This window comes from Craurococcus roseus (assembly GCF_039523795.1).
In the GTDB taxonomy this organism is placed as follows: Bacteria; Pseudomonadota; Alphaproteobacteria; order Acetobacterales; family Acetobacteraceae; genus Craurococcus; species Craurococcus roseus.
Map to the genome: position 1 here is coordinate 88,871 of NZ_BAAAFZ010000008.1, position 54,350 is coordinate 143,220.

A 54,350-nucleotide genomic window follows, 5' to 3' on the forward strand; every position below is an offset into this window, starting at 1 on the left:
CGGCCGCCGCGGCGCTGGCGTTGCTGCTCGCCGCCTGTGCCGCCCGCCCCACACCGCCCGCGATCGGCGCCGCCGAGGTCGAGGCGGCCCGCCGCGGCATCGCCGCCGCCCCGCCGCCCGCCGCCCAGCCCCGCACCGCGGAGGAAGGCACGGCCATGCTCGCCTCCGCCGCTGCCCGCGTTTCCGCCGCGGCCGAGCCCGTCTGCGCCGCCTACCTGAACCGCCCCTGCGGCTTCACCGTGCGCTTCGACCCGTCGTCGGGCGCCGCCCGCGCCTTCGCCCACGGGCAAGGCCAAGTCACCCTCACCGCCGGCATGGTCCGCTTGGTGGAAACGGAAGACGAACTGGCCGCCGTGGTCGCGCACGAGTTCGGCCACCACCTCGCCGGCCACCTCAACCGCCAGCGCACGCGCGGCACGGTCGCCGGCACGGTGGCCAGCACCGTGATCGGCGCGGTGGTGCCCTTCGGCGGCCTGGCCGGCCTGGTGATCGGCCAAGGCGCCGCGCAACTCGGCGCCGGCGCCGCCCGCCTCGCCTACTCGAAGGGGGAGGAGCGCGAAGCCGACTACCTCGGCGCTTACCTCGTCGCCCGCGCCGGCTACGACCTGGAGCGGGCCGGCAACCTTTGGGCGCGGATCGCCCGCCCCGAGGCGGCGCGGAGCGGCAGCGGCGTGGCCGGCCTGCTCGCCACCCACCCGGCCGAAGCCGAACGTCTCGCCGCGTGGCGCCGCACCACGGAGGAGATCCGCGCTTCCCCCGACCTCATACCACGGCGGGGCGGCTAGCCCACGCGCTCCATCTGGTCGAGCGTCACCTCGCCCGCTTGGCTGCTGAAGGCGAGCGGCCAGCCGCCGCCGCCGCCCTCCTGCGACACGCCGCCGATGCGGTGCTCGCCCGTGTCGTAGAGCGAGACCTCCCCGCCGCGCTGGATGGCGAGGCGCCGGTGGTCGGGGAAAAAGGCGTAGCGCGTCTCGTTCTGGGCGCCGCTCGACGCCGGTTGCCCCAACTCCTCCGGCCACCAAGCCGCGCCGGCCTCCATCGGCTCCATCGGCTCCATCGGCCGCATGGGCTTCATCCGCTTCACCGTCCGCTCCTCCGGCTCCGTCGGTCCCGGCCAACGCCCGAAGCGGGGCCGGGTTGACCGGTGCGTGCCCCGCCTCTTCGCCGCGCGCCTAGGAAAGATGTCTTGCAATCCCTGGTAGAATCGTGCCATGATGTCGGAAGGTCCGCCGGAGCCGCCCAGGATGCACCCGCCGCGTTCCGCGCCACGCCGCCGCTCCGCGCTGCACGGCGTGCATCCGTCCGGAAGCGCCGGCAACCTGTGCCACGCACGCACGTCGCCCCGCGCCGTCCCGACCGACCCGGCCCCGGTTGCCGGAGCGGGCGACCTTCGCCGCCGCGCCTCCGCCCCGGCCCTTCCATCGTGTCCGGACGCCGTGCGGGGCCGTCCGCGCAAATTGACCGAAAGCAGCGCAACGGCCAACCGGCCCATGGCCGCCGCCCGCAAGCGACCGTCATCCCGGCCTTGGCGCCCCGCCCCCGCGGACCGGCGCCCGGCGGCAGCGGCTGCCGCCACCCGCCCGGACGGCGCACGCCGGCCCGCGCCCCGGCCCGTTTGTCCGCAATCGGCACGGAGGCGCGACGCCCGAAGGATTTGTCCGAAAGCAGCAAAAAGGCGCCCCGCCCCGGCGCGCACCGCGAGCGGGGGCGCCCTCGCCCGAGGGGCGGCCCGCCATCGCGCCAGCCGCCGCTCGCCGCCGCGCCCCGATCACATGTCCCGCCCGGCACCCGGCGGGCGCTACCGCCACCGCCGCACCGACCCAACATGGATGGCGGAACCGAAGCGCTGGCGGATGGCTGCGAACACGGACACGGCCGGGACAAGTGGGGCGAGGGCGCTGTTCCCGCGCAGCACGGCCCGCGTGCGGCCCGGCGGCGCCGCCCGGTGAACCACGCCGCTCGCCCGTCGGCGGCGCTCGCCGAAGCGCCGAAAACCGTCCCCGAAGGCGCACCCGCGCCCTTCCTCGCCCTGGCGCGCGACACGGCCCGGCCGCGCCCGCCGTTGCGCGCCCGCGTGGACGACGCCCACAGGCGCCCGGAACCGGACTGCCTCCCGCCCCTCTTGGAGGCGGCCGCCCTGCCGGCCCCCGCGGCTCGCGCCGCGCGCGACGCCCTGGCCCGCCGCCTGGTCGAGTCGCTCCGCGCCAAGGCCGCCCGGCGCGGCGGCGTGGAAGCGCTGGTGCAGGAGTTCTCGCTCTCCTCGGAGGAGGGCGTGGCCCTGATGTGCCTCGCCGAAGCCCTGCTCCGCATCCCGGACAGCGCCACCCGCGACGCCCTGATCCGCGACAAGGTGTCCGCCCGCGACTGGCGCTCGCATGTCGGCCACAGCCCGTCGCTGTTCGTGAACGCCGCCGCCTGGGGCCTCGTCGTCACCGGCAAGCTGGTTTCCACCAACAGCGAAGCCGGTCTGGCCGCCGCCCTCACCCGCCTGATCGGCCGCGGCGGCGAGCCGGTGATCCGCCGCGGCGTGGACCTCGCCATGCGGATGCTCGGCGAGCAATTCGTCTGCGGCCAAACCATCGAGGAGGCGCTGGCCAACGCCCGCCGCATGGAGGCCAAGGGCTTCCGCCACTCCTTCGACATGCTGGGCGAGGCCGCCGCCACCGCCGCCGACGCCGAGCGCTACCTGCGCGATTACGAGGGCGCCATCCACGCCATCGGCCGCGCCGCCGAGGGCCGCGGCGTGGTGGACGGCCCCGGCATCTCCGTGAAGCTCTCCGCCCTGCACCCGCGCTACTCCCGCGCCCAGCGCGAGCGCGTGATGGGCGAACTGCTGCCGCGGGTCCTGTCCCTCGCCGTTCTCGCCCGCCGCTACGACATCGGCTTGAACATCGACGCCGAGGAAGCCGACCGGCTCGACCTCTCGCTCGACATCCTGGAGTCCCTCTGCTTCGCGCCGGAACTGGCCGGCTGGGACGGCATCGGCTTCGTGGCGCAAGCCTACGGCAAGCGCGCCTTCTTCGTGGTCGACTGGCTGGTTGACCTCGCCCGTCGCAGCGGCCACCGCCTGATGGTCCGTCTGGTGAAGGGCGCCTACTGGGACAGCGAGATCAAGCGCGCCCAGGCGGACGGCCTGGAGGACTTCCCGGTCTTCACCCGCAAGCTCCACACCGACGTCTCCTACCTCGCCTGCGCCCGCAAGCTGCTGGACGCGCCCGACGCGGTGTTCCCGCAATTCGCCACCCACAACGCCCAGACGCTGGCGACCATCCACACGATGGCCGGCCCCGAGTTCCGCCCCGGCCGCTACGAATTCCAATGCCTGCACGGCATGGGCGAACCGCTCTACGAGGAGGTGGTCGGCCCGGCGAAGCTCGACCGCCCCTGCCGCATCTACGCCCCCGTCGGCACGCACGAGACCCTGCTCGCTTACCTCGTGCGGCGCCTTTTGGAGAACGGCGCCAACTCCTCCTTCGTCAACCGCATCGGCGACCCCTCGGTCCCGGTCGAGGCGCTGACCGCCGACCCGGTCGAAGCCGCGCGCGCGGTCGAACCGGCGCCGGGTGCCCCCCACCCCCGCATCGCCCTGCCGCGCGACCTGTTCCGGCCGGAACGGCCGAACTCCGCCGGGCTGGATTTGTCCGATGAGCGCAAACTCGCCGCGCTCTCCGCCGCCCTGCTCGCCGGCGCCGGAGCGCCGCTCCGCGCCGCCCCGCTGCTCGGCGACGGCGAAGCCCCGGGCGAAGCGCGTGAGATCCGCAACCCCGCCGACCGCCGCGACCTCGTCGGCCACGTGGTCGAGGCGGCGCCGGAAACGGTGGACGCCGCCCTCGCGCAAGCCGAAGCCTTCGCGCCCCGCTGGGCCTCCACCCCGCCCGCCGACCGCGCCGCGCTGCTGGAGCGCGCGGCCGACCTCATGGAAGGCCGGATGCCGGCGCTCCTCGGGCCCATCGTGCGCGAAGCGGGCAAGTCGCTCGCCAACGCCGTGTCCGAGGTGCGCGAGGCCGTGGATTTCCTACGCTACTACGCCGCGCAGGTCCGCCGGGGCTTCAACAACGCCACCCATCGGCCGCTCGGCCCAGTGGTGTGCATCAGCCCCTGGAACTTCCCGCTAGCCATCTTCACCGGCCAGGTCGCCGCCGCCCTCGCCGCCGGCAACCCGGCCATCGCCAAGCCGGCGGAGGAAACGCCCCTCATCGCCGCCCTCGCCGTGCACCTGCTGCGCGAAGCCGGCGTGCCGCCCGCCGCGGTGCAGCTCCTGCCCGGCGGGGGCGAGGTCGGCGCCCGCTTGGTGGCCGACCCGCGCGCCTGCGGCGTCATGTTCACCGGCTCCACCGACGTCGCGCGCCTGATCGCGCGCGAGCTCGCGGAGCGCCTCGGCCCGGACAACCGCCCCGTGCCGCTGATCGCCGAAACCGGCGGCCAGAACGCCCTGGTCGTGGACAGCTCCGCCCTCGCCGAGCAGGTGGTCGCCGACGCCCTCGCCTCCGCCTTCGACAGCGCCGGCCAGCGCTGCTCCGCCCTCCGTGTCCTCTGCGTGCAGGAGGACGTTGCCGACCGGACGCTCGCCATGCTCAAAGGCGCGATGGCGGAGCTGTCAGTCGGCAACCCCGACCGCCTTTCCACCGACGTCGGCCCGGTCATCACCGAGGAAGCGCGGCGCGACATCCTCGGCCACGTCGAAGCCATGCGCCGCAAAGGCCGCCCGGTCCACGCCGCCCATTTGTCCGAAAGCTGCCGCCACGGCACCTTCGTCGCGCCCACCTTGATCGAGATCGAAAGCATCGCCGAGCTGGAGCGCGAAGTCTTCGGCCCGGTGCTGCACGTGCTGCGCTTCCGCCGCGACCGGCTGGACGCGCTCTTGGACGAGGTCAACGCCACCGGCTACGCCCTGACCTTCGGCGTCCACTCGCGCATAGACGAGACCATCGCGCGGGCGACCGAGCGCTCCGCGGCCGGCAACGCCTACGTCAACCGCAACACGATCGGCGCCGTGGTCGGTTCCCAGCCCTTCGGCGGGCGCGGCCTGTCCGGCACCGGCCCGAAGGCCGGCGGGCCGCTGTACCTGCGCCGGTTGCTCTCATCCCGCCCGCCGGAGCCGGACCTGCCGCGGGCGCCCGCGCCGCCGCCGGCCGCCGCGGTCGCGTGGCGCGACTGGCTGAAGGCGCGCGGCCACACGGAGGCCGCCGGACGCTGCGCCCGCTACGCCGAACGCTCCCGCCTGGGGCTGCGCCTCGACCTGCCCGGCCCGGTGGGCGAGGCGAACGCCTACTACTTGCGGCCGAAAGGCACCCTGCTCTGCGCGCCCGCCACCGAGTCCGGCCTGTTCGCGCAGATCGGCGCCGCGCTCGCCACCGGCAACACCGCGCGGGTCCTCGCCCCGCCCGCCCTCCTGGCCGCCATCGCGGACCTGCCGGCCGATCTGACCGGCCGAGTGACGACGGCCACGAGCCTTCAAGGCACCGCCGAGTGCGCCGCCGTGCTGTTCGAGGGGGGCCGCGACGCGCTCCGAAGCCTGGCCGAGCAAATCGCGGCCATGCCCGGGCCGATCCGGCCTATTTTCGCGGCCAGGCCCGAAAGCCTGCGAACCGGCGAGGAAGAACAATCGTTGGAGTTCCTCCTGGACGAACGCTCCGTCAGCACCAATACCGCTGCGGCCGGTGGGAACGCGAGCCTGCTGGCCATCGGTTGAGACGGGGGGCACGAACGGGTGGATCGTTCCATTTCCAATAGCCTGCGCGCCTCTCGGTTGTGTTATGATAGGGGTAACCACCACGTATGGGCACCATGATCAGGATCATAAGCTGGAACCTCCTCCGCTTGGTCGGTGCCTCCCTGCACGACGTCGCCCGGTTGATCGAGAAGCAGCACCCCGACCTCCTGCTCATGCAGGAAGCCACGGAGGTTATGGACGGCCTGCCCTCGCTCCTCGGCGGCCACTACCACCGCGCCGTGCTGCCCGGCCGCGTCCACGGCTTGGCGGCCTGGAGTCCGGCGCGCCTGCCCGCCGGCACGCCCTCCGTGCTGCGCCTGCCCTCCGGCGCCATCGTGCAGCGCGTCTGCCAGATCCTGGAGTTCGAACAGTTCACGGTGGCCAACGTCCACCTGTCGCACGGCCAGGTGCTGAATCGCCGCCAGCTCCGGCGCATCGCCGGCGTCCTGCCCGCCCGCGCCGCCATCCTCGGCGACTTCAACCTGGTCGGCCCGACCTTCCTGCCCGGCTTCCGTGACGTCGGCCCGCGCGAGCCGACCCACATCGCCGGTGACATGATGCCGTTGCGGATCGACCGCTGCGTCGTCCGCGGCCTCGTCTGCCACGCCGCCAGCGCCCTGGACCGCGGCGCCTCGGACCACCGGCCGATCAGCGTCGAGCTGCGCGCGGCGACGGCCGGCGTCCCGCTGCACCCCGCCGCCGCGGTGGAGGTGCCGGCCGTGGCGGCCTGACACGGTTACAAGTAGGGCTCGATCGGCAGCCACCCCAGCACGCGCGCCAGGACGCGGCGGGTCAAGGTGGTCCCCGGTTCGCCGTGGACCGGCCCGCCCGCCGACCCGTCCTCCCAGACCAGCAGCCCGGCATCGTCCAGCCGCACCACCCAACTCCGCGCCGGGTCGGAAAGCCGCTCGATCTCCCCCCGCAACCGCTCCGCCACCGCCGGGTGCCGCACGAAGGTCCCCATCTCCGTGTTGAGATGGGCCGAGCGCGGATCGAAGTTGAACGACCCAACGAAGGCCAGCTCGCCGTCCACGCAGAAAGCCTTGGTGTGCAGGCTGGCGTTGCCGCCGGACCCGAGCAGGCTCGCCCCCTCTTGCCCCCCGCGCTTCAGCTCCCGCAGCTCCACGCCCGCCCGCAGCAGGCGCCGCCGCCGCCGCGCGTAGCCGCCATGGACCGCCAGCACGTCCGTCGCCGCCAGCGAGTTCGTCACCACCACCACTCGCACCCCGCGGCGGACCAGCCCGGCCAGCAGCTTCGCCCCGCGCCGGCCGGGCACGAAGTACGGCGAGACGATGAGCGCCTCGCGCCGCGCCGCGCCGATGGCGGCCCGGACCTCGGCCAGCATCCCCGGCGCGCGGCGCCGCCCGAGGCCCTTGCGCGGCGGGTCGGCGGCGATGCGGACCCGGTCCACGGGGACCAGCACGCGCCCGTCCGCCAGCAGCGCGGCCAAATCCGGGCCGGCGGCGGATTGCGCGAGGTACTCCGCCCCCTCCTGGCCCACGGCCGAGGCTTCGAGCCGCCGGCGCAGCCCGGGGAGCCCGCCCGGCTTGTCCGCGCGCTTCCGCACGGCCGCCGCCGCGGCCAGCGCTTCGAGCGCGCGGGCGCGGACGCTGTGCCAGTAGCGGTCGAACTGCGCGACCGCCTCAGCCGCCGAAACGCCCTCCACCACGAGGTCGAGGTCGCGGAAGTTGAACTGCTTGGCGGCGTCGAAGTATTCGTCGCCGATGTTGCGGCCGCCGCCCACGAACAGCCGGCCGTCGGCGATCCAGGCCTTGTTGTGCATCCGGTGGTTCAGGCGGTAGCTCGCCAGCAGGAAGTCCACCGCCGCGCCCAGGGTGCCCCAGGTGCGGACGCGGAAGGGGTTGTAGAGCCGGATCTCCACCGAAGGGTGCTCGGCGAGGGCCATCAGCGCGCGTTCGTTGCCGCGCACGTAGAGGTCGTCCAGCAGCACCCGGACGCGCACGCCGCGGTCCGCCGCGCCGAGCACCTCGCGGGCGAGCAGCGCGCCGGTCACGTCCTCGTTCCAGGTGTAGTATTGCAGGTCCAGCGTTTCGGCGGCGGCACGCGCGCTCCGGGCGCGCAGCGCGAAGGCGGCGCGGTTGTCGGGCACGAGCGACACGCCGGCGGCGCCCGGCGCGTCCAGCACCGGGATGGATTCGGGCGCGCCGGCCGGCGCCATGCCGTGCCGCGCCGCCACTCCGGGGTCGTCCATCGCCGCTCCAACAAGCGCCAAACCGTCCTGCTCCCTTCCGACCCGCGGCCCCCGCGCGGGGACGCCGCGGGGACCGGACCCTATATGGCGCACCGCCCGGCGCCCGCCGACACCGGAACGCAAACCGGGAGGGCGCCGTTCGCGGGGGCGCCGGAACCGAAGGGCTTGCCGCATCTTCGTGGGATAGCGCGCCCGCGACGCGGCGACTCCCGACCGGAACCGCACGGGGCTGCGGGTGTGCCGGCGGCGACCGCGCGGCTGCCGTCGTCTAGAAAGGTGCGCGTGGGGTGGCGCGGCGGCAGTGGAGGAGCGGCAGCGATGATCCGGACATCCCGCGGTGCGGCCGGCGCCCTCGCCTTGGTCCTAGCGGCGCCCGGCGCCGCTCCCGGCCCGGCGGCGGCGGCGGCGCAGCAGCAGCAGCAGCAGCAGCAGCAACAGGACAGTGCCGGCGTCGCTTGGCCGAGCCGGCCCATCCGCATGGTGGTGCCCTTCCCGCCCGGCGGCGGCACCGACACGCTGGCGAGGATCGTGGCGCAGCGCGGGCTGCCGATGGACCTTTCCCCCGCCGAGACGGCGGCCTTCGTGCAGCGCGAGATCGAGGGTTGGGGCCGGGTCATCCGCGCCGGCGGCATCCGGCTGGACTGACGGCGCGGGCCGCACCTCCTTGCTCCGCCTCCTCACCTACAACGTCCGCAGTTGCCGCGGCACCGACGGGCGGCTCTCGCCCGAACGGATCGCGGAGGTGATCGCCGGCGCGCGGCCCGACGTGGTGGCGCTCCAGGAACTCGACATGGGCCGGGCCCGGACCAACGGGTTGGACCAGGCGCACGCCGTGGCGCAGGAACTCGGGATGCGCTTCCACTTCCACCCCGCCCTCCACGTGGAAGAGGAGCGCTACGGCGACGCCTTGCTGAGCGCCCTGCCGATGCGGCTGGTGAAGGCGGGGCCGCTGCCGGGCCTGTCGCGCCTCCCGTTGCTGGAGCCGCGCGGTGCGCTCTGGGTCGCGGTGGACCTCGGCGGGGGGGTCGAGTTGCAGGTGGTCAACACGCATCTCGGCCTGGTGGCGCGCGAACGGCTCGCGCAGGCCGCGGCGCTGCTCGGGGCGGGGTGGCTCGGGCACCCGGATTGCCGGGGAAAGCCGGCGGTGCTGCTCGGCGACTTCAACGCGGTGTCGCGGTCGCCCGCCTACAGGCTCCTGGCGGGGCGGCTGCGCGACGCGCAGCGCGCGGTGCCGGGGCACCGGCCGCGCCCGACTTTCCCCGCGCGCTGGCCGGTGATCCGCATAGACCACGTCTTCCTGGGCGAAGGCGTGGAGGCGCTGCGGGCGGAGGCGCGCCGGGGCGTGGTGGAGCGCGTGGCGTCCGACCACCTGCCGCTGGTCGTGGACGTGGAGGTCGCGGGGGCGCCGCCGGCCCGGTAGCGCCTGGAGCGCGTTTCGGCTGACCGCTCCCTGGTCGGCGCGCTCTGGCTTGTTGCCTCGGCGAGCGTCCTCACGCGCCCGACCGGAGATGGTCGGGCGCGATCTGCTCTACGCGCGGCGGCGCCAGGGGCGCCAAGCGTCGCCGGTGCCGTGCGGGTCGAAGAGGTGCCAGCGGGCGACGAGCGCGCGGAGCGGGTCGAGCTTGCCGTCGGGCGCGAGCGGGACCAGCCGCCGGTTCCGGGCCCCTGCCTCCAGCGCCTCGATGCCGCGCGCCAGCCCGCCCGCCGCGACCGCCGCCTCGGCGAAGCGGTCGCCGTCCACGCCGAGGTAGTGGCCGATCAGCCGCTCGCGGAACCGGCGGATCGCTTCCCGCGCCCGCGCCGCTTCCGGCCCGTCGCCGGGCGGCGCTTCCAGCGCGAGGCAGCATTCGGTGTCGTAGCCGGCGGAGCGGTTGTTGAGGTTGGCGGAGCCCACGCGCAGCAGCGCGTCGTCGATCACCGCCACCTTGGAATGCACGATGACCGTCCGCCCGCCCGGCGTGCGCGGCGCGTAGGCGGCGAAGCGGCCGTGCCGGTCGGCGGCGCGGAGGCGGGCGAGCAGCGCGGCGCGCGGCGAGTCCATCGCCAGGCGCTCGACCGCGGCCGGGCTCCGCTCCGGCAGCACCAGCACGACCTCGGGACCGTCCGGTTCCGCCAAGCGCCAGGCGAGCGCGGACGCGATGCGCTCCGAGGCGAAGTACTGGTTTTCCAGGTAGATGAAGCGGCGCGCGGCGGCGATGGCGGCGAGGTGCAACGCCTCGCCCTCCCGCGCCGGCAGGCCGCGCTCCCATTCCGGCTTCGTGCGCGCGATGCCGACACGCGGCGCTTCGGCGAGGTCGGCACGGACGCCGGCGGGCCAAGGAGCGGCGCCCGTGCGCGGCCGCGGCGGCGCGTCCTCCGCGTCCGGCCCGGGACGCCCGCGCTCCGCGCCGCGCCAGCGCTCGCGCGCCAGGGCGTCGAGGGCGGCCGCGGGCGGGCCCTCCACCAGCACCATCACCTCGTGCCGCGGCTCGTGTTCCTCGCCGGACGGCTCGCGGCGGCGCGGGTCGTGGTCCGGGTGGCGCGGCGTGTCCCAGCGGTTGGTGGCGAAGTCGCCGCCGCCGCAGAAGGCGACGGCGCCATCCACAACCAGCAGCTTCTGGTGGTGGCACGCGCCGGCGGGCGCGCGGGCGAGGCGGAAGCGCACCGCGCTGTCGCGGAACCATTCGGGCTCTTTCCTCGGCGACAGGTCGCGGCCGCCCTCGATGAGCATCGGCATGTCCCAGACCAGCACCCGCACTTCGAGGTCCGGCCGGCGCTCGATCAGCGCCTTCAGGAAGGGGCCGATCTCGTCGGGGAGGTCGGGCGCCGGCCCACTCCCCTCGGCGCCGGGGCGGAGCCGGGTCCGCGGATCGAAGTCCCAGCCGAGCAAAAGGATCGAACGGCGCGCCTGGAGCATGGCCTCGCGCGCGGCTGCGAAGTAGGCGGCGCTGTCGAGCAGGAACGCGGCCCTGCCGCCCCGCTCCACGCGCCAGCAGGTCTCGCCCGGGCGCAGCAGCGGTCCGTCCCCGCCGCGGACACCGGGCGGCGGGGCGAGTAGGGCGGCGTCCTGGAAGTCGTTCGGCGGCGTCATGGTCCCTTGGAGGCGGGCTGCGTCGTGCAAAGGAAATCGCCGTAGCCGTTCCGGTTTCACAGGTCGAATTCACGCGTTGCTGCGGCGGCGGCGGAACCACATCGCCGCCAGCGACAGCGCGGCGAGGCCGAGCAAAGGGAGGAGCACCGGCGGCGCCAGCAGGGCCGACGCGTCCGGCGTCCCGCCCCGGTCGAATACCTCGCCGAGCCCGGCGCCGAGGCCGGCGAAGACGACGGTGCCGGGCAGGATGCCGAGCGCGGTGGCGCCGGCGAAGGCCGCGAAGGGCATCCCGACCAGGGCCGGCGCGATACTGCCGACCGGGTAGGGCACCACCGGCAGCAGGCGCAGGGACAGCAGGTACCAGAAGCCGTCGCGCTCCAGCCCTGGCCGCAGCTTCTCCGTGAACGGCCCGGCCCGCCGCGCCACCGCCGGCGCGAAGGCCGAGCGGACGGCCAGGAACAGGACGCAGGCGCCCGCCGTCGCCGCCGGCACCGCCAGCGCGGTGCCGAGCCAGCGCCCGAACAGGAAGCCGCCGGCCATGGTCAGCACCGGGCCCGCCGGGATGGAGAGCGACACGGCGCCCACGTAAGCCGCGGCGTAGGCCAACGCCGTCAAGAAGGGCCGCTCCGCCACCAGCCCGGCGAGCGTGTCGCGGTGCCCCGCCAAGGAGTCGATGGACACCACATCGAACAGCCCGGAGACCCAGGCCAAGCCGAACGCCGCGGCCAGCGCCGCCACCGGCCATAGCTTGGGCCAAACCGGGCCGGCTTGCCCTGCTCCGGACGGGGTGGGGGACGGGTCGTTCAACTGGCGGTGCTCCGGCCATGCCACGGACGGACGGACGGGTGCCGCGGCCGCCGCCATCCGGGCGACGAACGCTCCGGCGCGGGCCGGGATGCGCGCCTTCGGTACGCTGGCGGGGCCGATCCATCCTGGGTACATGGCGGCCGGTTTGCGCCACCGAGGATCAGGTTTGACTCCCGAGGATCTCGCAGCGAAGCACCCGCGCCTCTACCACGTCGCCGACCCCGGCGCCTTGCCGGGCATCCTGCGGCACGGCCTGCTCCCGACCAGCGCCTTGCTGTCGCTGTTCGAGGTGCCGGCGGCGGACCGGGAGGCGATCGAACGCCGGCGGCGACCGGCGAGCGTGCGGCTGCGCCATCCGGTGCACGGAACGGCGGTGATCACCGACAACCTGCCCCTCAGCGAAGCGGCGCTGGAAGCGTGCCTCGACGACGGGCTCGCGCCGGCCGATTGGCTCGCCCTCCTGAACGGCCGGGTGTTCTTCTGGCCCGACGAGGAGGGCCTCGGCCGGCTGCTCGGCGCGCGGCTCAACCGGGGGCGGCAGCGCTTGGTGCTGGTGCTCGACACCCTGGGGCTCGCGCGGCGCCACCAGCGGCGGGTCGAACTCGCCGCCATCAACACCGGCTCGACGATCCGGCGCCCGGCGCGGCGGGGCTTGTCCACCTTCACCCCGTTGCTCCTCCACGATCACGAGGTGTGGCGGAGGCTGCGCGGGGGGCTGGACCGGATACGCGAGGTGACGGTGGTGGGCGGCGTCGCCGACGTGGCGGAGCACTTGGTCGAGCACCGCGTCGTTGGGGGTGGCGGCGTGGCGGATGGGGTGGGATTCGAACCCACGGTGGGCGTGAACCCACGCCGGTTTTCAAGACCGGTGCCTTAAACCGCTCGGCCACCCATCCCGGTCCGGGCGGCTGAGATGCGGCGGGCGGGGCGCCGCGTCAACGCGCGGGCGCGCCCGCCGCCACGGCGGCGGGCGCGGCGGGGGCGGTCGCCTTGAGCGGGGCTTCGATCTCGCACACCAGGCCGCCGGGCTTGAACTCCAGCGACACCAGCCCGCCGATCTCCGGCGCCAGGCCGGTTTCGAGCAGCTTGAGGCCGAAGCCGCGGCGGCGCGGCGGCCCGTCGAGCTGCGGCCCGCCGCGCTCTTCCCAGCGGAGGCGGAGCATGGGGGCGTGGCCGGGGCCGACTTCCTCCAGGCGCCACATCACCGCGACGCTGCCCTTGGGCTGGCTGAGCGCGCCGTGGCGGGCGGCGTTGGTCGCCAGCTCGTGCAGCGCCACGGAGAGCGGCACGGCCATGGCGGCCGGCACCCACAGCGCGGGGCCGCTGGCCGTGTGGCGGGCGCCGGACGGGCCGGTGGCGTGGGGGGCGAGGACGAGATTGACCAGTTCGGACAAATCGGCCTTGGCGCCGTCCTCGCGCATCAGGACCTCGTGCGAGCGGCCGAGGGCGGCCAGGCGCGTCTCGAAAGCGGCCTTGGCGGCGGCGGGGATCAGGCCGCCGGTGCCTGGCGGGGCGCGGAGCGTCTCGGTGGCGATGCCCTGGACCGTGGCGAACAGGCCGCGGACGCGGTGGTCCAGCTCGGCCGGGGACAGGCGGAGCTGGCCCTCGCCGCCGGGCTGGTGCGGAGCGGGCGGCGCGGCCGCGGGCGCGGCGGCGGGCATGGCGTAGGGGTCCGCGGCGGCGGCCGCCAAGGCGTCCGTGGCGTCGGCCAGCACGCCGAAGATGCGGGGTTTGCCGTCGGGGCCGGGTTGGTGGACGGCGCGCAGGTGGAGGGTGCGGAGGGAGCCGTCGCCCTCGCGGTAGATGCGGGCCTCGTGCGCGACCGAGCCGGGCGCGGCGCGGAGGCGGCGGAAGGCGTCCTTGGCGGCGGCGCGGTCTTCCGGCAGGACGAAGCGCAGGAAGGAGCGCCAGGTCCACCGCTCGACAGGCCGGCCGTAGCCGAAGATGGCGTCGAAGCTTTCCGAGTGGTTGAGGTTGCCGGTGGCCGGGTCGAGTTCCCAAGCGCCGAGGTTGCCGGCTTCCAGCGCCAGGGCGAGCAACGCCTCGCTGTCGCGCCCCGAGGCGGAGGGCGGCGGCGCGGAGAAGGACCGCCCGGCGTCGGCCGGGCCGGAGGACGCGGCGGCGGAGGCCAGCGCCGTCGCCAGGGGCCGCGCCAGCATGATGCGCGCGCCGGCGAAGGCCATCAGGACAGCCAGCGCCAGGCCGCCGAAGCCGAGCGCCGCGCCCGTCGGGAGCGGGCCGACGGTGGCGGCCGACGCGCCGCCGCCCGCGCCGGGCAGGGCGGACGGCTTGTAGGAGACGGCCAGCCGGAGCGCCCCCTCGGTGCCGGGCACGTAGGGGGCCAGCGCCACCAGCCGCGGCGCGCCGCCGGCGTCGGTGGCGGACACGAGGCGGCCGGCCTCGGCATCGGCGTCCACGCCGGTCGCCGGGAGGGCGGGCAGCAGGTTCATCAGGGCGGGCGGCACCGCGTCGCCGGGCTTGAGGTCGCTGCCTTTGTCGTCCGCCACGCGGAGAACGACGCGGTCGTTGCGGTCCACCAGGATGAGTTCGGCGCCGGGCGGCAGCGGCACGGGGCGCAGCACCTCCGCGAGGCGTGCCACCTCCACGGCGGCGGTCATGGTGCCGGCGAAGCCGATGCCGCCCTCCGCCGGGATGGGCACGCCGAGGTGCAGGCCGCTGGAGCGCGGGCCGCTGCCCGGCTCCCAAACGCCCACCGCGAAGCCGCCGGCCTGCAAGGGCAGCTGGTGCGAGGAGCGCTCGCCGTTGCGGACCGAGCGCGGCGCCACGCCGGCGGTGCTGCACACCGCCCAGCCGTCGACGGCGTTGGCGCTCATGAGGATCTGGTCGCCGAACCGGGCCTTGAGCTGCGTCAGCATGGCGGTGCAGCTCGCCGGCTCGCCGTTGCGGACGGCGGGCGTCTCGGCCATCACCGTCAAGGCGTCCCGCACCCCCTCCACGAAGCGGCCGAGGCGGACGGAGGCATCCCGCGTCTGGCGGAGCGCCTCCTCCCGCGCGGCGTCCGCGCCCTGCCGTCGCAGATCGGACTGGAGGTACACGATTGCGCCCGCGGCCGGCGCTACCGCCAGAACCGCTGCGAAGGACGCGCGCATCAGGAGGGATGATTTGGTGCTCACCTGGTGTTTCTACCATAGGTCGATAATGCTGGGCAGCCGAAAAGCTTGTGGTGGCCCTCAAAGTATGTAGTGATATCGGAACCAAAAGACCGTCGCTGCCATCTCTGACCCTCTTTTTGGAGGACTTGGACCGGTACGGGGCGGCCGGCAGGCGGGCGCTCCGACCGCGTCGGCGGTGCCGGTGGTGGTGGAACACCGGGGCTTGCTCTCACGGCCCGTTTCGGAAGTCATGGCGCCGATAGCCGCTTGCAGTTCGGACGGGCGAGGCGATGGGGCCTGAGGCGGATCATCGCCAAGGTGATCATGGCCTCGGAAACCTCGGGGAGTTCCTCGTAGTCCTTGGACAGACGCCGCCACCGTCCGAGCCAGCCCAGTGTCCTCTCCACCACTCAGCGGCGCGGCGGAGGATGATCAACACCAAGCCGAACAGGAAGCAGGCCAGCATCGCCGTGAGCCGGTTGTGGATGCTGTCGGCGAACACCGCCCGGAGCCAAGGGTAGAGCGGCTTCACGCGCCTCGGCAGGCTCCCAGAAGCCGTCGGCGTCCTGGTGTCGGCCGCGTGCACGGCCACGCCCAGCAACAGCCCTTGCGTGTCCACCGCGACGTTGGCGCTTGCGGCCCTTCAACCGCTTCGCCGCGTCCCAGCCGCGCGGCCCCCTTTCCGTCGTCTCGACGCTCTGGGTGTCGATGATGGCCGCGGTGGGGCCGGCGTCCCGGCCTTCGCGCTCCCGCAGCATGGCGACGAGGTGGTGGCGCATGCTCTCCCACACGCCCGCCGCCAGGAACGCCCGGAAGTACCCGTACGCCGTGGGCCAGGGCGGGAAAGCCGGAGGCGGCGGCGGATGCCGCCACTGGCAACCGGTGCGCACGACGTAGAACAGCCCGTCCAGCAGGCGCCGCATGTCCGTGGTCCGCGGCCGGCCGCTGGGCTCGGCGGGCGGGATGAGCGGTTCGAGCAGCCGATACCGGTCATCGCCAAGTGCTTGGCCGGACCCGAAATCTCCGACCAGCACGCGATCCATGAGCGTCCACATAGCGGCCTCCGAACCGGAACGCCCCCCCCGGGAACGCCGTCACCACAGCAGCCGACCCCTCGTCGTGGCGAATGGCGCCCCCTTTCAAGACGAGGGCTGCCGCAGCCATTCTGGAAGTCAATGATCCGCCGAGCCACATCGGCGGCGCGCGGCGACGGCGTTGGGGAGACGTTCGTGATGCCGAATTCCGATCGCCCCCTTTCCGGTCTGGACGGGACAAGGGATCCTTTTCGGCGCCGCTCGCCGTGCCGGCCCGGTCGCGCTGTCCTGCTGATCGCCGCGCTCATGTCCCTGGTTGTTCCGCGCGCCCCGGCCTGGGCGGCCGTTCCGGGCGGCGTGTGGCTGATAGACGGCAAGGCGGCCGTGCAGATCTTCGACTGCGGCGGCCTGCTGTGCGGCCGGATCCTGTGGCTGCAGACCCCGCGCGATCCGCAGGGGCAGCTGAACCGCGACAAGAACAACCCCGATCCGGCGCTCCGGCAGCGCCGCCTCTGCGGCCTGACCGTCCTTTGGGGGTTGCGCTCCACCGGTCCCGACCGCTGGGGAGGCGGTTGGTTCTACAACCCGGACGACGGGAAAACGTACAACGTCTCCGCGGAACTCAGGTCCGCCGACCTGATCGTGGCGCGCATCTACTCGCGGGTCCGGCTCTTCGGCGAGACCAAGACCCTGCTGCGGGTTCCGCATGGGACATCGGAGGGATGGTGCTGAGCAAAGGAAGCGTGCGGCCTGAGGCAGACGGCGTTGCTCACCGGTGCAGCTGATCTCCGGCCCAATCCCCCGCCTCAGCCGCCCGCCCCGACTTTCAAAACGGTCAGTCAGCGCACAAACTACGGTACGCCTTCAGGTTCCGCCCCGGGCGACTTGGCGCTCGGCTGCTCAAGGAGGACCGGTCCCTGGGCGGCGTTTGGTGGCGCGGCAGGCGGACGTGCGTCGGGTCGGCCGAGGCCCGCTGCCGACTCAACCCGATGGACGCCCGGATCGTCGCTTCTTTCTCCGAACCGCCCAACATCGCGGGACATGCATGGCTGATTTCGGAGCGACGGGCTTGGCTGGAGCGGGACGCCTGCCGCGCTTCCCGTGACCTCCGGGACGGTCCCACCGGCCTCCGGTGGGGCTATGTGCCCGAGCCACGACGCAGGGCCGGCTTACGTACCGGGCGAGACGGCGGAGGGTTCGTCCCTTCCCGGTCTCGCCGCGCCGCCCGACCCCTAGCGGCTCAGGGCTTTTGCGAGTTGCGCCTTGGTCATCCGGGACCGGCCGGCGATGCCGCGCTTGACGGCTTCGCCGTACAAGGCGGCGCGCGTTTCGCCGGCGCCGCGCCGCCCGCTCTCCGGCGGCGCCTTCCGGCCGCCGCCCTTCCGCCCCGCCTCGGCCTGCCGCTCCTTCGCCTGCGTGCGGGCGAGGTTGCGCCGGTTGCCGGCCGGCGTTTCGTCGCGGGACGCGCCCGCTTCGTGCAGGGCGATGGCGATGGCCTGGCGCGGGTTCTTCACCTTGCGGCCGGACGACGACTCGAGGTCGCCGTGCTTGAACTCGTGCATCACGCGGCCGACGATCTCGCGCTGCTTCGGGCTCTGCTTCTTCGCCATCGTCCGTTTCCCCGCGGCGCGGTCGTTCCGGCGACGCCGCCCAACGCCGCGCCGTCGACTCCGACGCCCGGCCCCGAGCGGGGTTCCGCGACCAGGGCCGCCGCGTCGGTTCGGAATGGCACGCGACGCGCGGGCGGTGCGCCGCCCGCCGGAAGGGCGGCGGCGGCTAGCCGGATCAGGCGACCTTGAGGTCCACTTCGATGTTGCCGCGCGTCGCCCGGGAGTAGGGGCAGACCTCCTCGTGGGCGACGCGGACCATCTCCTCGACCTCGGCCCGGTCGCGGCCGGGGACCCACACCTCCAGGACGACCTTCAGCCGGAAGAAGCCGTCCTCCTCCCGGCCGATGCCGACATGGGCGGTGACGTGGGACTCCCGGAGCGGGGCCTTGCGCTCGCGCGCCACGCGCAGGAGGGCGTTCTCGAAGCACGCGGCGTAGCCGGCGGCGAAGAGCTGCTCCGGATTGGTCGCGGCGCCGCCCGGCCCGCCCAGTTCCTTGGGGTGCGCCAGGCTCAGGTCGAGCACGCCGTCCGAGGAGCGGATGCGGCCTTGGCGGCCGCCGGTCGCCGTTGCAGTGGCGGTGTAGAGGACCTGCATGGCGTCTTCCCCCTTTCCGGGTGGCCGATGGGCCGGGATTGGTCTTCGCGCGGGGCGGGCCGCGGGTGCCCGCCGCCCGCCGGGCGTAGCTAACAGCCTGCCTCCCTTCCGGTTCCGGCGGCGTCAGCGGCCGGTGAAGGTCGGGCGGCGCTTCTCCAGCATGGCGTTCACCGCCTCCTTGTGGTCGTCCGTGCTGTGGGCGAGGGCCTGGTAGGCGGCGGACAGCTCCAAGAGGCTGGAGAAGCGCATGTACTGTCCTTCGCGCAGCAGCCGCTTGGTCATGCGCAGCGCGTCCGGCGGGTTGGCGGCGATGCGGCGGGCGAGGTCGCGGGCGGCGGGCAGCAGCTCGCCCTCAGGCACCACGCGGGAGACGAGGCGGGCGGCCAGCGCGGCCTGGGCGTCCAGGGCCTCGCCGGTGAAGCTCATCTCCAACGCCATGGACATGCCGACCACGCGCGGCAGCAGCCAGGCGCCGCCGTCGCCGGGGACGATGCCGACCTTGATGAAGCTCTCGGCGAAGCTGGCCTTCTCGGAGGCGATGCGGATGTCGCACATGTTCGCCACGTCCAGGCCGAGGCCGATGGCGGGGCCGTTCACCGCGGCGATGGTCGGCGCGTCGCAGTCGTAGAGGGCCTGGGCCATGCGCTGCACGCCGCGGCGGTAGTTCTCGCGCAGGTCGGCGTGGCTGCCCTCCATGATGCCGCGCTTGTCGCGCATGGCCTTGAGGTCGCCGCCGGAGCAGAAGGCGGAACCGGCGCCGGTGAGGATCACGCAGCGCACCGTGCGGTCGCGGTTGACGCGCCCGCAGGCGTCCACGACCGCGTCGCAATCGGCGAAGGTGGAGATGGCATTGCGCCGCTCCGGCGCGTTCAGGGTCAGGAGGACGACGTCCCCTTCCCGCTCTTCCAGAACGTAGTTCGTGCCGCTCATGCGTTCCCCCTCCCCTCGCCTCTCGCCGTCAGGTCCGGCCACAGCGCTTCGCCGCCGCGGGCCAGGGCCGCTTCGCCGATGCGGCGGGCCCAGACGCGCTCCGCGCCGGCGGCGTTCCGCCAGGACCACATGCGGCGGGTGAAAAGGTGCAGCGGGTGGTCGTCGGTGAAGCCGATGGCGGCGAAGACCTGATGGACGATGGCGCCGCCGGTGCCGGCCGCCTCGCCGGCGACGACCTTGGCGCTGCCGATCTCGAAGCCGGCACCTTCCAAGCCGCGGCGGTCGGCGGCGCGGCCGGCGGCGGCGCAAGCGACAGCGGCGGCGGCGGCCTCGGAGGCGCAAACTGCGAGCTGCTGCTGCACCGCCTGGAAGGCGCCGATGGGGCGGCCGAACTGCTTGCGGGTGTTCGCGTAGTCCACTGCCATGTCGAGCGCGGCTTCCAGGGCGCCAGCGATCAGCGCGGCGTGCAGCAGGGTGCCGGCGTTGCCCGCGGACTCGGCGCCGCCGGGCAGGCGGCCGGTGCGGAGGGACGCGCCGTAGGTCGGGCGGTCGGCGGGCTCGCGCGAGAGCGGGTCGGCGGCGCGGCGCCATTCGATCCCTGCGGCCTCGTGGAAGGCCACCTGCCCTGCCTCGTCCACCGCCACGACGTGGGCGGCGCGGCGGCCCCAGGCAACCGGCTCGCCCGGCAAGGCCAGCGCGACATAGCCGGCGGGCGGTTCGATGCCGGCGAGGGCGAGCAGCGCCGCCGCGACCATGCTCTGCGCCAGCGGGAGCGCCGCGCCGTGACGGCCGAGCGCCTGCCACACCGCGACCGCGTCCTCCCAGCCGAGGCCGGCACCGCCCATGGCTTCCGGCGCGAGCGCCAGCGGCAGGCCGAGGGCTTCCGCCTCCGCCCACAGCGCTTCCGGCCACTCGCCGCGCTCGGCCGCGCGCAACACGTCGGGGCCGCCGCTGTCGGTCAGCAGGCGGTCCACCTGTTCGATGAGGATGCCGCGCAGGCCTTCGTCCTCGGCCATGTCAGCGCAGCCCCAATTGGCGGGCGATGATGCCGCGCAGGATCTCGCGCGTGCCGCCGCGGAGCGAGTAGGAGCGCGCGACCATGGTGACGTCGGCGAGCATCTCCTGCACCTCCGGGGGCGTGCGGGCGGGGTCCATGAGGTCGCGGAGGCGCTCGGGCAGGGCTTGCTCGTAGTCGTTGCCGGCGTCCTTAACCAGCGCGGCTTCGCGTTCCGGGGTGATGCCGTCCTGGAGCATCCCGGCCACGGCGAGCGACATCTGGCGAAGCGTGCCGGCGCGGGCCAGCAGGCGGCCCACGACTTCGGGCGCGGCGGGCTCGTCGCGGAGGTCGTCCAGCGCGGCGGTGAGCAGCGGGAGGGAGGACAGGTAGCGTTCCGGACCGGCGCGCTCGAAGGCGAGTTCGGCGGTGGCCTGCTTCCAGCCTTCGCCCTCCTTCCCCACCAGCAGGGAGTCGGGGACGAACACGTCGTCGAAGGTGATCTCGTTGAAGCCCTCCTCGCCGGCGAGGTCGAGGATGGGTCGGATGGCGATGCCGGAGGCGCGCAGGTCCACCAGGAATTGCGACAGGCCCTGGTGCTTCCCCTTCGGGTCCGGCGGCGGGCTGGTGCGGAGCAGCGCGATCATGAAGTCGCAGCGGTGGGCGTTGGTGGTCCAGACCTTGCGGCCGTTGATCCTCCAGCCGCCCGGCGCGCGCTCCGCCTTGGTGCGGAGGCTGGCGAGGTCGGAGCCGCTGTCCGGCTCGGAGAGGCCGATGGCGAAGGCGAGTTCGCCCTTGCAGATGCGGGGCAGGAACTCGCGCCGCTGCTCTTCCGTGCCGAGGCGCAGCAGCAGCGGGCCGCTCTGCCGGTCGCCGATCCAGTGCGCGGCGACCGGGGCGCCGACGGCCAGCATCTCCTCCAGCACGACGTAGCGCTCCAGGGCGGTGCGCTCGCCGCCGCCGTAAGCCTTGGGCCAGGTCATGCCGATCCAGCCGCGCTTGCCCACTTCGCGGGAGAACTCGCGGTCGAAGCCCATCCAGGAGTAGGCGCGGACGCGGGGCGGCCAGTCTTTGCCGGCTTCGGCCAGGAAGGTGCGGAGTTCGGCGCGGAGCGCGGGCGCCTCGGGCGGGGTGTCGCGGAGGTCGAAGCGCAGGCCGGGCATGTCGGGCGTCCTCCGGTGCTTTTCCCCTTGAGTGGCGCATCCGGCGCCGGGGCGCCACCCCTCCCCCCGGCCCCTCGACACACTGGGCCGCGGCGGGCTTTGCTGGCGGGAAGGGAACGGGTCGGGAAGCGGCGATGGTGGAGAAGTTCGGCATCGGCCAGCCGGTGCGCCGCAAGGAGGACGTGCGGCTGCTGACCGGCCGCGGCACCTACACGGACGACATCGACCGGCCGGGCCAGGCCCACGCCTTCGTGCTCCGCTCCCCGCACGCCCACGCGCGGATCGTCTCGATCGGCACGGAGGCGGCGCGGGCGGCGCCGGGCGTGCTGGCGGTGCTGACCGGCCACGACGCCGAGGCGGACGGCATCGGGCGGTTCCCGGTGATGGTGGAGGTGCCGGGCAAGGACGGCGGCAAGCTCTGGCCGACACCGCGGGAGATCCTGCAAACCTCGAAGGTGCGCTTCGTTGGCGACCCGGTGGCGCTGGTGGTGGCGGAAACGCGGCAGCAGGCGCAGGACGCGGCGGAGTTGGTGGAGGTGGAGTACGAGGTGCTCCCCTCCGTGACGGACACGGCCGCCGCCGACCTGTCCGGGGCGCCGCTGGTGTGGGAGGAGCGCGGCAGCAACCTCTGCGTCCATTGGAGCAGCGGGCGGGAGGCCGAGGCCGGCGCGGCGTTCGAGCGGGCGGCGCGCACGGTGCGGGTGGAGCTGGTGAACAACCGGCTGGTCGGCAACCCGATGGAACCGCGCGTCGCCATCGGCGAGTTCGACCCGGCGACGGGGGGCTACACGCTGCACTCGCCGACCCAGGGCGTGATCCGGGTGCGGGACGGGCTGGCGCAGCACATCCTCAAGGTGCCGAAGGACAAGCTGCGCGTGGTCTCGCCCGACGTGGGCGGCGGCTTCGGGCTGCGCGGCAAGATCTTCCCGGAGAGCGGCATGGTGCTCTGGGCGGCGAAGCGCGTCGGGCGGCCGGTGAAGTGGCTGAGCGGGCGGAGCGAGACCTTCGTGTGCGACCCGCACGGGCGCGACCACGTGACGCAGGCTGAGATGGCCTTCGACGCCGAGGGTCGCGCGCTGGGCGTGCGGATACGCACCGTCGCGGCGATGGGCGCCTACCTGCAGGATTTCGGGCCGCGCATCCCGACGGTGGCAGGCGGGCGGATCAACGGCACGGTGTACGACATCCAGGCGCTGAACGCGCAGGTGCGCTGCGTGTTCACCAACACCTCGCCCACCGACGCCTACCGCGGCGCCGGGCGGCCGGAAACGGCCTACGTGCTGGAGCGGCTGTTCGACGCGGGTGCGGCGGCGTTCGGGATAGGGCGGGACGAGATCCGGCGGCGCAACTACATCCGGCCCGAGCAGATCCCCTACACCAACGCCGCCGGCAACCCGATCGACAGCGGGCGGTTCGCCGAGACGCAGGACATGGCCTTGCGCCTCGCCGACTGGGCCGGCTTCCCCCGGCGGCGGGTGGAAGCGGCGCGGCGCGGCAAGCGGCGGGGGATCGGGCTGGGCTACTTCATCGAGGCCTCGGGCGGGCAGCCGAGCGAGTGGGCGCGGGTGCGCTTCGAGCGGGACGGGACGGTGGCGCTGACGGTGGGCACCTTCAGCCACGGCCAGGGGCACGAGACGGCCTTCGCGCAGGTGCTGCACGAGAAGCTCGGCGTGCCGTTCGACGCGGTGCGCTTCGAGCAGGGCGACACCGCCTTCGTGGAGAACGGCGGCGGAACGGGCGGCTCGCGTTCCTCGCAGATGGGCGGGGTGGCGATCGCGCGGGCGTCCGAACTCGTCGTCGCCAAGGGCAAGCGGCTGGCGGCGCACCTGCTGGAGGCAGGCGTGGGCGACGTGGAGTTCGCGGACGGGGCGTTCCGCGTGGTCGGCACCGACCTGCGGGCGGACTGGTCGCGGGTGGTCGAGCTGGCGCACGACCCGGCGCGGCTGCCGGAGGGCGAGGCGCCGGGGCTGGACGAGAAGCTGCTCTACACGCGGAGCACGGAGTGCAACTTCCCCAACGGCTGCCACGTCGCGGAGGTGGAGGTGGACGAGGACACCGGCGCGGTGGAGGTGGTGCGCTACGCCGCGGTGGACGATGTCGGCAACGTCATCAACCCGATGCTGGTCCACGGGCAGTCGCACGGCGGCATCGTGGCGGGCATCGGGCAGGCGCTGCTGGAGCACGCCGTCTATGATCCGGAGAGCGGCCAGTTCCTGTCCGCCACCTTCCAGGACTACTGCCTGCCGCGTGCGGCGGACGCGCCCTCCTTCAACCTCGGCTTCAACGTGGTGCCCTGCCCCAGCAACGATCTCGGCGTGAAGGGCGCCGGCGAGGGCGGGGCGTGCGGGGCGCCACCGGCGGTGGTGTCGGCGGTGTGCGACGCGCTGGGCGTGGCGCACATCGACATGCCGCTGACGCCGGAGCGGGTGTGGCGGGCGCTCGCCTCGGCCGCGCCGATGCGGGAAGCCGCGGAATGACGGGGCGCGCGCCGGGCGGGCGGCGGTTTCGCGTGGGCTACCTGTCCCACGTGCCGCACCGCTCCTTCCTCGACACGGCGGCGGGGCTGCCGGCGCTGGAGGTGGTGCGGATAACGCTCGACCAGCCGGAAGGGGCCGTGGTGGCGGCGCTCGCGGAGTGCGATGGCTACTACTGCATGGCGTCCCGCGACGAGTTGCCGAAGCCGTTCCACGTCCACGCCGGGCTGCTGTCGCGCTTGCCGGGGCTGCTCATGGTGGGCAGCACGGGCGCCGGGTACGACCCGATGGACCCCGCGGCCTGCACGGCGGCCGGCGTGCTGCTGGTGAACCAGGCCGGCGGCAACGCGGAGGGCGTGGCGGAGCACGCGGTCGGCATGATGCTGGCGCTCTTGAAGCGGATGCCGGAGGCGCACGCGGCCATGCGCGCGGGACGGGCAGCCGACCGCAACGCGCTGATGGGGCGGGAGCTGCGCGGGCGCACGGTGGGGCTGGTCGGCATCGGCCACGTCGGCACGCGCACGGCGGAGATCCTGCGCCTCGCCTTCTCCTGCCGGGTGCTGGCCTGCGATCCTTATTTGGATGCGGCCACGGTCGCGGCGCGCGGGGCGGAGAAGGTGGACATGCCGACGCTCCTGGCGGAGAGCGACGTGGTGAGCCTGCACCTGCCGCTCTCGCCGGAGAGCCGGGGGCTGATGGGCGCCGAAGCCTTCGCGCGGATGCGGCAGGGCGCGATCTTCGTCACCACGGCGCGCGGCTCCATCCACGACGAGGCGGCGCTGCGCGCGGCGCTCGCCTCGGGGCACCTCGCCGGGGCGGGGCTGGACGTGTGGGAGCGGGAGCCGCCGCCCGCCGACCACCCGCTGCTCGCCTTGCCGAACGTGGTCGCCTCCCAGCACACGGCCGGCGTCACCGACGAGAGCCGGGCCAACATCACCCGCATCGCGGCGCTGGCCTTCGGCGACGCGGCGGAGGGACGGTTGCCGCCGCGGATCATCAACCCGGAGGCGGTGCCGCGCTTCATGGCGCGGTGGGAGGCGGCGTTCGGGCGGCCGATGGCGGTGGCATCGTGATCGACCTCGTCATCACCGGCGACCGCGTGGTCACGCCGCACGACATCGGCCCGGCGGACGTGGCGATCGGCGGCGGCAAGGTGATGGCGGTGGCGGCGCGGGGCGGCTTCCCGCTGCCCGCCGGGGCGCGGCTGGTGGACGCCACGGGCAAGATCGTGATGCCCGGCGGCATCGACCCGCACACCCACTGCCTGTGGCCGATCCCCAACCCGGACGGCACGGCGGGCCTGACGCAAGGGCCGTCCGTCGTGGGCCGGGCGGCGCTGCACGGCGGCACGACCACCATCATCGACTTCACGCGCTGGACGCACGGGCGCTCCGTGCAGGAGGCGATCGAGGCGCGAATGCGGCAGTGGCGCGCGGACGGCTGCGATTGCGACTGGGCGCTCCACACCATGGTGGAGGGCGACCTGCCGCCGGAGGTGCCTTCCCAGCTCGGCGAGGCGATCGAGGCCGGGCACCCCACGGTGAAGATCTTCACCACCGACATCACGCCGAGCCGCAAGGGCCGGATGGTGGACTTCGGCGACATCTGGGAGGTGTTCCAGGCGCTGGCGAAGCGCGGCGGCCTCGGCGTGATCCACGCCGAGGACAACGACATCGTCATGCACATGTACGCCAAGCTGTTCCGCGAAGGGCGCATCGGCTTCGAGAACATGGCGGAGGTCCACAACACCCTGTCGGAGGACCTCTCCTTCCGCCGGATCATGCGCTTGGCGGAGAAGGTGCCGGGCACGGCGCTCTACATGATGCACGTCTCGGCGGGCGACGGGGTACGGGCGGTCCGGGAGGCACGGGCAAAGAATCTGCCTGTCTATGGCGAGTCGCTGCACCAATATATGCTCTACACCGAGGCCGATTACCGCCGTCCGAACGGGCAGATCTACCACACCTACCCGTCGCTGAAGTCGCAAGCGGACCAGGACGAGCTTTGGCGCGGCACGCTGGACGGCGCGATCAACTGCGTGGCGACCGACGAGCTGTGCTGCTCGCTGGCGGTGAAGACCCAAGGGCGGCGCATCGACGACACCACCGGCGGCAACTCCGGCGTGGAGCCGCGGGTGGCGGTGATGTTCTCCGAGATGGTCGGCAGGCGGGGCCACTCCTTGCGCCGCTTCGTGGACCTCGTCTCGACCAACGCGGCGAAGATCATGGGGCTGTACCCGCGCAAGGGCGCCATCGCGCCGGGCTCGGACGCCGACATCTGCATCCTCGATCCGGCCCTCAAGCGCGAGGTGCGGGCGGAGGCGCTGCACGAAAGCGACTATACGCCCTGGGAAGGCCGCACCGTGGACGCTTGGCCGTGCATGACCGTGCTGCGCGGCCGGGTGGTGGTGGAGGACGGACGCTGGGCCGGCGGCGACGGGCGCGGCGGCCAGTGGCTGCCGCGCCGCGTGCCGGAGGAGATCCGCGCCGGCGCGGCGTTGTAGGATGACGCCGCCGGAGCTGCGGGCGCTGGTGCTCGACGCCTTGGCGCTCTGGAGCGTGGCGGCCGGGGTGGCGGTGGACGGGGACGGGGTGGTCCTCGCCGCGCCGGACGGGACGCGGCTCCGCGTCGTGCCCGCTCCGCCGGACGAGCGCCCCATCCGCTGGTGGCTGGAGCGGCCCGGGCACCGGCGGCCCTGCACCTCCGTGCTCGGCTTGTTGCGGACGCTGCGAAACGCGATCGGCGGCGGCGAGGCGGCGGAGGCGCCGCGGCGGCTGCGCGTCGCGGCGCCGGACGCCGGGGGATGATTCCGGTCCTGGTCCTGACCGGCTTCCTCGGCGCCGGCAAGACCACCCTGCTCGGCCGCCTTTTGCACGAGCCGGCCTGGGCCGACACGGCGGTGGTGGTGAACGAGTTCGGCGAGGTGGCGCTGGACCACGCACTGGTGGCGGCGAGCGAGGACACGCTGGTGAGCCTGTCCACCGGCTGCCTCTGCTGCGCGGCGCGTGGCGACCTGGCGGAAACCCTGCTGGACCTGTGGCGCCGCCGCGAAGCGGGAGCGGTGCCGCGCTACGCGCGCGTGGTGGTGGAGACCTCCGGCCTCGCCGACCCGGCGCCCATCCTGCACGCGCTGATGGCCGACGCGGCGCTGGCGGAAACGCACAGCCTGCTCACGGTCGCGGCGCTGGTGGACGCGGTGCACGGCGGGGCGGCGCTGGACCGGCACCCGGAAGCGCGGCGGCAGGCGATGCTGGCCGACCGGCTGGTGCTGACCAAGACGGACCTGGCGCCGGACACCGCCGCGCTGGAGGCGCGCCTGCGGTCGCTGAACCCGGCGGCGCCGATCCTCGCCGTCGGGCACGGCTCCGTGCCGCCGGACTGGCTGCTGGCGCCCGGCGCGGCGCACGGCGGCTGGGCGGACCCGGACGCGCTCGCGGCGTGGCTCGACGCGGTCGGGGGGAGCGCGGCGCCGCGGCACAGCCCCGGCCTCGCCGCCATCGCCATCGAGCGCGACGCGCCGATCCCCGCCGCGGCCTTGGCTTTGTGGATGGAGGGCTTGGTGGAGCACGCCGGCCGCCGGCTCCTGCGGCTGAAGGGGATCGTCCGGCTGGCGGAAGCGCCGGAGCGCCCGCTCGCGGTCCACGCCATCGGGCACGTGGCGCACCCGCCGCGCTGGCTGGACCGCTGGCCCGCCGAGGGCAACCGACGGAGCCGCCTCGTGCTGATCGGACAAGGCATCCCGCGGCACTTCCCCGCGCGCCTGCTCGCGGCGGTGGAGGCCGAAGTGGCCGAGGAATCGGGCGTTCGCGCCGGGGGGTCTGGACATTCGACGCCGGGGCGTTATCTAGGGCGCCGTCGGGGCGCGGCGTAGCGGCTCGCCCCGGCACGCGGGCGCATAGCTCAGTTGGTAGAGCAGCTGACTCTTAATCAGCGGGTCCTAGGTTCGAGCCCTAGTGCGCCCACCAGCACAAAACCCTCAATTTTCCTCATGAAACTGCTTTTCAACGCGGATCGCGCGGGTCCACCGCCGCCTGCCTGACCTCAGACGGCCTGCTCGGGCTCTTCCCACCGGACACAAGCGACACAACCCGCCTGGCGGGGCCCCACCGGAGCGCGCGAACACCATGCGGACCAGGGCGGTGCTCAGCGCCTCCTCCGGCCGCCGGCAGTGGTCGCCGAGCCAAGCGTGGATCGCGGCGGCGTCCATGTTCGCCAGCGGGTCGCCGTCCTGCCGCATCTGCGCCGCCGCGGCGATGGCGCCGGCGAAGCCGAACGCCCATTGCTCCAACTCCGGAACGGAGCGCCCGACCGCCACCCATTCGGCGCAGGCCACGCCGGCGCCCGCGCCCATGACCGTCAGGCGCGGCGCCTGCGCCTCAGCTAGGCGCTGTTTTCAAACCCGCTGCGCCTCCGAGTGGGAAAACCAGACGGAAGGTGCCGTCGTCGGCTTCCGTGCGCTTAACGCGCGGGCGCGGCGGCCAGGACAGGCCCGTCGAGCCCCACGCGTCCCTCGATGCGCCCTGCGATGCGGGCCAGCTGCGCGGCCGTGCGGGCGCCCGCCTGCGGATCCCCAGTCGCGCAGGCCCCCCGCGCGTCCGCCCGATGGCGCTCGATCAGCGCGCGCTCGGCCGCCGTCGCGTGCGGCAGCGCCTGCTCCAGCGCCGCTTCGGCGGGGGCGAGCGCCGCCTCGCAGACCCCGGTGAGGTGCATGTTCAGCGCCTCGGGGTCGCACGCCCCGGCGGGGCCGACGGCCGCCAGCGCGGCGCCCAGGCCGGCGAGGATCAAACTTCGGCGCATGGAGGCGTCCTCCTCTCGTTTGCTGCGGCCTCAGCGGGTGCCCGGCGCGGGCGTGGCGGGTCCCGTCGGCTTGGACGGGCCTTCCGGCCCGAAGGTGCCGAGGCGGTACGGGCCGCCAATGGTCGGGAAGGTGGCGACGACGCGCCGCTCGGCCACGCCCACGACGCTGACCGTGTCGTCCAGCGCGTTCGGCACCAGCAGGAGGCGGCCGTCGCCGGTCATCGCGTGGTCGCGCCCGGCGTTTCCCCGGCCCACCTCGACCGAGGGCAGCTGCGCCGGCCGGCGCGGGTCGGACAGGTCGAACACCGCAAGCCGCCGGCTCTCGGCCGCCGTGCCGCGCGGCGCGGGAAGCGTGCCGAGCTGGAGGAACAGCGTCCGCCCGTCCGGCGAGGCGATGGGGTAGGTCGGCGAGGCGAAGCGCTCCGGCCCGTCGGCGAGGGCGCGGGCGCAGCCCGGCCCGTCGTAGAGGATCGGCACCTCCGCCGCGAGGGCGGGGCCGGCCGCCTCGACCACGGCGAGCTGCCCGACTTGGCAAGGCGTCCCGCTCGCGCGCAGGCCCCACTCGCGCGGGGCGCGCTGCGGCACGGCGACGAACGCCCCGCCCGGCAGGTCCTTGGCCGCGTTGCCCCCGAGCCCGGAAGTCCGCACCCAGCGGAGCGCGGGCGGCTCGGCGTCCGCGTCCACCGCCGCGACCTGGCCGGTGCCGGTCAGGAAGTGGAACACCGCCCCGGTCGCGGCCGAGGCGCCGACGCCATGCGGGGCGAGGGAGACGCCGGCGCGCCCGGTCGGGTCGCAGGTCCGATCCGGCACGGAGCCGTCGAAGCCGAACTCGGCGGCGGAGAAGTGGCGCACCGCGCGCGGCTCCGAGGGCTCCGAGTAGTCCACCACCGTCAGGACGCGGGCGCAGTCGCCGATGTTGGACACCACCGCGCGGGCGCGCCGGGGGGAGAAGCCGGCCTTGTGGTGCCCCCGCCCGAGGCGGACCTCGCCCAAGGGCCGGAGGTAGGTCGGCGAGCCCGGCGTGGCGTCCACGAACAACATCGAGCTGTCGGCCGGGTCCTCGCCGGGCGGGGTGCGGGCGTCCTCGCCGTCGTTGAGCACGACCAGCAGGCGCCGGCCGCCGGCCTCGGGCGGGAGGTAGACGTGCACCGGGCGGGTGGCGCCGAGCGACGAAGACGGGACGCGCGCCAGCTCGCGCGGCGGGCGGGCGGCGAGGTCCACCAGCACGACCTGCCCGGCGGCGGTGTGGGCCAGGGCGGCGACGCCCTCGCGCGTGACCTGGACGTCGCTGGAGGCAACGGGCACCGGGAAGCGGGCCAGCTCCGCCCCGGTGGCGAGGTCGTGGACCGCCAGTGCGTCCCGGCCGGAGACGGCGGCCACCGTGCCGGCGGCTTGCTGCGCGGCGGCCGCGGCGGGGAGCAGGAGGAGCGCCGCGGCGGCGCACCGAAGACGGGCGGGCATTGGGCATCCTCCGCGCAAGGGGCCGTGCGTGCGGTTCGGCCGCCGCCAAGCTTACACCGCTCTCGGGAAAGGGGCAGCCGACCGGAAGCGTGCCGGCCGGCCGCTCACGGGCGGTCGATGCAGAACTCCAGCGCGTCCGCCACCGGGATCGCTCCGAATGGATTACGGAACAGCGCCATGCACGGGCGTCACGAACTTCCCGACCACGAATGGGCCCGCCTGGAGCCGCTCCTGCCGAAACCGCGCACGGGCCGGCCTCCGAAGGACCACCGCCCGGTCCTCGACGCCTTGCTCTGGCTGGCGAAGACGGGGGCGCCTTGGCGCGACCTGCCCGAACGCTTCGGCCCGTGGCGCGGCATCGCCACGCGCTTCTACCGCTGGACCAGGGCGGGCCTATGGGACCGCATCCTGTCCGCGCTGCGCCGGATCGCGGACGCGCGGGGCGGCATCGATTGGGACGTGCACATGGTGGACGCGACGAGCGTGCGCGCCCACCGCCACGCCGCCGGTGCAAAAGGGGGCAACACCTTCAGGCGCTGGGGCGCTCGCGCGGGGGCTTCGGCGGCAAGCTGCACCTGCGCTGCGAGCGGCGCGGCCGGCCCATGGCCTTCGCACTGACGCCAGGCGAGCGGAACGAGCGCGCGACGCTGCCGGAACTGATGGCCAAGGGCGCCGTTCCGCGCGCCGGTCGGGGGCGTCCCAGGCTGCGGCCGCGCACCGTCGTGGGCGACCGCGGCTACACCGGCGGGCCCACCCGCGACTTCCTCCGCCGGCGCGGCATCGCCGCCGTCATCCCGCAGTTCAGGACTGAAAAGAGGCCGAGGCTCGTGGACTGGGACCTCTACCGCGAGAGGAACGTAGTCGAGCGCCTGGTCGGGAGGTTGAAGGAGTACCGCCGGATCGCGACCCGGTACGACAAGCTGGCGGCCAGCTATCTCGCCTTCGTCCAGCTCGCCGCCATCAAGCTGTGGCTTTGAAAACGCGGCCTAGCGGTGGCGTCGCCGACGCGAGCGCCAAACACACACCGACCGCCCCGGACACCCGAGCGCCGCGCCGCCGCGTCGAGAAAGGGGCCAGTCCCCAGCGTCCGCCGTCGGGCGGGCGATCCCGGAAACGTCGCATCCGCTCCACCATCACCGCCTCACGCCAACACCGCCGTCCGCCCTCGCGCGCGAGTGGCCTCGGGCGCGAGCGGCGGCGGCCCGGCGACGGTTCCGGGCAAGCCTCACGCCGCCAGCGGCGGGACCGCTTGCGCCAGCGGCACCTCGACGTCGCAGACCAGGCCCGCGGGTTCCCAGGCGCGCGACACGCGCCCGCGCAGCTGGCCGCGCACGGTGGCCTCCAGCACGCGCGAGCCGAAACCCTGGCGCGCCGGCGGCGCTTCCACCGGCGGCCCGCCGCGCTCCGCCCAGCGCAGCCGCAGCTCGCCCGAGGCCGCGTTGACCCTCCACGAGAGCGACACCCGCCCGCCCGGCACCGACAGCGCGCCGTGCTTGGTGGCGTTGGTGGCCAGCTCGTGCAGCGCCATGGACAGCGCCTGCGCCGCCCCCGGCTTCAGGTCCAGCGCCGGCCCGTCCAGCTCGGCCCTCGGCCCAGCGCCCGGCGCGTCCGCCGCGGCGCCCAGGAAGGGCGCCAGCTCGCCCTGGGCCACCGCGCGCAGGTCGGCCCCCGCCCACCGCGCCCGGGCCAGCAGCGTGTGCGCGCGCGCCAGCGCCGCGACCCGGCCCTCGACGGCGCGGGCGTAGGCGTGCGGGTCGTCCTTCGGGGTGAGCCGCAGCGCCGCCTGCACCACCGCCAAGGCGTTCTTGGCGCGGTGGTCCAGCTCGCGCACCAGCAGGGCCTGGCGCTCCGCGGCCGCCTTGCGCTCCGTCACGTCGCGGGTGACGCCGAGGTGCGCGAGCGGGCCGCCCCCGGGCGGCCTGAGCGGCACCGCGTGCGTCTCCATGCTGCGCCGCCGCCCGTCCGGCGCGACGATGTCGAACTCCCACACCAGGCTCTCGCCGGCGCAGACGCGGGCGTGGTTGGCCGCCCACAGCGCCCGGTGCTCCGGCGCGACCAGGTCGGGCACCGGGCGGCCCACCACCTCTTCCGGGGCGGCGCCCAGCAGGCGCAGCCCGGCCGGGTTCATCCGGAGCAGGGCCCCGTCGGCCCCGACGAGCTTCACGCAGTCGGGCGTGGCGTCCACCACGGCGCGCAGGCGCTCCTCGCCCTCGCGCAGCCGGGCCTCCTCGGCCGCGAGCGCGGCGGCGGCGCGGCGGTGGCTGCCGATCAGGCACGCCATGGCAGCGCCGAGCGCCGCGCCCTCGTGGCAGAGGCACCCTCGGCCGAGCCGCGCCGCCGCCCTTTCCGCGTCCGCCGCGGCCCCGGGCTCCCGCGCCATCCGCTCGGCGATGGCGGTGAGCGCCCGGACCGGCCGCGTCGCGGCGTGGGCGAGCAGCCAGCCGATCCCGGCGGCGAACAAGGCGACAGCGCCGGCCCAGTGGAAGATCTCGCGCTCCAGCGCCCCGGCCGCGGCGAACGCCGCGGCGCTGTCCTGGCGCACCAGCACCGTCCATCCGAGGCCGGGATAACCCCTGTGGCCGCGGGTCGGGGCGTGCCCGACCACGAACGCCTCAGCGGCGCCGCCGGCCGCGGCCGGCCAGCTTTCCAACCGCGCCCCGGTCTCGCCCGCGCCCGCCGCGCGCGCGGAGGCCAGGTCCGCGAGGCCCTTGCCGCGGAGCGCCGCCGGCCCGAGGAGCACGGTGCCGTCCCGCGCCAGCACCAGCGCCTCCGCCCCCGGACGCCGGACGCGCATAGGTTCCAGCACGCCGCGTTCCACGCCCTCCGCCCAATCCCAGAACAGGTGCGCGGCCAGGACGCCGGCCGGCCGGCCGTCCAAGCCCGCCACCGGGGCGGCGAGGTCGACGAAACGCGGCGGCTCTCCGTTCGGGCGGGGGCCGAGGTGCTTCGCCATCAGGACCGCTTCGTGCACGTCGCCGGCGTAGGGGCCGGCACGGCCGCCGGAGAAGTAGTCGCGGCGGGAGACGTCCACCCCTTCCAGGATGCCTTCGCTGGTCACTTCGATGCGGCCGTCCGCGCCGATGAGGAAGGTGATGGCGTAGTCGGGATAGGTCCGTTGCAGGAGGCGCAGTACCTCCCGCTTCGCCTCCGGCGAGGCGGCGGGATTGCGCAGCACCGGGTGCGCGGCGGCGACCTGCACGTCGCGCCAGCGCTCGAACATGCCGCGGTCGAGCGTGTCGGCGACGTGGCGGGCGGCCTGGGCCAGCTCGGCGGCGGCGCCTTGGTGCAGCCGCTCGGTGGCGGCGCGGCTGGCGAGGAGGCCCGCGGCCACGACCGCGGCGAAAGACAGGAGGCCCGTGGCGAGGGCCAGCATCGTCCGCATGCCCATCCGTCCGGCGGGGCGGGCCGGCCTGGTCGCGGCGTGAGGCACCGGGGTCGGCGTTGCGGAGGAGAGGCCCGAAGTGCTGACCGACAAACTTTGGCCTCTCCCCGCATGTGCCGCCGCGCCGGGCGCCGCCGCGGGGGCCGGGCCGGTAGGACCCGCGGCCGGCGTCGGCGCGGAACGTCGCTCAGGACGAATGTTGCGTAGTATGAAAGAGCATGTGTTGTCTACTGATGGTTTAGAAGGTCGCCTTGGTTTTCGATGTGCGGGTGGCTCGCAGCGGCCGGCGGATGGACCAGCCTGTTCCACACGGTCCTGTCGTGGATCCGACGGGCCGCGCTTCGCCACGACCGCCGGTGCGTCGGCCGCCGCCGTCGGCACCCCGACGCGAGCCGAACGCCTGACCGCTCGCCGAACCCGTCCTAATGGCCGCCGACCCACAGGGCGAAGGCCGCCCCGATCGCCGCGACCACCAGGGAGGCCACCGCCGACCATTGGAGGGCGGTGACGCCAGCACCGCCCAGCGGCTCGGTCCGGGGTGTCGCATCGCGCTGGTTGAGTAATCGGGCGGGACGCGGCCTGTACCTCACGGGGCCGCGGGGCGGGCTTGTTCAAGGCGACCGAGCCGGTGCCGGCTTGGAGGACCGATGGATAGGTCGCCGGGATCCGCGCCTCACGGCGATCCCATCCGGCGAGCGCCATGGTGGCGGTTGTGCGCGAGCGCGACGTCCGGACGCTGCCCTTCGTGTTCCGTACGGAGGCCGAGGCGGAGCCCACCATCGGGGGGCGGGTGGCGACCGGAACAACGATCCACGCCGACGGAGCCACCGCTTGGGACGCGTTGCACTCCCGGTTCCCGCCGCCCGCCCTCGCGGGAAAGGCAGCCCGTGCACGACACGGAATGGTAATGGATGTGCTACGAAGGGGCGTTTGGGAGCGCCCCTCGATGCGGAACGTCCTTCTCGCCTGCGCCTTGGTCCTGGGCGGCCCGGTGGGCTGCTCCCCGTCCTACACTCCCGGCGAGTACGCGGACGTCGGCTACCGCGCGCCCGCCCGCGTCGAAGCGCCCGCCGCGCCGGCCCGGAACCGTGTTCGCGCCGCCGTCCGACGCAAGGGGGCGCCCGCGCCGTCCGCAGGCGCCGTCGGGGCGGCCCGGCCGGGCGCGCCGCAGGCCGGTGCCGGCCCCGGTTGATGGCCGCCGATCCCCGGCACTGGCGGCGAGCGGCGCAAGTTTGACGGTTACGGGAAACCGTCGCCGGCCCCGCTCGCTTTCCTGGATCATGAGAGGGGCGGACGGGGGAGCGGGCACCATGTTCGAGGTTGTTGACGACGGGTGTGCACCGGACGTGTTGGTGGTGCGCGGCACCGGCGGCTTCGCTGGGCAATCCGCGACCTTCGCCGGACCCGACGCCCGGAGCAGGGCGGAAGCCTACGCGCGGTGGATGAACGCCGGGGGCGCCTTCCAGCGCCGCCGGACCGACCCTGGCTTCAAGGGCGGGGCCGGTCACGCCCGCTGAGACGCGGACGCCGTATTTCGATTGCCCAAGGTAACGTTTCGGTGTTGTATTCTTTTTGCGGGCGCCGCTTCCCCCCAAGCCCGCGCGGAACCCCGAACATGACCCCGACCGCCGCCCCTTCCGCCGCGCCGCCGCCCCCGACCGTGCTGGTGGTGGAGGACGAAGCCCTGGTGGCCATGCTGGTGGAGGACGCCTTGGCGGAGGCCGGCTACGGCCCGGTCTGCGCCCCGGACGGCCGCTCCGGTCCGGCGGACCCCGCGGCGGCGGTGGTGGACCTGCGGCTCGCGGACGGGCTGGACGGCCGCGACGTGGTCCGCCGCTTGCGCGCCCGGCGCCCGGCCCTGCCGGTCGTCGTGGTCACCGGCTACCTCCCGGACGCGCCGCAAGCCGACCTGCGGGGGCTCGGCGGGCCGACGCTGCGCCTTTGTAAGCCCTTCGATTGCGATGAGCTGGCGGCCGGCGTGGCGGCGGTGATGGCGACCCCCACGACGCGCCCGGCGATGCCGCGCCGCAGGCGTTCGGACCTGCTGGCCGCTTTCGCCTGAGCGGGCGGGCCGCGGGCGGCCGAAACCGTCTCATCACGCCCGAGCGCACGCCGGGGTTGCGGACACCCGCCGAGGTTGCAGAATGCATGACGATGCACGGATGGCGGGGCGCGGGGCCATGTTCGAGGTGGTGGAGCGGGGCGACGCCGAAGGCGCGTACATCGTGCGCGGCACCGGCGGGTTCGCCGGGCAGGTCGCCGTCTTCCTGGGGCCGGGGGCGCGGGAAAGGGCCGAGGCTTACGCGCGGTGGCTGAACGCCGGCGTCGCCTTGCAGCGGCGCCGGACCGACACCGGCTTCAAGGGCCGGGCAGCCAATCCCGAACCCTGAGGACGCGGCGGACCGGCCGGCACCGGGCCTAGTTGATGGCCCGCGGCCCCTTCTGCCACGCCAGCGCCAGGGGCACGCGCTTCACCGGCGGGTAGCTCGGCGGCCCGCCCGCGGCGCCGTCCACCCACTGCGCCAGCACCGGGCGGCCCTGGCACCCCTCGCAGCGGAACCGCTCCAAACAGCCGGGGCACCCGGGCCCGCGCCCCGTGGCGCTTCGCCAGCAGCTTGTGCGGGATGGTCGCGGAGCGCCCGCAGCCGCAGCGCAGTTCCAACCACCAAGCCGCGTCAACGAGGTCCAGGGTGGCGTCGGGCACGAAGGGCAGGTCGTCCGGCACGGTGGCGCACTCCCGCAATTGGTGACGGGGGCGGAGCGTGTCTTAGAACATATGGGGAACAAAATCGCGTCCAGGTGAGGGCCGGCGCATGGTATTCAGCCGCATGGTTGAGAGCGCGGCGCGATGAAGGTCTATGTGGACGAAGGCGGCGAGCGGCGGTTGATCGGGCGGGCGGACGTGCCGGAGGGGTGCGGCCCGGTGTTCGAGGCGCCGCTGTTCGGCGCCGCGTCCACCATCGCGGAAGCGTTTACGGTCGGCGCCGTCACGCACCTGCCGGAAGGCGGCGGCGCCCCGGTGGTGGAGCGGGCCGTGCTGGCAGCGCCGGGGCAACTCGTTGACTTGATGACGGGGTGGCAGCCGCTCGCGTCCTGAGCGCCCGGCGCCGGCGAGCACGAGGGAGGCGCTTGATTCATTCCAAGCCGGACCACAGGGCGATGCCGGCACCGACGAACGCGCCCGCCAAGGAGGCCACGGCCGCCCAGTGCAGCGCCGCCACCGCCAGCACCGCCGCCCGGCCGCCGCGGGCCGCATCGCCTTCCCGCCGGTCCGCCATACCGCCTCTCCGCCTCGCTTTCCGCCCAGTGTGCCGCATCGCCGGTGACACCGGCTAGGCGGGCGGCTCTCACATGACAGTTCCAATTTGCGCTTTTCGTCTGCTAAATGGAACGATCTCAGCCGGACCTTGGTCGCATGCCGACGCCCTCCATCCGCGACACCGTCGCCTTCGTCCGCTCGGCCCACGCCGGCGCCGCCGTGGACGGCAAGCCGCGCTGGGTGCGGGCGCTGGAGGTGATGGCCCTGCTGCCGCAGGTGCTGCCCGGCATCCAGGTGATCCACGCCGACCGGCAGGTGGCGCTGCTGCGCGACGTGCTGGAAGCCACCGCCGCGACCGAGCGGGACCTGCTGCGGGCCGGCTTCCCCGAACCGGTGCTGGAGGGCGTGGTGCGCCTGTCGCGCTTCGACGCCGGCCTCCCCTACCTGGACCACCTGCGCGCGGTGGCCGCCTCGCGCGACCTGTCCGCCATGCGCGCCGCCATGGCGGACCTGCTGCACGAAGAGAAGTTCGGGGCCGCGCCGGGCGGGCCGGAGGCGGCGGGGGCGCGGGAGCGCCGCCGCCGCCAAGGCATGGCGGTCCTGGCCCGCGGCCTCGGCTGCTGAGCGGGGCCGGCGCCCGGCGCGCCGGTTTGATCGGCGATGGTGCAGACGCGGCCCTCATGCAGCCCAAACGGGTATTTTCTGGGGGTCGGAACCCGCATACCGTGTGCCGTGCCTTCGCGGAGATGCGGGATGAAGGTCTACACCGATGACGACGGCGGCCGGCGCCTGATCGGACACGCGGACGTCCCGGACGACTGCGGGCCGGTTTACGAGGTCCCGGTCGTCAAGGAGGCCCTGGCCGCCACCGAGGAGTTCGCCGTGGGCGCGGTGACGCACCCGCCGGAAGGCGGCGGCGCCCCGGTGGCGGAGCGGGCGGTGCCGGCGGCACCGGGGCAGCTCGTGGAGCTGCTGCCGGGGTGGGCGCCGCTGGCCTCTTAGCGGCGGCCGTTCACGGGGAAGGCGACGCGTTTGGTAGGGCGAGTTGCTGCTGCAACAGCTCTGCCAGCAGCCCGTGAAGGCGAGTGAGGTCCAACGACCCGGCGAAAGCCGATTGGTCCACGGCCCTCAAGGCGAGTACGTAGTCGTCGCGCCGCCTCCGCGCGGTTCACCCCACCAGCCCCCAAAGCGCCAAGCGCCCTTCCTTCCGCGGCTTCCCGACCGTCCCGAGCGTCCGCTGGTGCCGCAGCGCCCGCCCCACGCCATCTCCCTCAGAAACCTCCGGGCATTCACGCGTTTCCCCACGTGGGTGGAAGGAGACGGGCGATGCAGGCGTTTCCCGAACGGACAAGGGCACGGATTGGCACCCGCGCCGAGACGCGGGCCCTCCCGTTCGGGCTCTCGTTGCCTCTAGCGGCCTCGGTTAGCGCGGCGCTGTGGGCCGCGATCGCGTGGGCCTTCCGCGCGGCGCTGTAGCCAGCCGCCGGGCCGCAGCGCCCTCCCGGTTCAGTGCGAATCCAGCACATCCTTGATGGCTACGGTCGCCAACACCCGGCCGGCTTGGTCCGTGATCTCGAATCTCCGGCCGGCCACCGCCCGGTCAGTCTTGAGCGCGTCGGCGCGGATTTGGCGGGCGGCGGTGGCGGCCTCGGCGCGCGCCGCGTCGAGGTCCGGCAGGTCCACCCCTTCCGGGTCTTCGATCAACCGGTCGCCGTCGCGGACGTGGAAGTAAAAGGTTGGCATGGTCCGGACGTTGGCAGGGGCCGGCGGGCGCGTCGGTCCGATCCCGGTCGCGGCGCCGCGATTGCCACGGTCATTCCGCAAGCTCCCACAGCGCCAGCCTGCCCTCCTTCCGCGGGTTCCTGACGGCGATCACGGCCCGCGCATCTTCCGCGCCGTTTACCGGGTATACCCGCGCCGCGTGGCACGGTGCCGCCATGACGTTCCGCGCCGCCGCCACGCTGCTGCTGATCGGGCTAGCCCTGGGGTTCGCCCTCGGCTTCGCCATCGCCGGCGTCGCCGCCCGTCCGTAGCGGCCGGCGCCGCCACCCGCCTGCCAACTCCCGCAGCACGGACTTTCCCGCCTCGCCCAACGGCTCCACCCCGGTCGCGGGCGGCGGCTCAGCGCGGGTCCGGGGCGTCCGGGAACGGCACCGCTTCCAGCATCCGCCCGGCGTCGTCCCAGATTTCGACCCGCCCGAAATCCAGCGCCTGGCCCGCCCTGAGGCGCGCGGCGAGGTAGTCGCGGGCTACGTCCGCGGCCTTGGCCCGCGCGGCTTCCAAATCGGGCAGTTCGCTGCCCTCAGCGTCCTCGACCAGCCAGTCTTCGTCTCGCATGTGGAAGAAGAAACGCGGCATGGCACGTCCACTCCGCTCGCCGGGCGGTGCGGCGGGCGGACCGGCGGGTTCCGGCCCGCGCGCCGCCCCCACCGAGGGATTACGGGCACGCGGCGCCGTCGGATGCAACACATGCGGCTTCATGCAGGCGCCGATCACCCCGCCAACTCCCACAGCGCCAGCCTGCCTTCCTTCCGCGGGTTCCTGACCGTGCCCAACGTGCGCTGGTGCCGCAGCGCCCGCCTGGCGCTCCCCTCGATCGCTGCCAGCACCGCTTCGCTGGCCGCGCCCAACCCGCGCGGCGCCATCACGCGCTCCGCGACCGCGGCGACCGTCAGCGACCCGGAGCAGAACGTGCAGCACCATGCGGCCCATGTCGGCCGTGGTGCCGGCACAGGCCGCGCCCGTCGGCGTCCAACGAACCGCCCCCGTTGTGTCGGAGCCACTAAGCAAAAAGCCTTGTGCGGCGGTCCCGGTTCAGCGACGTGCGGCGCTTGCCATTGCGCCCACCTCCCGCATCAGGGCCTCAAGGCCCGCCACTATCCGCCGCCCCTGCCCGCGCAGCCGTTGCGCGGCGATGGCCTCGGCGCTGCGCCGGCCGTGCTTCCACGTCGCCTTGCGGCACCGCTCCAGCCCCTCCGGCGTGCGGGCGCCCGGTTTTCGCCCGGCGGGCAACGGCATAGGGTCGCTCATTTCCGTCCCACCCCCCGGCCCACCGTGCCCGCCACCACCGCCCGGCCGCCCTCCCCGACGGAGACATGCTGCACCGTAACCACCTGCCGCCCGCCGTTCCGGAGCCGCTCCAGGGTCAACGCGGCGCGTTGCGACACGTCCAGCAGCCGCGCCGCCGCCACGGCCATCCGCGCCGCCTCGACGCTCTGCATCTGCTGCCGGCCTTCGGGTGCCCAGGTCGCCGCCGACACCGCGAAGCTGTGCGCCTTGGCGAGCATCACCATGGCGACCGTGTGGGCTCCCGCCATCTGGTGCGCGAGGTTGCGCTCCAGCGCGTCGCCGGCGCCGATGCTCTCGGAGGTGTCCAGGGCGAGCGTCAGCGCCGCGTTCGAGATGCCGGCCGTCAGGTTGAAGCGGTGCTCCGTCGCCTCCGCCGCCAGAAGGTCGGGCGGCTGCCGCACCAATTCCTGGAACGGGTCGGAACAGGGGCGCTCCGCCACGACCTCGCCGCCGTTGCCGACGGCCAGCGGCCCGTCGACGGCCTCCAGCGGGTCGCGGAAGCGGTCTGCGTGGCGGTCGAGGTAGGCAGCGTCGTGCTCCTCGCGCGCGGCGCCGAGGCCGTCGCCCCGCTCGCGCATCCGGCGGGCGCGGTGGCGCCGCGTGGCCGCGTTGGCCTTCAGTTCGCGCGAAAGCATCCCGCCGCTCTCCCGCGCGCGCTTGCCGGCCATGTGTGGCAGGTCCGGATCGTGCGGCACGTCCGCCCGGTTGCTGCCTGCATCCGCCATGGAGGAGGCGTCCGCGCAACACGCCCGCGCGTCATCACCAGCCATCTTTCGCCCCATTCGTTCCTCGCTCCAATCGCCGTTATCCGGGCGCGAGCGGGACGGATCGCGGTCCGGACCAACGGACCGGACCTTATAGGTCCTAGTCCGTTTGGTCCGTGATGTGACCGGAACCGTTGGTCCGGCCCGATCCGCGCCGGTCCTGCTTGGTCCGCGCTGGTCCGAGCAGGTGTTCGTTGCAGGACCAAGCATCATGCGTCGCGCTCCGGATGGCAGACCCACACCAAGCCGTCGCGCACAGCCGCCGCCCCCGCGGTGTAGAGGCGCTGGATCTCCCTGCGGATGGCCCGCTCCCGCTCCGCTTCCTTGGTTGCGGCGGACAGCCGGCGGGTGTGGCACTCGCCCCACCAGCGACCCTCGGGGATGCCGGACAGACCGGCCGGGAAGCCGGCCCCGACCGGCAGCGGTTTGCCTTCGCGGGCGATCAGGTCCGCCAGCATCCGCAGCGCGCGTTTCGCCATCGGCGGCTGAGCGGGCCCGGTCGGGGCCTCGTGCGCGGCCTCCTCCGCGATCGGCGCGGTTTCCGCTTCGCCGTCCTCGTCCGTGCCGATCCGTTCGCCCCTAACGGTGAAGGCGAGCGTCGCGTCCGCCGGCCCGTTGCGATTCTTGCCGAACACCACCAGCCGCGGCTCGCACGCTGCCGGCGGGGGCACGATCTCCAGCGTCACGTCGGCCGCGCCGTTCAGGACGGAATGCCCGCGCGGACCGCGCCCGCCCTCCTTGGTCCCGTGGTGCACTGCCATCACCGCGATCCATGGTTGATCGTCGCGCTCCGGCCGGCCCAGCTCGCGCAGGACGCGGACCGCCCGGCCCATGTCCTCCGCCTCGTTCTCGCGCAGGCCGGGGAACGCCATCGCCAGCGTGTCCACGATGACCAGCACGGCGCCGACGCGCCGCGCCGCGGCCCGTATCTCCTCCAGGTCAGGCGGGTCGCCTGGCGCGCCGGCGGACAGGTCCACCGGCTCCGCGACGATCCAGAGGCCGGGCGCGTCGCCGTGCACGCCGCGGAGCGCGACCGCGCGCATCCGCATCCCCGCGCCGTCCTCGGCCGCGATGTAGAGCACGGGGCCGCGCCGCACACGCCTGCCGAACACGCGCCGGCCCGCCGCCACGGCGTGCGCGATGTAGGGCGCCAGCGCGGACTTGCCGGTGCCGGGTGGACCGAAGAGGACTATGAGGTCGCCAGGCGCGAACACTCCCTTGACGATGTAGCCCCAACGCTTGGTCGCCGCGCAATCCGACAGGTTCAGGAGCCGCAATCGGCCGCACGGCGTGCCCGGCCGCGGGGGCGGCGGCGCGGACCGCTCCTGCCGAACCCCTGCACGGTGCAACAGCTCTTCCGGGCTGGCGCCGAAACCGTCCATCAGGCGGCCCGGTCCGCGAAGTCGCGGCCCGCCTGCCCCGGCCAGACCACGCGGACCTCGCGGCCCGCCTCCGCCCAGCGCGCCTTGCAGGCGCGGGCCGAAGCCAAACCGGGCGCGTCGGCGTCGGCGAAGACCGTCAGCGCCTCGATGCCGTGCAGCAGCGGGAAGCGGGCCACCGCGCCGGCCGCGGCGGCGGCCCATACCGGCGCGTGCCCGAAGCGTTGCAGCAGCGCCAAGCCGGTTTCGATGCCCTCGCACAAGCCCAGGCCGAGCGTCACATCCTCGTCAGGCGTGAGGCGGACCACGCCGGCGGCGCCCAGCATCATCTTCGCGCCCTCGCCGCTTGGACCGGGCGGCGCCTTGCCAGTGCCGTCCAGCGCGAGAAAGGTGCGGTGGACGCCGCACGGCTCGCCCGTCGTGGGCCCGGTCATCAGAGCGACCATGGCGGGCAGCCGTTCGGGCCCGCGCCGGCAAGCGGGATGGAAGCGGAGCGGCGCGCCGTGCGGCAGGGACAAGCCGCGCGACCGCAGGTAGGCTTCCGCCAACGATCCGAGCAGTGGGACGGCCTCGCGCCACAGCCCGAGCGCCATCTCGCGGTTCCATCGTTGGAACGTGTCGCCGCAGCCTCGGGAGGGCGCCGGTGCGGGCGGCTCCGCGCCCACCGGCCCGCGACCCAGCCAGCCCAGCGCGTCGCCGCCCTTGCCGGCTTCGTGGTCGTACCACTGCCCGCGCTCCCGACCCCCGACGCGCACCGCGAGTGAACCGCGCGAGCGGAACCGGACCTCGCCGGCGCGCCGCGAAGTTGGTGCCGCGCAGATCAGCTCGCGGGCCAGGCTTTCGATGCGGCGCGCCAGATCGCGGGCGAGGTCGGCGGGCGCGATGCGACGCGCTATGCGCTCCAGCGCGGCGCGTTGCGCTCCGGTCGGCTGCCGGCCGTGTCGGGCCAGACCATCCATGTCGGCGAGGAAGCCCGCTTCCCAGGAAGAAAGCAGCGCCGGGTTGTCCCGGCTCCGCCGGATCAGCTCGGGGAAGGTCAACACGGCATCCCCGCCGCTTCCGCCACCAACGGCCGCTTCGTGCGTGTTCAAGCGGCGGAGGCGAGGCCGGCGGCGCGCTTGCCGCCGTGGATCGACGGCGCGGCATCCACGAGCGCGCGGGCGTGCGCGAACAGGTCGGCGGTGGGGAACACGAGCCGGCCGTTCACCACGCGCCCCGCCAGCGGCCAGCGCTCCAGGGTGCGGTGCGAGACCGGGAAGAAGTAGCGCGTCACCAACTCGGCGCCCATCCGGCGGTCCACGTTTACCGGCAGGGTCGAGAGGTCCGGCAAGCCGGGGGCGGCAGTGGGAACGGCGGTCTGCATGGGTCCTCCTCGGCGGCGCGCGGCGGGGCGCCGCGGCCGCCGGAGGACTAGGACATGGGCCGTCCCGACTTCGCCCGTGCCAATCCAGAATTCCCGCCCTGGCCTGCGGGTGAGTTGCGGTCCCGCAAGCCTCGGATGATGCGGTCCGCCACCTCTTTGGGCGGGACGCCACTGGTGGCAGCCAGGGCTCTCGTCAGCGACACCTGTTCATTGAAGGCCCCGGCGGCCCAGCGCTCGGCGGGTTCGCCGGGCGCAATCTCCCCAAAGGTGCGCTCCTCGTTCAGCTCCAGGATTTGGTCGCGCCACCGTTCCACCGCGACCGCGGGCTTCCTCTTAACCCCGACAAGCACTTCGGAACCGGTGATGGCCTTTGCGACGGCGGCGGCGGCGGCGGCCGTCCGCTTCGCCCCGCAATCCATGGCTATCTGCATGGCTGCCGCGCCATCCGCCCGCGCCAACAGCTTGTAGAGGGGCAGCTTCGGCCGGCGTCCTTGCGTCGCGTCCTCTCCGCCATCCATTCGCAAGCGGCGCTTGCCCGCGTCCGGCAACAGCATCGGGTGGACGTCGCCCTCATCCAGCGCGCGAAGCGCCGTGGCGAGATTGCGCAAGGGACCGGAGAGGCTGCACACCTTCAACGTCCCCTCCCTTCTACTTTCAAGGGCATCGACGAACAGCCCGAGGTGGACGACCATATCCGTTGCGGCCGTCCGCTGGTCCTTTTCCGGAGCTGCCTGAATGCGGGCCAGCTCCGCCAAAAGCAGACGCACCGCTTCCATGAGCGGCTTGCCTCGGAATGGATTCATGTCGTCGTTGTCACGGGCAGGCGCGCCACCCGCGCGTCCTCCGCCCGCCCCTCGATGGCCGCGGCGAGGATCGCGCCCCACACCTCCATCGCCCTCACCTGCTCGGGCCACCGCTGCGCGCGCTGGTACACGCCCAGCACGCCGCCCCGGGTCGCGGCCTGCCGGTGGTTCAGCACGGCGTCCACCACCGGCTCCGCCACGCCCCCTTCGCCGAGCGCGGTGGCGAAGGAGCGGCGGAAGTCGTGCCAGCGCCACCCACCGAACGCGGCGTCGCACAGCGCCGCCTTCATGTCGCTGAACGTGTCCACTGGCTTCCGCGACTTCGGGGCCGGGAACACCAGCCCCGCCCCCGGCGCGCCCGTCGCCGCGTGCCGCTCGCGCAGGATGCCTAGGGCGAGCGGAGGCAGCTGCACCCGGTGCAGATCGCCGTTTTTCGTTAACGCCCCGGGCTGCGTCCACACTCCGGCGCCAAGGGCGACGTGCGCCCAGTCCATCGCTGCCGCCTCGCCCCGCCGGCACGGCACAGCCAGGAGGAAGCGGATCAGGTCGCGGTGGACGGGCGCCAACCCGTCAGCCTCGCCGGCCGCGTGCCAAAGCCGCGCCAGCTCGGCCGGGGCGAGGTGGTGCTGTCGGGCGGCCACCGCCCGCGGGCGCCGCGCCTTGGCCACCAGCGCGCACGGGTTCAGCGCGACGTGCCCTTCGTCCTGGCACCAGTCGAAGAAGCGGGAAAGGGCGCCGAAGCGGTGGCGCGCCGTCGCCGGCATCGGGGCGAACGCGGCGAGCGCGGCGCGGAGCTCGGCGACGCCGATCTCGGCCACCGGGCGGTCGCCCGCCTTCATCGCCGCCACCGCCGCCTTGACGTGCGCGACCTCATCGGCGGCGTGGGCGGCGGAGACGGTGCCGGTGCCGCGCAGCTTCGGCCGCGACGGGAGGGCGGTGGCGCAGTCCTCGACCAGCCGGTCCATCGTGAGCGCGCGGCGCTTCGCGGCTCCAGCGATGGCGGCCCGCTTGACGGCGGCGGGGTCGGCGCCCGCCTTCGCCTCGCCCTTGATCCGCCCGGCCGCGTTCCGCGCCGCGTCGGGCGAGTGCGTCTCCGGGTTGCCGATGGTGACGCTGCGCGTCGGGAACCGCTTGCCGGTGCGCGGGTCCGTCCCGCGCGCCTTGTAGTCGAAGCGCCAAGCCATGCCGGTGGGGTTCACCACCAGCGCCAAGCCGCGGCACCCGGCGTCGCCGATCAGCAGTCGCTCCCCCGGCCGGCGCCGGCGCCATGCCGCGTCCACCGTCGCCTTGGTGATCCTCGCCGGCCCTTCGCGTAAAACCCGCACCGCGCCGCCCTCTCTGACCGGACCCCAATCAGCGGGGGGTTTCCTGACCGGACGGAGCGTGCGGAGGCAAGCGGAAAGCAGCGTAGGTCAGTGGGGCCCCAAAAAGCTTGATTCGAAGTGGTTTCTGAGGCGAGCGCGGAAGGCAGCGGGGGTCGGCGGAAATGGGCGGGAGCAAGGTCCCGGTGCCTCTTAATCAGCGGGTCCTAGGTTCGAGCCCTAGTGCGCCCACCAACGCCCGAGAGGAGCGCGGGAGCCACACGCCCCCGCGCCGCTCCGTCTCACAGATCCTGCATGCTGGACACCACCCGGCCCACCATGCCGTAGGCGATCGCTTCCTCCGTGCCCATCCAGTAGTTGCGGTCGGTGTCGCGCTCCACGCGCTCATAGGGCTGGCCGGTTTCCCGCGCTATGATGCGGTTGATGCGTTCGCGCATCTTGATGATCTCGCGGGCCTCGATGTCGATGTCGGTCGCCGGGCCGCGCACGCCGCCCATCGGCTGGTGCAGCAGGAAGCGGGTGTTGGGCAGGCAGAGGCGGCGGTCCTTCGCGCCGGCGAGGAAGATCAGCGCGCCGGCGCTCGCCACCCAGCCCGTGCCGATGACGCGCACGGGTGCGACGGCGTCCACGAAGCGGATCATGTCGTGGATGGTGTCGCCGCTCTCGACGTGGCCGCCGGGCGAGTTGACGAAGACGTCGATCGGCTTGTCGGAAGCGCCGGCCAGCGCCAGCAGCCGCCCCGTCACGTCGCGCGCGAGCTTGTCGGTGATGGCGCCGAACACCAGGACCTTGCGCTGGCCGAACAGCCGGTGCTCCAGCTCGTTGATCGGCGAGGAGAGGGTCTGGTTGTCCGAGGGCTCCCGCGGCTCGGGACCGGTCGGCTCCGGCACCTCGGGATCGTCGTCGTCGTCCAGCCGCGGGGCCGCGGCCCGGTGCCGATCGATCATGTCGTTCTCCTCGCGTGTCGCGTCGCGCGGCTCCAGGCCGCGCGCCTGAACCGACAGGTAGCACGGCGGCGCCGATCTTCCACGGGCTTCGGCAGGAATCCGCCGTGTTCCCCCGCTCATTCCGCACGGATGCCGAGGCGGTTGATGAGGCCGCCGAACGTCCCCCACAGCTCGCGCAGCAGCGCCATGAACTCGTCCGGGCCGCGCGGGTCCACCTCCACGCCGAGCGGCTCGAAGTGCCGGCGCAACGCGGGTGTCGCCAAGCCGCGCTTCACCTCGACCACCAAGCGGTCGACGATCGGCCGGGGCGTGCCCATCGGCACCATCAGGCCGTTCCAGCCGCCGATGTCGTAGTCCGGCGGCCCGCCGGCGGCGGCGATGGGCGGGACGCCGGGCACCAGCGGGGAGGGCCTCGCGGTGGTGAGGCCCAGCGCCCGGAGCTGGCCGTCCTGCACCAGCCGCAGCGCCGCCGCCGGCGTGTCGATGCCGTAATTCACCTGCCCGCCGAGCAGGGCCGCGAGGGCCGGGCCGCTGCCCTGGAACGGCACGTGCAGCGCCTCGATCCCGGCCTTGGCGTTGAACAGCGCGGTCAGCAGGTGCTGCGCGCCGCCGACGCCGGACGAGTTGTGGCTGTACTTGCCGGGGTTGGCGCGCAGCAGGGCGAGGAAGGCGGGCAGGTCGGCGGCCGGGAAGTCGGGCCGCACCAGCAGCATGAAGGGCGCGATTCCGTAGCTCGCCACCGGCATCAGCTCGCGCTCGACGTCGTAGGGCGTCCGGGTCACCAGCGGCCCGAAGCTGATCGGCCCGATGGAGGCGGCGAGCAGCGTGTACCCGTCGGGCGCCGCCTTGGCGACGGCGTTGGTGCCGATCTGCCCGCCGGCGCCGGGCCGGTTCTCCGGCACCACGGTCTGCCCGAGGCGCTCGGACAGCCACTGCGCGATCAGGCGGCCTTGGTGGTCGGTGGACTGTCCCGGCGGCCAGGGAATGACCATCCGCAACGGGCGCGACGGCCAGGGCGCCGCGGTGGCGGGCGCTTGGGCGAGGCTTGGACGCGGCGCGAACGGCAGCAGCGCCGCCCCAGCTCCGAGGACCGTTCAGCGGTTCATGACCCTTTTCCTCCCGTTGTTGCCGCGGAGCTTACGACGGCGCGGCGGCGCCGGTCAGGATTTTCCCTCGCCGGCGACCAGCCAGGTACGAGCCACGAAGCGGTCGGGCCGCGTGGCGCGTTTCGACGGCGTTCCGGGCCTGCTCATCGAAGATCCGCGGCAGGTGCGGCTTGACCGGCCGCAGCTTCTGCCTGCCCGCCGCCGCCGCCGGCGCGTGGTTCAGGCCGCCCGCGCCTCTGAGTCCGGGAAATTCAGCTCCACCGAGACGCCGTTCGGGTCTTTCAGGAAAAGCTGGATCTGCCCGTCGCGCGGCACCACGCGTTCGGCGTACTCGACCCCGCGCTCGGCCAGCTTGGCCTTCATCGCCCGCAGCCCGGTGCAGGAGAAGGCGACGTGGTCCAGCAAGCCCGTCTGCCCTGCGGCGCGCGGCGGCAGGTCGCGTTCCGTTTCGCGCGGGCCGATCAGGTGCACGGTGGGCTGGCCGCCCGTGTAGAGCCAGTACCCGGGAAAGGGCAGCGGCGGGCGGTGGCCGACTTCGAGCCCGAGCAGCTCCACGTACCAGTCCTTGGTTTCCTCCAGGTCCACCGGCCGGAGCGTGTAGTGGTGCAGTCCGTGCAGCGGCATGGCGTCGTCCTCCCCTCCTCCGGTCGGCTACAGGAAGCGCGGATTGGGCGGGAGGCCGAGCAGGTGCCGGCCCACCTCCTCGAGGTGCGACGCCCTGCCCTGCACCTGCTGCCCGGCGGCGTGCAGGTCGCGGAAGCGGCGCTCGAAGGGCTGCGACTCGAAGATCGCGGTTGCGCCGGCTTCCGTGTAGGCCCAATCGCCGACCTCGCGCGCGCGGTGGATGGCGCTGGTGGCGGCGAGGCGGATGGCCGCGCGGTGGTCCAGCGTCAGGCGGCCGCCGCTCCGCGCGTGGTCCCAGCACCCGCGCAGCGTTTCCAGCAGGAAGGCGCGGGCGGACCGCAGCGTCGCCACCGCTTCCGCCGTTTGGCGCTGCACCGCGGCGCTGTCGCGGAGCGTGGCGGCGGAGGCGCGCGGGGTCTTGTCGCGGGCGAGCGCCACGAAGGCGTCCAGCAGCCCGCGCGCGATGCCGAGCGACACGCCGGCGAAGCCCGACGCGTAGAGGTGGGTGGTGCTGAAGCGGTACAGAGGCGCGTCCACCCGCCGCTCGGCGTCGGTGTCGCGCTGGAGGCTGCAGGCTTCGGGGACGAACAGGCCCTCGACCGCGTAGGTGTCGCTCCCGGTGCCGCGCAGGCCGATCACGTCCCAGGCGGCCGTCCACGCGGCGGCGTCGTGGCGGAACAGCATCGTGCGCTCGACCGGCTGGCCGTCCGGGCCGAGGCGGATGGTGCCATCGGGCTCCTGCACGCGGCAGTGGCCGCCCATCCAGGCGGCGTGGCCGTGGCCGCTGGCGAACTGCCAACGGCCGGAGACGCGGTATCCGCCCTCCACCACCTTCGCCACGGCGCCGCCCATGCCCCAAGCGAGCACGGCGCGCGGGTCGTCGCCCCAAACGGCGCGCGCCACCGCCGGCTCCACGTAGGCGGCGGCCATAGAGCAACCGGTGCCCTGGCCGAGGCACCAAGCCGCGCTGGCGTCGGCGGCGGCGACCTCCTCCAGCATCAGGACGTGCGAGGCGGGGTCCAGCTCCTCGCCGCCGTAGGCGCGCGGCAGGAGCGTGCGGAACAGGCCCGCGGCGTGGAGGGCGGCGAGCACGTCTTCCGGCAGGCGGCGCCTGGCTTCGATGCGCGGCGCGGCGGCTTCCAGAAGCGGGGCGAGCGCGCGGGCGCGGGACGCGGCGTCGGGTGGCGGGCGGACGCCGCGGCGGATGGAGTCGGCCGCCTCGACGACTGTGGCGCTCATCCTCGGCGCTCCTTCCTGGGCGGCCGGAGCTTCATCCTCCGCCCGCGCGAGCGTCAAGGCGGCCGCCCGGCGGCCCCGCGGGGTCCGCCGTCACCACGCCGCCCCGCGGTGGACGCGACGACCGCCCGCGCCGATCATGCGGGTGCGCGGGGCCGTGGCCGGAGCCCGCGACGGGCGGCTCCGGTTCTCCGCCGGATGCACGATGACGGCGGACGGCCGGACGGTGCGGAGAGGGGAAGCGAACCGAGCATGGCGGCGTCGGACACCTTGATGACCGCGTCCCGACACATCGCGGTGCGCGAGGACTGGCTCGGCTTGGTGCGGGAAGAGGCCCTTGAACCCGCCCTGCCCATCGTGGACCCGCACCACCACCTGTGGGACCAGCCGGGAGAACGGTACCTCCTGGACGACCTGTTGCGCGACACCGGCTCCGGCCACGACGTCCGCGCCACGGTGTTCGTGCAATGCGGGGCGATGTACCGCGCCGCCGGACCCGAGGAACGCCGGTCGCTCGGCGAAACCGAGTTCGCCAACGGCGCCGCGGCCCGGAGCGCGAGCGGCCGGTACGGCTCGACCCGCGCCTGCGCCGGCATCGTCGGGATGGCGGACCTCACCCTCGGCGACCGCGTCGAGCCCCTGCTCGAAGCGCACATGGCGGTCGCGGGGGAGCGGTTCCGCGGGGTCCGCAACCGCACCGCTTGGCATCCCTCGCCGGAGGTCCGCTCCAACCTGACCATGCCGCCGCCGGGGCCGCTGGCCCATCCAGGCTTCGCCGAGGGCGCCAAGAGGCTCGCCGGGTTCGGCCTGGCGCTCGACGTGTGGGCCTACCACACGCAACTCGCGCAGGTGCTCGGGCTCGCGCGGGCGGTCCAGGAGCTGGCCGTCGTCGTGGACCACGTCGGCGGGCCGATCGGCGTCGGCCCCTTCGCCGGCCGCAGGGCGGAGGTGTTCGCGGAATGGAAACGCGGCATGTTGGCGCTCGCCGCTTGCCCGAACGTGCTGGTGAAGCTCGGCGGCCTCGCCATGCAGGCGGGCGGCTTCGACTTCCACCTCCGCGACCGGCCCCCAGGCTCGGCGGAACTCGCGGAGGCGTGGCGGCCTTACATCGAGACCTGCGTCGAGGCGTTCGGCCCGTCGCGGTGCATGTTCGAGAGCAACTTCCCGGTGGACAAAGGCATGTGCGGCTACGCCGTCCTGTGGAACGCCTTCAAGCGCCTCGCTGCCGGCGCGTCCGCGACGGAGAAGGCGGCGCTGTTCAGCGGCACGGCGGTTCGCGCCTACCGGCTCGACCGGCTTCCCCCTGGCATCGCGCCCGACCTCGGGGCTTGAGGGACGAGTTCCGGGCATGGCTCGGCGCGGATGGTGAGCGCCATCGGACGCCGGCTCCGCCGGCTTCTGGCCGGCGCCGCCCTCGCCGTGTCGGCGGGCGCGCTGGCACCGGAGCGTGCCCTGGCCTGGACCTTGCGCGACCCTTGGCCGTCATCGGCGGCGGAGTTGGCCGGGATCGCGGCGCAGGAGGTCTCTTTCCCGAGCAGCAGCCCGTTCACGCCGGCGGACGCCGGGCCGTCGGCCGAGCCGACCGCCGCGCTCGGCTACCTGTACCTCCCTCGCACCGGCAGGGGGAGCGGTGGATCGGCGCCGCCGCGTTCGGTCCCGGCCGTGGTGATGCTGCATGGCGCCGGCGGCGTCCTGCCAGCGCGCGAGCACCTCTACGGCCGGCAACTCGCCGCGATGGGCGCCGCGGCCTTGGTGGTGGACGTGTTCGGCGCCCGGCGCGACCGCGCGGCGGGTTTCACCGAGCGGCTGCTGGAGATCACCGAAACCATGGCGCTCGCCGACGCCTACGCGGCGCTGCGCTTCCTGTCGCAGCGGCCGGAGATCAACCCCAGGCGCGTGGCGCTGGTCGGATTCTCCTACGGCGCCATGGCCTCCACCTACGGGGTCTGGGCCACGGCGGCCGAGCGCCTCGCGCCCGGGGGCGAGCGCTTCGCGGCGCACGCCGCCTCCTATGGCCCCTGCATCGCCCGCTTCGAGGAGAGGCGCACCACGGGCGCGCCGGTGCTGATGCTCTACGGCGAGGAGGACGAGCTGATCGTGCCGGAGCGCTGCGCCGAGTTCGCCGAGGAACTCCGCCGCGCCGGCTCGCGCACGGAGGTGATCTCCTACCCCGGCGCCCTGCACCAGTGGGATGGCGGATTGCCGCGGCGCACCGTGGGCCGGCTGCTGGGCGCGTGCCGGCTGCGGGTGGAGCGCGACGGGACGGTGCGCGACGAGCGGACGCGGCTGCCGATGTCGGGGCCGATCCTGCGCCGCGTCATCCTCGCCGCCTGCGTCGAGGACCGACCCTACCTCATCGGCGCCGACGAGGCGGTGCGGGCGCACTCCAACCGCGATCTCGGCCGCTTCCTCGACAGCGTGTTCCGCGGCGCGGCGGCGCGCGGCGGCGCAGCTCGGTGAGCGGGGCGGACGGGATCAGCCGTTGTTTTCGAAGCCCGGGTAGAGGCACATACCCCCGTCAACGAAGAGCGAGGTGCCGGTCACGTAGTCGCTCTCGTCGGAGGCCAGCCACACCGCCGCCTTCGCCACGTCCTCCGTTTCGCCGATGCGTCCGTACGGGATGAGCGTGAGGAGCTTCCGGAGCGCCTCCTCCGTCTCCCAGGCCGGGCGGTTGATGGGCGTGCGGATGGCGCCGGGCGCGATGGAGTTCACGCGGACGCGGCGCGGCGCCACCTCTTGCGCCAAGCTCTTCATCATCAGCATGACGCCGCCCTTCGACGCGGCGTAGTTCACGTGCCCGGCCCAGGGGATCACCTCGTGCACGGAGGAGACGCAGATCACCTTGCCGCGGGCGCGCGACAGGTCCGGCCGCTCCTCCTGTTCGAGGAAGCGCCGCACCGCGGCGCGGCAGCAGAGGAACTGGCCGGTGAGGTTCACGTCGATCACGCGGCGCCAGTCGGCCAGCGTCATCTCGGCGAAGGCCGCGTCCTTTTGCAGGCCGGCGTTGGCGACCAGGATGTCGAGGCGCCCGAAGCGCCGCGCGATCTCCGCCACCATGGCGTCCACCGCTTCTTCCTCGGCGACGTCGGCCTTGACGGCGAAGGCCCGCCCGCCCGCGGCCTCGATCCGCCCGGCCGCCGCCTCGGCTTGGTCGCGGCTCCCGTGGTAGTTGATGGCCACCATCGCACCGGCCGCCGCGAAAGCCTCCACGATGCCGGCGCCAATGCCGGAACTGCCCCCGGTGACCAACGCCGACTGCCCGGCCAGCGGGAGCTTTCCCTCGTTTGCCATTGTCATGGGCCCCCTCGGATCGTGGCGGTGGCCGGGCAGGGGCGCGGTCCCAGCGCCCGTCCCGGTGCCGATCTGGCAAGAACCGCCCTTAGGCCGGTGGGGTTCCCGTCATTCGCCCGGACGCGCCGCGGTGGGGCACGGCGCGATCCTCAGGCGTCCAGGTCCTTGGCGTGCGCCTTCCGGGAGCGCGGCACCGCCTGCTGCCCGGATGCAGGCGACGACGGGCCGGTCGCCGCCTCGGCGCCGGCGGCTCGGCGGCCGAACAGCTCCATGCGGTGCCCGACCAACTCGAAGCCGAGGCCGGCGGCGATCTCGCGCACGAGGCGTTCGTAATCCTCCGAGTCGAACTCGACCACCTGCCCCGAGTCCACGTCGATGAGATGGTGGTGGTGCCCGTGCTCGGCGGGCTCGTACCGGGCGCGCCCGCCGCCGAAGTCGTGCCGCTCCAGGATGCCGCGCTCCTCGAACAGGCGCACGGTGCGGTACACGGTGGCGATGGACACCTTGCTGTCCAGCAGCAGCGCCCGGCGGTATACCTCTTCCACGTCCGGGTGGTCGCGCGCTTCGGACAGCACGCGGGCGATCAGCCGCCGCTGGCCGGTCATCTTGAGGCCGCGGTCGGCGCAGAGCCGCTCGATGCGGAGCGCGTCGTCCGGCACGGCCGCCGCCGGGGCCGTGGCGGCGCCTCCCGCCCCGGGCGGCGACGACGCCCGGCGGCGATCGACGGACGCCCCGCCTTCCGGCCCCGCGCCCTCCGCCCCGCCGACGGGCAGGAAGGCCCGCCCCGCCGATTTGAGGCCGAATCTCCCGCTTCTGGACATTCTACCGTCTCCAGGGCCGCGAGCGTCGACGACACCCCGGCGCGCTCACCCGCAGTCGCAACCCGGCGTTGGGCCGGTGTCGCCCCGGATCACGTGGTGGTCGATCCACTCCGCTGCGAGCCGGCGGGCCTCGCCGAGGTGCGCCTCGGGGTGGTGGATGCGGTAGAGCGTCGCGCAAGCGTTGAACGCCGCGAGGTCTCCTACGCCGTGCGAGCGCAACTCACGGTATGCCGTGACCACGGCCCGCTCGCAGCGGCGGGCGATGGCGGACGCGTCCCGAGGGGGCAAGCTCGAACTCCCGGACCTTGTTCGGGCGGGGGCCGAGCCTTTCCGGGGCCGGCGCCGCGCGTCGCGGAGCATAGGCCGCCGTTACCGTGGACGGAACCCCGCTTCCGGTCGGTCATAAGCGGGTCGGAACTGGCACCGGGGCGGCCGGCCTTCGGGAGGGGCGCTCAGCGCCACAGGCCGGCGGCGGTCTGTTCGTTGATCTCCGCCAAGAAGCCGAAATCGGGTTCGGACGCGTCGCATTCGCGCAGCACCGTGAGGGCCAAGCCCGCGATCTGCGCGCGCAAGGCGGGGGCGAGCGCGTTGCTGGGGTCGGACACCGCCCCGTACACGGCGTTCCACAAGCGCCGGTTGTCGGCGCAGGCGCGGGCCCGGTCGATCGGCGTTCCGGCCCCGGCGCCGCGGATGGCCCGCGTGGCGCGGCCGAAGACCTCGGCCTCCATCTGCTTGGGCGTGACGCGGCGCCGGTACGCGGCGGCTCCTTGGGCAGCGGTCTTGGCGGAAGGCGTCGTCATGCGGAGGTGGCCTTTGCAGCGGCGGGGCCGCCGCCCTACGCGACGACGGGCACGCGGAACGGGGACGGACGGGGGTGGAGCGGCCGGCATCCTGCCGGCCCGCCCGCCGCGTGTCAGCGGAACAGGCTCAGGAGGCTCTGCGGCGCTTGGTTGGCGATGGAGAGCGACTGCGTGCCGAGCTGCTGCTTGATTTGCAGCGCCTGCATCCGGG

The 54,350-nt window shown here is 74.3% G+C and carries 55 protein-coding genes, 2 tRNA genes and 2 pseudogenes (1 of these 59 cut by a window edge); 23 read left to right on the forward strand and 36 right to left on the reverse strand.

From position 1 onward, the window contains the following. Positions 1-785 (forward strand): M48 family metalloprotease (locus tag ABD067_RS03335; RefSeq protein WP_343893741.1); only part of this gene is annotated, 785 nt, incomplete at its 5' end. Here ABD067_RS03335 and ABD067_RS03340 read toward each other — a convergent pair. Then, positions 782-1,075 (reverse strand): hypothetical protein, encoded by a 294-nt coding sequence (locus ABD067_RS03340; RefSeq protein ID WP_343894172.1) that lies wholly within the window; start codon positions 1,073-1,075, stop codon positions 782-784. The genes ABD067_RS03335 and ABD067_RS03340 overlap by 4 nt on opposite strands. Positions 1,076-1,945: 870 nt before the next feature. Between ABD067_RS03340 and putA the strand changes: the two genes are divergently transcribed. Together putA and ABD067_RS03350 are read left to right on the forward strand one after the other, a co-directional pair. Beyond that, positions 1,946-5,692 (forward strand): trifunctional transcriptional regulator/proline dehydrogenase/L-glutamate gamma-semialdehyde dehydrogenase, encoded by a 3,747-nt coding sequence (putA, locus tag ABD067_RS03345; protein WP_343893742.1) that lies wholly within the window; start codon positions 1,946-1,948, stop codon positions 5,690-5,692. Between the two features lie 95 nt (positions 5,693-5,787). Beyond that, positions 5,788-6,444, forward strand: coding sequence for an endonuclease/exonuclease/phosphatase family protein (locus ABD067_RS03350; RefSeq protein ID WP_343893743.1), 657 nt, complete (start codon positions 5,788-5,790; stop codon positions 6,442-6,444). A 5-nt stretch (positions 6,445-6,449) separates the two neighbouring features. On the opposite strand, the gene ABD067_RS03355 is transcribed toward ABD067_RS03350, so the two are convergent. After that, positions 6,450-7,925 carry a phospholipase D family protein gene (locus tag ABD067_RS03355; RefSeq protein ID WP_343893744.1) on the reverse strand — a complete coding sequence of 492 codons (1,476 nt, stop codon included), beginning with the start codon at positions 7,923-7,925 and terminating at the stop codon, positions 6,450-6,452. Positions 7,926-8,243: 318 nt separating this feature from the next. Here ABD067_RS03355 and ABD067_RS03360 point away from each other — a divergent pair, with 318 nt between their 5' ends. Beyond that, entirely contained in the window at positions 8,244-8,570 is a 327-nt protein-coding gene (locus ABD067_RS03360; RefSeq protein ID WP_343893745.1) for a hypothetical protein, read from the forward strand. Positions 8,571-8,589: 19 nt separating this feature from the next. Next, the gene (locus tag ABD067_RS03365) at positions 8,590-9,345 is read left to right on the forward strand and encodes an endonuclease/exonuclease/phosphatase family protein (protein WP_343893746.1); all 756 of its coding nucleotides are present in this window, start codon (positions 8,590-8,592) and stop codon (positions 9,343-9,345) included. 108 nt (positions 9,346-9,453) lie between these two features. On the opposite strand, the gene ABD067_RS03370 is transcribed toward ABD067_RS03365, so the two are convergent. Next, positions 9,454-10,995, reverse strand: a complete 1,542-nt coding sequence (locus tag ABD067_RS03370) for a phospholipase D-like domain-containing protein (RefSeq protein WP_343893747.1) — start codon at positions 10,993-10,995, stop codon at positions 9,454-9,456. A 69-nt stretch (positions 10,996-11,064) separates the two neighbouring features. Beyond that, entirely contained in the window at positions 11,065-11,802 is a 738-nt protein-coding gene (locus ABD067_RS03375) for a TVP38/TMEM64 family protein (protein ID WP_343893749.1), read from the reverse strand. A 133-nt stretch (positions 11,803-11,935) separates the two neighbouring features. On the opposite strand from ABD067_RS03375, the pseudogene ABD067_RS26320 reads away from it, so the two are divergent. Next, positions 11,936-12,517: pseudogene (locus ABD067_RS26320) on the forward strand (DUF7002 family protein); the annotation flags it as partial. 91 nt (positions 12,518-12,608) lie between these two features. Here the strand turns inward: ABD067_RS26320 and ABD067_RS03385 are convergent. The 3 genes from ABD067_RS03385 to ABD067_RS26325 all read right to left on the reverse strand — a co-directional run bounded on the left by ABD067_RS03385 (position 12,609) and on the right by ABD067_RS26325 (position 15,970). Further along, a tRNA-Ser gene (locus ABD067_RS03385) sits at positions 12,609-12,698 on the reverse strand. 39 nt (positions 12,699-12,737) lie between these two features. Beyond that, positions 12,738-14,936, reverse strand: a complete 2,199-nt coding sequence (locus ABD067_RS03390; protein WP_343893751.1) for an HWE histidine kinase domain-containing protein — start codon at positions 14,934-14,936, stop codon at positions 12,738-12,740. A 389-nt stretch (positions 14,937-15,325) separates the two neighbouring features. Further along, positions 15,326-15,970: a transposase gene (locus tag ABD067_RS26325; RefSeq protein WP_408871503.1), complete on the reverse strand. Its 645-nt coding sequence runs from the start codon at positions 15,968-15,970 to the stop codon at positions 15,326-15,328. A gap of 177 nt (positions 15,971-16,147) precedes the next feature. On the opposite strand from ABD067_RS26325, the gene ABD067_RS03405 reads away from it, so the two are divergent. Next, complete coding sequence (locus tag ABD067_RS03405) at positions 16,148-16,681, forward strand: DUF2147 domain-containing protein (RefSeq protein ID WP_343894173.1); 534 nt, start codon at positions 16,148-16,150, stop codon at positions 16,679-16,681. 500 nt (positions 16,682-17,181) lie between these two features. Here ABD067_RS03405 and ABD067_RS03410 read toward each other — a convergent pair whose 3' ends face one another. The 5 genes from ABD067_RS03410 to ABD067_RS03430 form a co-directional block, all read right to left on the reverse strand. Beyond that, on the reverse strand, positions 17,182-17,559 hold the full coding sequence (locus ABD067_RS03410; protein WP_343893752.1) for a DUF6496 domain-containing protein: 378 nt from the start codon (positions 17,557-17,559) through the stop codon (positions 17,182-17,184). Positions 17,560-17,734: 175 nt separating this feature from the next. Then, positions 17,735-18,154: an organic hydroperoxide resistance protein gene (locus tag ABD067_RS03415; protein WP_343893753.1), complete on the reverse strand. Its 420-nt coding sequence runs from the start codon at positions 18,152-18,154 to the stop codon at positions 17,735-17,737. 123 nt (positions 18,155-18,277) lie between these two features. Further along, positions 18,278-19,084 (reverse strand): crotonase/enoyl-CoA hydratase family protein, encoded by an 807-nt coding sequence (locus tag ABD067_RS03420; RefSeq protein WP_343893754.1) that lies wholly within the window; start codon positions 19,082-19,084, stop codon positions 18,278-18,280. Beyond that, on the reverse strand, positions 19,081-20,100 hold the full coding sequence (locus ABD067_RS03425; RefSeq protein ID WP_343893755.1) for an acyl-CoA dehydrogenase: 1,020 nt from the start codon (positions 20,098-20,100) through the stop codon (positions 19,081-19,083). The genes ABD067_RS03420 and ABD067_RS03425 overlap by 4 nt, the downstream gene beginning before the upstream one ends. 1 nt (position 20,101) lies before the next feature. Continuing rightward, positions 20,102-21,241 carry an acyl-CoA dehydrogenase family protein gene (locus tag ABD067_RS03430; RefSeq protein ID WP_343893756.1) on the reverse strand — a complete coding sequence of 380 codons (1,140 nt, stop codon included), beginning with the start codon at positions 21,239-21,241 and terminating at the stop codon, positions 20,102-20,104. Positions 21,242-21,375: 134 nt separating this feature from the next. On the opposite strand from ABD067_RS03430, the gene ABD067_RS03435 reads away from it, so the two are divergent. From ABD067_RS03435 to ABD067_RS03460, 6 genes are all read left to right on the forward strand, one after another. Then, positions 21,376-23,718 carry a xanthine dehydrogenase family protein molybdopterin-binding subunit gene (locus ABD067_RS03435; RefSeq protein ID WP_343893757.1) on the forward strand — a complete coding sequence of 781 codons (2,343 nt, stop codon included), beginning with the start codon at positions 21,376-21,378 and terminating at the stop codon, positions 23,716-23,718. After that, a complete protein-coding gene (locus ABD067_RS03440; RefSeq protein ID WP_343893758.1) occupies positions 23,715-24,788 on the forward strand; it encodes a hydroxyacid dehydrogenase in 1,074 nt (357 codons plus the stop codon). Before ABD067_RS03435 ends, ABD067_RS03440 begins: the two co-directional genes overlap by 4 nt. Further along, positions 24,785-26,218: an amidohydrolase family protein gene (locus ABD067_RS03445; protein WP_343893759.1), complete on the forward strand. Its 1,434-nt coding sequence runs from the start codon at positions 24,785-24,787 to the stop codon at positions 26,216-26,218. The genes ABD067_RS03440 and ABD067_RS03445 overlap by 4 nt, the downstream gene beginning before the upstream one ends. 1 nt (position 26,219) lies before the next feature. After that, a complete protein-coding gene (locus ABD067_RS03450; protein WP_343893760.1) occupies positions 26,220-26,522 on the forward strand; it encodes a hypothetical protein in 303 nt (100 codons plus the stop codon). After that, complete coding sequence (locus ABD067_RS03455) at positions 26,519-27,586, forward strand: CobW family GTP-binding protein (protein ID WP_343893761.1); 1,068 nt, start codon at positions 26,519-26,521, stop codon at positions 27,584-27,586. Before ABD067_RS03450 ends, ABD067_RS03455 begins: the two co-directional genes overlap by 4 nt. 18 nt (positions 27,587-27,604) lie before the next feature. Further along, a tRNA-Lys gene (locus tag ABD067_RS03460) sits at positions 27,605-27,680 on the forward strand. Positions 27,681-27,691: 11 nt separating this feature from the next. Here ABD067_RS03460 and ABD067_RS03465 read toward each other — a convergent pair. The 3 genes from ABD067_RS03465 to ABD067_RS03475 form a co-directional block, all read right to left on the reverse strand. Then, positions 27,692-28,066: a hypothetical protein gene (locus tag ABD067_RS03465; protein WP_343893762.1), complete on the reverse strand. Its 375-nt coding sequence runs from the start codon at positions 28,064-28,066 to the stop codon at positions 27,692-27,694. A gap of 107 nt (positions 28,067-28,173) precedes the next feature. Beyond that, a complete protein-coding gene (locus ABD067_RS03470) occupies positions 28,174-28,512 on the reverse strand; it encodes a hypothetical protein (RefSeq protein WP_343893763.1) in 339 nt (112 codons plus the stop codon). Positions 28,513-28,542: 30 nt separating this feature from the next. Then, positions 28,543-29,973, reverse strand: a complete 1,431-nt coding sequence (locus tag ABD067_RS03475) for a hypothetical protein (RefSeq protein ID WP_343893764.1) — start codon at positions 29,971-29,973, stop codon at positions 28,543-28,545. A 177-nt stretch (positions 29,974-30,150) separates the two neighbouring features. On the opposite strand from ABD067_RS03475, the pseudogene ABD067_RS03480 reads away from it, so the two are divergent. Next, positions 30,151-30,950, forward strand: a pseudogene (locus ABD067_RS03480) (IS5 family transposase). 248 nt (positions 30,951-31,198) lie between these two features. Here the strand turns inward: ABD067_RS03480 and ABD067_RS03485 are convergent. Beyond that, a complete protein-coding gene (locus ABD067_RS03485) occupies positions 31,199-33,355 on the reverse strand; it encodes a PAS domain-containing protein (RefSeq protein ID WP_343893765.1) in 2,157 nt (718 codons plus the stop codon). 664 nt (positions 33,356-34,019) lie between these two features. Between ABD067_RS03485 and ABD067_RS26330 the strand changes: the two genes are divergently transcribed. From ABD067_RS26330 to ABD067_RS03500, 4 genes are all read left to right on the forward strand, one after another. Next, complete coding sequence (locus ABD067_RS26330) at positions 34,020-34,547, forward strand: transposase (protein ID WP_408871511.1); 528 nt, start codon at positions 34,020-34,022, stop codon at positions 34,545-34,547. Between the two features lie 118 nt (positions 34,548-34,665). Next, the gene (locus ABD067_RS03490) at positions 34,666-34,872 is read left to right on the forward strand and encodes a hypothetical protein (RefSeq protein ID WP_343893766.1); all 207 of its coding nucleotides are present in this window, start codon (positions 34,666-34,668) and stop codon (positions 34,870-34,872) included. 98 nt (positions 34,873-34,970) lie between these two features. Then, positions 34,971-35,417, forward strand: a complete 447-nt coding sequence (locus ABD067_RS03495; RefSeq protein ID WP_343893767.1) for a response regulator — start codon at positions 34,971-34,973, stop codon at positions 35,415-35,417. An 82-nt stretch (positions 35,418-35,499) separates the two neighbouring features. Continuing rightward, a complete protein-coding gene (locus ABD067_RS03500; protein WP_343893768.1) occupies positions 35,500-35,745 on the forward strand; it encodes a hypothetical protein in 246 nt (81 codons plus the stop codon). Between the two features lie 28 nt (positions 35,746-35,773). Here ABD067_RS03500 and ABD067_RS03505 read toward each other — a convergent pair whose 3' ends face one another. After that, complete coding sequence (locus tag ABD067_RS03505) at positions 35,774-35,923, reverse strand: hypothetical protein (protein WP_343893769.1); 150 nt, start codon at positions 35,921-35,923, stop codon at positions 35,774-35,776. 280 nt (positions 35,924-36,203) lie between these two features. On the opposite strand from ABD067_RS03505, the gene ABD067_RS03510 reads away from it, so the two are divergent. Continuing rightward, a complete protein-coding gene (locus ABD067_RS03510) occupies positions 36,204-36,452 on the forward strand; it encodes a hypothetical protein (protein ID WP_343893770.1) in 249 nt (82 codons plus the stop codon). Positions 36,453-36,489: 37 nt separating this feature from the next. On the opposite strand, the gene ABD067_RS03515 is transcribed toward ABD067_RS03510, so the two are convergent. Next, the gene (locus ABD067_RS03515; RefSeq protein WP_343893771.1) at positions 36,490-36,633 is read right to left on the reverse strand and encodes a hypothetical protein; all 144 of its coding nucleotides are present in this window, start codon (positions 36,631-36,633) and stop codon (positions 36,490-36,492) included. 137 nt (positions 36,634-36,770) lie between these two features. On the opposite strand from ABD067_RS03515, the gene ABD067_RS03520 reads away from it, so the two are divergent. Together ABD067_RS03520 and ABD067_RS03525 are read left to right on the forward strand one after the other, a co-directional pair. Continuing rightward, positions 36,771-37,238, forward strand: a complete 468-nt coding sequence (locus tag ABD067_RS03520; RefSeq protein WP_343893772.1) for a hypothetical protein — start codon at positions 36,771-36,773, stop codon at positions 37,236-37,238. A 129-nt stretch (positions 37,239-37,367) separates the two neighbouring features. Further along, entirely contained in the window at positions 37,368-37,616 is a 249-nt protein-coding gene (locus ABD067_RS03525; protein ID WP_343893773.1) for a hypothetical protein, read from the forward strand. Between the two features lie 504 nt (positions 37,617-38,120). On the opposite strand, the gene ABD067_RS03530 is transcribed toward ABD067_RS03525, so the two are convergent. The 13 genes from ABD067_RS03530 to ABD067_RS03590 form a co-directional block, all read right to left on the reverse strand. Next, positions 38,121-38,357, reverse strand: a complete 237-nt coding sequence (locus ABD067_RS03530) for a DUF6894 family protein (RefSeq protein WP_343893774.1) — start codon at positions 38,355-38,357, stop codon at positions 38,121-38,123. A gap of 378 nt (positions 38,358-38,735) precedes the next feature. Beyond that, positions 38,736-38,972, reverse strand: a complete 237-nt coding sequence (locus ABD067_RS03535; RefSeq protein WP_343893775.1) for a DUF6894 family protein — start codon at positions 38,970-38,972, stop codon at positions 38,736-38,738. Between the two features lie 134 nt (positions 38,973-39,106). Next, positions 39,107-39,259 (reverse strand): hypothetical protein, encoded by a 153-nt coding sequence (locus ABD067_RS03540; protein ID WP_343893776.1) that lies wholly within the window; start codon positions 39,257-39,259, stop codon positions 39,107-39,109. Between the two features lie 381 nt (positions 39,260-39,640). Continuing rightward, a complete protein-coding gene (locus ABD067_RS03545) occupies positions 39,641-40,408 on the reverse strand; it encodes a hypothetical protein (protein ID WP_343893777.1) in 768 nt (255 codons plus the stop codon). Positions 40,409-40,656: 248 nt separating this feature from the next. Next, positions 40,657-41,829: an AAA family ATPase gene (locus tag ABD067_RS03550; protein ID WP_343893778.1), complete on the reverse strand. Its 1,173-nt coding sequence runs from the start codon at positions 41,827-41,829 to the stop codon at positions 40,657-40,659. Beyond that, on the reverse strand, positions 41,829-42,866 hold the full coding sequence (locus ABD067_RS03555) for a DUF7146 domain-containing protein (RefSeq protein ID WP_343893780.1): 1,038 nt from the start codon (positions 42,864-42,866) through the stop codon (positions 41,829-41,831). Before ABD067_RS03555 ends, ABD067_RS03550 begins: the two co-directional genes overlap by 1 nt. Before the next feature lie 47 nt (positions 42,867-42,913). Then, positions 42,914-43,189 (reverse strand): hypothetical protein, encoded by a 276-nt coding sequence (locus ABD067_RS03560; protein ID WP_343893781.1) that lies wholly within the window; start codon positions 43,187-43,189, stop codon positions 42,914-42,916. A gap of 47 nt (positions 43,190-43,236) precedes the next feature. Further along, entirely contained in the window at positions 43,237-43,965 is a 729-nt protein-coding gene (locus ABD067_RS03565; protein WP_343893782.1) for a hypothetical protein, read from the reverse strand. 23 nt (positions 43,966-43,988) lie between these two features. Next, entirely contained in the window at positions 43,989-45,317 is a 1,329-nt protein-coding gene (locus ABD067_RS03570; protein ID WP_343893783.1) for a tyrosine-type recombinase/integrase, read from the reverse strand. Between the two features lie 278 nt (positions 45,318-45,595). Continuing rightward, entirely contained in the window at positions 45,596-46,261 is a 666-nt protein-coding gene (locus ABD067_RS03575; RefSeq protein WP_343893784.1) for an ATP-dependent Clp protease proteolytic subunit, read from the reverse strand. A 116-nt stretch (positions 46,262-46,377) separates the two neighbouring features. Next, entirely contained in the window at positions 46,378-47,253 is an 876-nt protein-coding gene (locus ABD067_RS03580) for a Bug family tripartite tricarboxylate transporter substrate binding protein (RefSeq protein WP_343893785.1), read from the reverse strand. 333 nt (positions 47,254-47,586) lie between these two features. Beyond that, on the reverse strand, positions 47,587-47,991 hold the full coding sequence (locus ABD067_RS03585; protein ID WP_343893786.1) for a VOC family protein: 405 nt from the start codon (positions 47,989-47,991) through the stop codon (positions 47,587-47,589). A 27-nt stretch (positions 47,992-48,018) separates the two neighbouring features. Next, on the reverse strand, positions 48,019-49,230 hold the full coding sequence (locus ABD067_RS03590) for an acyl-CoA dehydrogenase family protein (protein ID WP_343893787.1): 1,212 nt from the start codon (positions 49,228-49,230) through the stop codon (positions 48,019-48,021). 270 nt (positions 49,231-49,500) lie between these two features. Here ABD067_RS03590 and ABD067_RS03595 point away from each other — a divergent pair, with 270 nt between their 5' ends. Beyond that, complete coding sequence (locus ABD067_RS03595; protein WP_343893788.1) at positions 49,501-50,559, forward strand: amidohydrolase family protein; 1,059 nt, start codon at positions 49,501-49,503, stop codon at positions 50,557-50,559. Positions 50,560-50,589: 30 nt separating this feature from the next. After that, a complete protein-coding gene (locus tag ABD067_RS03600) occupies positions 50,590-51,687 on the forward strand; it encodes a dienelactone hydrolase family protein (RefSeq protein WP_343893790.1) in 1,098 nt (365 codons plus the stop codon). A gap of 15 nt (positions 51,688-51,702) precedes the next feature. On the opposite strand, the gene ABD067_RS03605 is transcribed toward ABD067_RS03600, so the two are convergent. The 5 genes from ABD067_RS03605 to ABD067_RS03625 form a co-directional block, all read right to left on the reverse strand. Next, on the reverse strand, positions 51,703-52,524 hold the full coding sequence (locus ABD067_RS03605; RefSeq protein WP_343893791.1) for a glucose 1-dehydrogenase: 822 nt from the start codon (positions 52,522-52,524) through the stop codon (positions 51,703-51,705). A gap of 143 nt (positions 52,525-52,667) precedes the next feature. Next, positions 52,668-53,123, reverse strand: coding sequence for a Fur family transcriptional regulator (locus tag ABD067_RS03610; RefSeq protein WP_343894174.1), 456 nt, complete (start codon positions 53,121-53,123; stop codon positions 52,668-52,670). A gap of 261 nt (positions 53,124-53,384) precedes the next feature. Then, complete coding sequence (locus ABD067_RS03615; protein WP_343893792.1) at positions 53,385-53,627, reverse strand: hypothetical protein; 243 nt, start codon at positions 53,625-53,627, stop codon at positions 53,385-53,387. 164 nt (positions 53,628-53,791) lie between these two features. Beyond that, positions 53,792-54,139: a flagellar biosynthesis regulator FlaF gene (locus tag ABD067_RS03620; protein ID WP_343893793.1), complete on the reverse strand. Its 348-nt coding sequence runs from the start codon at positions 54,137-54,139 to the stop codon at positions 53,792-53,794. A 113-nt stretch (positions 54,140-54,252) separates the two neighbouring features. Then, a protein-coding gene (locus tag ABD067_RS03625) for a flagellin (RefSeq protein ID WP_343893794.1) crosses the window boundary here: on the reverse strand, positions 54,253-54,350 show its 3' portion. The gene runs 784 nt beyond the window's last position; the window shows 98 of its 882 coding nt (coding positions 785-882); its start codon lies off the right edge, out of view; the stop codon is at positions 54,253-54,255.

Coding starts and splice junctions, on each gene's coding strand:
- ABD067_RS03340 (WP_343894172.1), bottom strand. CDS start 1,075: ATGAAGCCCATGCGGCCGATGGAGCCGATGGAGCCGATGGAGGCCGGC.
- ABD067_RS03350 (WP_343893743.1), top strand. CDS start 5,788: ATGATCAGGATCATAAGCTGGAACCTCCTCCGCTTGGTCGGTGCCTCC.
- ABD067_RS03355 (WP_343893744.1), bottom strand. CDS start 7,925: ATGGACGACCCCGGAGTGGCGGCGCGGCACGGCATGGCGCCGGCCGGC.
- ABD067_RS03360 (WP_343893745.1), top strand. CDS start 8,244: ATGATCCGGACATCCCGCGGTGCGGCCGGCGCCCTCGCCTTGGTCCTA.
- ABD067_RS03370 (WP_343893747.1), bottom strand. CDS start 10,995: ATGACGCCGCCGAACGACTTCCAGGACGCCGCCCTACTCGCCCCGCCG.
- ABD067_RS26325 (WP_408871503.1), bottom strand. CDS start 15,970: ATGTGGACGCTCATGGATCGCGTGCTGGTCGGAGATTTCGGGTCCGGC.
- ABD067_RS03405 (WP_343894173.1), top strand. CDS start 16,148: ATGCCGAATTCCGATCGCCCCCTTTCCGGTCTGGACGGGACAAGGGAT.
- ABD067_RS03410 (WP_343893752.1), bottom strand. CDS start 17,559: ATGGCGAAGAAGCAGAGCCCGAAGCAGCGCGAGATCGTCGGCCGCGTG.
- ABD067_RS03415 (WP_343893753.1), bottom strand. CDS start 18,154: ATGCAGGTCCTCTACACCGCCACTGCAACGGCGACCGGCGGCCGCCAA.
- ABD067_RS03420 (WP_343893754.1), bottom strand. CDS start 19,084: ATGAGCGGCACGAACTACGTTCTGGAAGAGCGGGAAGGGGACGTCGTC.
- ABD067_RS03425 (WP_343893755.1), bottom strand. CDS start 20,100: ATGGCCGAGGACGAAGGCCTGCGCGGCATCCTCATCGAACAGGTGGAC.
- ABD067_RS03430 (WP_343893756.1), bottom strand. CDS start 21,241: ATGCCCGGCCTGCGCTTCGACCTCCGCGACACCCCGCCCGAGGCGCCC.
- ABD067_RS03435 (WP_343893757.1), top strand. CDS start 21,376: ATGGTGGAGAAGTTCGGCATCGGCCAGCCGGTGCGCCGCAAGGAGGAC.
- ABD067_RS03440 (WP_343893758.1), top strand. CDS start 23,715: ATGACGGGGCGCGCGCCGGGCGGGCGGCGGTTTCGCGTGGGCTACCTG.
- ABD067_RS03450 (WP_343893760.1), top strand. CDS start 26,220: ATGACGCCGCCGGAGCTGCGGGCGCTGGTGCTCGACGCCTTGGCGCTC.
- ABD067_RS03455 (WP_343893761.1), top strand. CDS start 26,519: ATGATTCCGGTCCTGGTCCTGACCGGCTTCCTCGGCGCCGGCAAGACC.
- ABD067_RS03465 (WP_343893762.1), bottom strand. CDS start 28,066: ATGGGCGCGGGCGCCGGCGTGGCCTGCGCCGAATGGGTGGCGGTCGGG.
- ABD067_RS03470 (WP_343893763.1), bottom strand. CDS start 28,512: ATGCGCCGAAGTTTGATCCTCGCCGGCCTGGGCGCCGCGCTGGCGGCC.
- ABD067_RS03475 (WP_343893764.1), bottom strand. CDS start 29,973: ATGCCCGCCCGTCTTCGGTGCGCCGCCGCGGCGCTCCTCCTGCTCCCC.
- ABD067_RS03485 (WP_343893765.1), bottom strand. CDS start 33,355: ATGCGGACGATGCTGGCCCTCGCCACGGGCCTCCTGTCTTTCGCCGCG.
- ABD067_RS03490 (WP_343893766.1), top strand. CDS start 34,666: ATGTTCGAGGTTGTTGACGACGGGTGTGCACCGGACGTGTTGGTGGTG.
- ABD067_RS03495 (WP_343893767.1), top strand. CDS start 34,971: ATGACCCCGACCGCCGCCCCTTCCGCCGCGCCGCCGCCCCCGACCGTG.
- ABD067_RS03500 (WP_343893768.1), top strand. CDS start 35,500: ATGCATGACGATGCACGGATGGCGGGGCGCGGGGCCATGTTCGAGGTG.
- ABD067_RS03510 (WP_343893770.1), top strand. CDS start 36,204: ATGAAGGTCTATGTGGACGAAGGCGGCGAGCGGCGGTTGATCGGGCGG.
- ABD067_RS03515 (WP_343893771.1), bottom strand. CDS start 36,633: ATGGCGGACCGGCGGGAAGGCGATGCGGCCCGCGGCGGCCGGGCGGCG.
- ABD067_RS03520 (WP_343893772.1), top strand. CDS start 36,771: ATGCCGACGCCCTCCATCCGCGACACCGTCGCCTTCGTCCGCTCGGCC.
- ABD067_RS03525 (WP_343893773.1), top strand. CDS start 37,368: ATGAAGGTCTACACCGATGACGACGGCGGCCGGCGCCTGATCGGACAC.
- ABD067_RS03530 (WP_343893774.1), bottom strand. CDS start 38,357: ATGCCAACCTTTTACTTCCACGTCCGCGACGGCGACCGGTTGATCGAA.
- ABD067_RS03535 (WP_343893775.1), bottom strand. CDS start 38,972: ATGCCGCGTTTCTTCTTCCACATGCGAGACGAAGACTGGCTGGTCGAG.
- ABD067_RS03540 (WP_343893776.1), bottom strand. CDS start 39,259: ATGGCGCCGCGCGGGTTGGGCGCGGCCAGCGAAGCGGTGCTGGCAGCG.
- ABD067_RS03545 (WP_343893777.1), bottom strand. CDS start 40,408: ATGGCGGATGCAGGCAGCAACCGGGCGGACGTGCCGCACGATCCGGAC.
- ABD067_RS03550 (WP_343893778.1), bottom strand. CDS start 41,829: ATGGACGGTTTCGGCGCCAGCCCGGAAGAGCTGTTGCACCGTGCAGGG.
- ABD067_RS03560 (WP_343893781.1), bottom strand. CDS start 43,189: ATGCAGACCGCCGTTCCCACTGCCGCCCCCGGCTTGCCGGACCTCTCG.
- ABD067_RS03565 (WP_343893782.1), bottom strand. CDS start 43,965: ATGGAAGCGGTGCGTCTGCTTTTGGCGGAGCTGGCCCGCATTCAGGCA.
- ABD067_RS03575 (WP_343893784.1), bottom strand. CDS start 46,261: ATGATCGATCGGCACCGGGCCGCGGCCCCGCGGCTGGACGACGACGAC.
- ABD067_RS03580 (WP_343893785.1), bottom strand. CDS start 47,253: ATGGTCATTCCCTGGCCGCCGGGACAGTCCACCGACCACCAAGGCCGC.
- ABD067_RS03585 (WP_343893786.1), bottom strand. CDS start 47,991: ATGCCGCTGCACGGACTGCACCACTACACGCTCCGGCCGGTGGACCTG.
- ABD067_RS03590 (WP_343893787.1), bottom strand. CDS start 49,230: ATGAGCGCCACAGTCGTCGAGGCGGCCGACTCCATCCGCCGCGGCGTC.
- ABD067_RS03595 (WP_343893788.1), top strand. CDS start 49,501: ATGACCGCGTCCCGACACATCGCGGTGCGCGAGGACTGGCTCGGCTTG.
- ABD067_RS03600 (WP_343893790.1), top strand. CDS start 50,590: ATGGTGAGCGCCATCGGACGCCGGCTCCGCCGGCTTCTGGCCGGCGCC.
- ABD067_RS03605 (WP_343893791.1), bottom strand. CDS start 52,524: ATGACAATGGCAAACGAGGGAAAGCTCCCGCTGGCCGGGCAGTCGGCG.
- ABD067_RS03610 (WP_343894174.1), bottom strand. CDS start 53,123: ATGACCGGCCAGCGGCGGCTGATCGCCCGCGTGCTGTCCGAAGCGCGC.
- ABD067_RS03620 (WP_343893793.1), bottom strand. CDS start 54,139: ATGACGACGCCTTCCGCCAAGACCGCTGCCCAAGGAGCCGCCGCGTAC.